The following is a 57,671-nucleotide window of genomic DNA, read 5'->3' on the forward strand; positions in this document are numbered from 1 at the left end:
GAAAAACGCTTCAGACGTGGTTACTTGTCAGACCTGTCATGGTCAAGGCCAAGTGCGTATGCAACAGGGCTTTTTTGCAGTACAGCAAGCTTGCCCTAACTGTGGCGGCTCAGGTCAGCAAATTAAAAACCCATGTAACGACTGTCATGGTAGCGGCGTCAAAGACAAGTCGCGTACCTTGGAAGTTAGCATCCCAGCGGGCGTCGATGATGGCGATCGCGTCCGTCTAGCCGGTGAAGGTGAAGCGGGCGGTGCGGGCGTACAAAGCGGTGACCTCTATGTTGAAGTGCGCGTGAAAGATCACCCGGTATTCACTCGCCAAGGTGCAGATCTCTATATGGATGTCCCAGTCAGCATTACTGATGCGGCTCTGGGCAAAGAAGTCGAGATTCCAACCCTCGATGGTAAAGTTAAGATTAAAGTCGCTGAAGGCACACAAAGTGGCAAATTGCTCCGTGTTCGTGGTAAAGGCGTCACCCCAGTGCGGACTTCTATGAAAGGTGATTTAATCTGCCGTATCATGGTTGAGACCCCAGTCAATCTAAACCGTGAGCAAAAAGATTTACTGCGTCAGTTCCAAGATACTTTGGATGGCGATAGCAAGCACGACCAATCGCCTAAGAAAAAATCGTTCTTTGAAAAGTTAGGAGATTTGTTTGACTAAGCTAAGCTAAGTGCCCGCAAGTTTTAGTTAAGGGTTTTATTTAAGTTTATAGATAGCCCTTAACTAATATTTAGACCTCTAGGTTTCACGTGAAACCTAGAGGTCTTTTTTATACTTTAAAATTTAGGTATAGCGGTGGGGTTTAGATAAGGATTGCCAATATAGCTCTATTTCGAATCATGCTATAGTTGAGCTATTAAATTTAGGGCCGCTATTGGCCTAGTAAAGCTTATATATTTATGGGAATGGACCGAACATGACACAGACAACGAAAGTAGGCATCATCGGGGCAGGCGGGCGTATGGGTCGTATGCTGATTGAGGCCGTGGCGAACAATCCGGCGACCACTTTGGCTGCTGCTATCGAGCGTAGTGGCTCTACTTTGCTTGGGACAGATGCTGGCGAGTTGGCCGGTATCGGTGCGCTAGGCGTTACTTTAACTGAAGATTTGGCCGCTGTGATGGCCGATATTGATGTGCTTATCGACTTTAGCTTGCCGGAAGCTACTGAGCAAAATGTGCAGGTCTGCGCCGAGCATAAGGTAGCGATGGTCATTGGTACCACTGGGTTAAGCGACGCTCAAGAACAAGCGTTGGATCAAGCCTGTGAGCAGATTCCTGTGGTCTATGCGGGCAACTACTCAACTGGGGTGAATCTATCGTTAAAGTTGATAGAAATGGCCGCGAAGGCTTTCGGTGAGACCGCAGATATCGAAGTGTTGGAAGCGCATCATAAGCACAAAGTTGATGCTCCATCGGGGACAGCTTATATGATGGCAAATGCAGCGGCGGATGCGCGCGGTCAGAAATTAAAAGACGTTGCCGTTTATGGCCGTGAAGGGCAAACCGGCGCCCGCGAACCAGGTACGATTGGTATCCATGCCATCCGTGGTGGTGAAATTATTGGTGATCATACCGTGATGTTTATCGCTGATGGCGAGATGGTTGAGATTACCCATCGTGCCCGCGAGCGTATGACCTTTGCTGCAGGTGCCGTACGGGCAGCCTCGTGGATTGTTAGTCAGCCTAAAGGCCGCTTTGATATGCAGGATGTGTTGGGGCTTAAAGGGTAGGTTGGATAGCGCTTTGCTAGGCTACTGGAGGCTCTAAGTGGCTAGCTGCCACAGAGCTGCTTTGCTAATGATAAAAACTCTGAAATGAATAAGGTAGAGGCGCTATGCTAAATAAGAGCTTATCGGCTAGCAACGCTATAATGGTTATAGCCGTTACCAGTGTAGCGGCTATGACGAGCACGGTCTCTACCCAAAGCCATGCAGCCACCAACTACCAAACCTACGTCATCCACACCTACGGCGGTGAAGCGCTCCTTCCCGCTGTGCGGCAGCAATTGGCGGGTACGAGCAGTACTGCAGCCGTTTATCAAGATCGACTCATTCTGCGCACCACTCCAAATGGTTATCAAGCAGTGCAGCAATTGCTGAGCCAAATTGATGGCGTGCCGCAAGCCATAACTGTCGCCGTACGCGTGGGTAAACAAGGTAGCAGCTCAGGCGCTATCCAACAAAATCGCATCATTATTAATAATAAGGGCATTCAGGGCTACGGCAATTACGGCAACCAAACGCAAGCGAGCCAAGGCAGCAGTTTTTACCAAGTGCAGACGCTCTCCGGCAAGCCCGCGAGTATTAGTACCAGTACCTTGCTGTCTTTAGCCAAGCCGTTATTTGTACAACAGCGCTCGGCTTATAATCGCCCCTCTACGCTGATTGTTATCCAAGGCCAGACTTTGGTGACCGCCAGCCAAGGCATTGCCGTGACGCCGCGACTGCTGCCCAACGGCCAAGTGCAAGTCAGCCTCAATCAAGTGGAGGAGCAGCTGACCAATAATAGACGTGCCCCCATTGACTCGCAGCGACTTAATACCACGATCACGCTACCTAAGGGACAGTGGGTGAAGATTGGCAGTATTCGTCAAAGTAATCAAGGCACTGGCTCAGGCATCGGTAGCGGTTGGTCGCAGAGTAGCCAATACGAGTATCCGATTGAGATACAAGTACAGTAGCCCCTGTTTATCCTTTGTTTGTCAATATTTAACTAGCTAAGTTACAGCCAATAAAAAAGCTTACCTCCTAGCGAAGTAAGCTTTTTTTATAACGAGGACTATTTTTACCACAGCTTCTAAATACTAGCGCGTGCCCCAGTAGCCGCTAGTAAAATCTAATCCACATAGACCACTTCTAACGGTGGGAAACCATTAAACTCGATGGAAGAGTACGAGTTGGTATAAGCCCCAGTAGTTAACCAATAAATTTTATCACCAATAGCCAACTCTTCAGGCAATTGGTAGCCAGCTTCTTCGTACATGATATCCGCTGAGTCACAAGTTGGCCCGGCTAATACGACGGTGCCTGCTGCTTTGGAAGTTTCCATAGTAGGCGTATAGATGGGGTATTTAATCGCTTCACCCAAGGTCTCAATTAGCCCTTGGAACATTCCCACATCGGTATAAACCCAACGGGTCAGGTCGGTATGCGATTTGCGAGAAATTAACACCACTTCGCTGACTAATACGCCCGAGCCACCAACCAATGAGCGACCCGGCTCAAGGATAATCTCAGGCATCTCTTCTTCTGCAAAATCATCGGCCAGATAACGCTTGATTTCATCCGCATAGACCTTGATAGAGTTGACTTCACTAATATAATTAGAAGGGAAACCGCCGCCTAAGTTAATCATCTTCAGCTTCACATCTTCTTCTTTATGCATCCAGTCAAAGATGTATTTTACTTTCGCGATAGCGTCGTCCCAAGCGCCCACATCTTTTTGCTGGCTGCCTACGTGGAAAGAGACGCCATACGGCACTAAGCCAAGATTTTTCGCTTGAATCAAGAGGTCGATGGCCATATCGGGGTGGCAACCAAACTTGCGCGACAGCGGCCATTCTGCGGTATCGCTACCTTGGACTAAAATACGGACGAATACTTTAGCGCCCGGTGCATTTTTAGCGATGTTTTTTAAATCCGCTTCTGAATCCGTAGCGTAAAGGTCCACGCCCTTTTCAAAAGCATATTTAACATGCTCAGATTTTTTGATGGTATTGCCGTAAGAGATGCGATCAGCCGCCACGCCGCAATCTAAGACGCGGTCGAGCTCATAGATAGAGGCACAGTCAAAATTAGAGCCGAGCGTGCTAAGTAAATTGATTACTTCGACGGCAGGGCTGGCCTTCATAGCGTAATGAATTTTGAAGTTCGGGAATAACTCTACCATTTCTTCAAATTTACTTTTAATACGGTTCAAATCCACGACCAATAATGGCGTTTCACGACCTTCAGCCGCTTGAGTAAATTTTTGCCAACCGGCTTGGTCAAAATACTTATCGATATTAAACATAGGAGTATCCTTATAGATTTGATACAAATTTTATGATTACTTTGGAGATAGTAATGTTTAACTATTCCCTTAAAGCTCGCTTAGCTCATTAAACTGTAACGCTTAAATTCAATCAGCTAAGCAAGAAGGTGTAGACATAACGCTTTATTAACTTAAGACTTAACGCTCACAGCATCATTATTGCTAGTGACACTATTATAAAGTGATTTATCGCTCCACTAGCTCTAACCAAACTATCTACTACAAAATGGACAGTTATGTGAGCGTTATTACCACGTTATCAAGCGTTTGTAAGCGAATAAATAGCCCGCTAGTATAGATAAACACGATTACAGTTACTATCATTTATACGCGGCGGCTATAAAAAAACCTCGCTCAATTTCAGCGAGGTTTTTTCGTAATAACAAGCTAGTAGCAACAAGCTAAATCAAGCCAGCGCTAATGACCTTAAACTGCCTTAAGCTTTGGCAGGCTCAAGGTGTTTGTCACGCTGCTTAATGACTTTACGGACTTTGTCACGCGCGCGGCTTTGCTTTAAGCGAGACAGATAATCGACAAAGATAACGCCGTTTAAATGGTCCATTTCGTGTTGAATACAGACCGCCAGTAGACCTTCCACTTCTTCGACAAAGGGTTTGCCTTCACCATCCAAAGCTTCAATTCTAACTTTATTCGGGCGTTCTACTTCGTCGTAAACTTCAGGGACAGACAGGCAACCTTCTTCATACGGTTGCTTTTCGTCCACTAGAGGCGTGACAGTAGGGTTAATAAAGACGCGACCACCGCTCTTATCATCAGATAAATCCATGACAATCAATTGGATATGTCTGTCCACCTGTGACGCTGCTAGGCCGATACCTTTGGCATCATACATGGTCTCAAACATATCTTTAATCAAAGTTTTGATCTCGTCATTGACCTCTTTGACCGGTTGGGCAATGGTACGTAAACGCGGATCGGGGTAATTGAGAATCGGTAATAAGGCCATAAGCCCTCACTTAGTAAGAAATAAAAGGATAAGAAAATGAAAAATCGCAATAGCACAACAAAGGGAATATATTGGGTAGTAGCAGCTAGTACTGACCAGCTGTTCTATCACTAGCATAGTAATAAACACAGCAGATAGCCAATTAGAATTACTCATATAACCGTTTGCTACTGAGGCTAGCAGTCATATTAGCGGTAAGACCGATAGCAAAAATAGTGGCTAGGGTAGCTCTAAAGGCATTAGGATAAAAGCAGGTTAAGACTAAAAGTGTTGGGTATAGTGGCGCCATGAGCTAACTGGCATACCCCTATTTTACCAAATTTTATTTATGAATATAAATTAAATCGTAATAGCTACCGGTCATAGAAAGTCGCTGATGTGCTATTGAAATCCATTAGGGCTAACTATGGCGTATGAGCACAAAAATTTTAGGGCAAAAAAGCCTTACCAGTGGTAAAGCTTTCTTTTTTAGTAATCAAGATTTTAGCTATTAGAATTCTATAAAGCAATTTTATAAAACAGGCCTATCTATTAGGCGGTTATTATACGCGACGTTTGCCCGTAATAAGCTCATAGATAAACAGTAGGATAATAGCACCAATCACTGAGAAGACTAGGCCCATAAAGCCGCCATTAGTACCAAAGCCTAGCATGCTGGCTAAGAAACCACCAATCATAGCACCAGCGATACCCAACACAATGGTCATAATCCAACCCATTGGGTCATTACCAGGTTTAATAGCACGTGCCAATAGACCTGCCACCAGACCAATAATAATCATCCAAATAAAACTAAACATAGAGCGTCTCCAATTATAATTTGAGTAAAGGTAGGAATAGCAACGTCGGTTCATTCCATTAAGAAGATGGACATTATATTTATAATTAAACTGAACGTTGATTTCTTGATTTTAATTATAGCGGAGCGCTCTGACCAACAGTAAGGCGGATATGTTACCTGTGTTGAAAGTCTGTGAGAAAATATGCCATTTGCAATATTGCGTAAATCGGGCGTTAACCGAGCGTAACCTACCACGGCTAAACGGTAGCCGCTGGCAGATTATGGTATCGCTAATGGTGCGCCATACTTTTCAGTGCTTACGGCAAGCGGCTAAGGTTAGCGACTAAGATTAGAGATCATAGTTAGCGTTTTTGTAAAGCGTGCAATAGACGCTGATGAATCCCTTCAAAGCCACCATTAGACATGATAACAATGGCGTCGTTTTGACCGACATTTTTGCTAACGTAATCGATAATGTCATCGGTACTGCTGAGTACTTGTTGGCGATTACTCGAGCTTGTCGCAGTGGTCGCTAAAGACTGAGTAATAGTATCGTTCAGCCCCCATTCAAGCCCTGCAGGCTCATACCAAAGTACTTCGTCGGCAAGGGTAGCAGAAGCCGCTAAGCTGTCTTTGTGGATGCCTAATTTCATCGTATTACTGCGCGGCTCAATGATGGCCCAAAGCTTAGCGCCCGCTAGTTTCTTCTTAGCGCCATCTAAGGTGGTGGTGATGGCAGTAGGGTGGTGGGCAAAGTCATCATAGACCTGGACAGTACCCGTAGCGGTCGTGACAGTGCCAATCAGCTCCATACGGCGTTTGATGCCAGCAAAGGCTGAAAGCGCGGCACAGGCGGTCTCAATACTCACACCCACATCATAAGCTGCGGCTACTGCTACCAACGCATTATTCACATTATGTAGGCCGTTCATACCCCACTGTACTTCGCCCATTGCGGTCTCTTGGCTTGCTTCTGCTGAGTTAGCATCCTGATAAACCACACGGAAGTGACTGCCATCGGCTTGCAACAACTGGGCTTGCCAATCTATTTTAGGACTATTATTCACGTCGGCTATGCTGCTTTCTTGCACACTATTATCAATAACGGCTGTACCTGTAGCGTCAGTCAGCTGGGTACGCCAAACGGGGGTCCAATGACCTTTGTCTAAAGTGGCTTCTAAGCTTGGGGTGCTCGCCGGCATGATGATTTGACCGGTGCTAGGAATCATGCGAATCATATGATGAAACTGGGTTTGAATCGCATTTAAGTCCGCAAAGATATCGGCATGATCAAATTCTAGGTTATTCAAAATAGCGGTGCTGGGGCGGTAATGGACAAATTTAGAGCGCTTATCAAAAAATGCCGAATCGTATTCGTCGGCCTCAATCACGAAGTAACCGCGTTTGCCATCTACCTCAGCGGCGCCTAAATGACTGCTATGCGCAAAGGCCTTCTGTAAGCGGCTATCCTCAGTATCCACTAACGGTACGCCACCAATTAGGAAGCCCGTATCGATACCGGCAAATTGTAGTATCCACGCCAGCATGGTCGTCGTTGTGGTCTTACCATGGGTCCCGGCGACCGCTAAAACGTGGCGCGACTGCAGCACATGCTCAGCCAAAAACTGCGGACCCGAAGTATAAGGCAAGCCTTGATCTAGCATATATTCTACGGCTTCAATACCGCGCTTCATGGCATTGCCCACGATGACCAAGTCGGGTGCTGGGTCTAGATGGCTCGCCAGATAGCCTTCTTGAATCTCCACGCCAGCCGCTTGCAATTGAGTCGACATGGGCGGGTAAATACCGGCGTCAGAGCCCGTCACCGTATGGCCAAGACTGCGAGCGATAAGGGCTAATGAGCCCATAAACGTGCCACAAATACCGAGGATATGAATATGCATAGATAAAGTCTTCTGAATTAAAAAAGCGGATGAGATGCGCACACATTGTAATGCATCCCCCAAATGATGACCAATAAAAACACGCTGTAATTCAGTTAGCGGATTTATAGGCCCATGGTATAGATGGAAATAGCCAGTTATAGGGGAGGGTACTAATAGAATGGGATAAGTGCAAGATAAGGGGCAAATATTAGAGGATTGTAGCTAATAGGGGGGTGCAGCTGGTAGGGGGTTTCAGCAGATGAATGGCAAGCGCTGATGCTAGCAAAAGGTGGAGGAGAATTTATTAATACCAGCGTCATGCTAATGAGAGGGCTATGCTAATGAGCGCTGCGTCCCTGCAGCGGATAACGCCAAACCTATTATCGGATGCGCTTATTTACGCGAAAGCATATATTTAGGATTGGCTTGAATCAAAGCTTCCTCGCCGGGCTCTGGCAAATCCCCTTCGATAAATATTAATTGATTGTCATTAATCAAATAGTGCTCTGACTCAGCATTCGCAAAGCTAATAGTGATGATATTGTCCAGCTGTTGGTAAGAGCCCATTTGGCTTAGGGTGTCTGAGGTACGTTTTGGCTCTTGGTGATGGCTGGTTTTACGAGCTGTGCCATCGGCATAGAGGTTTAAGACAACCTGCTCTTGATCATCATCCCCTTGACCACTGGGACAAGGCAGCATGCCTGAGTAATCGCCGATTAACGTAGCACCGAGGCTACTACCAGAACGGCTAGCAATCATAGGCGTACTTTGACGATGTTCAGCGAATTCGAGTAGCCCTGCGCCCTCATCATCTGCTAAATCTGGGTCGTCTAAAACAGAGTCTTCTGCAGCACCGCCTGAGGTATCTAAGTTACTGGCCATAGCGATATCGGCGTTAGCAGTAGCCGTATCCGCTGTCCCGCTCTTAGCTTGTGGGCTAGTCATTTCAGCAGCCGTCTCTGACCCTTCTTGTTGATTCGCGCTATCGCAAGCACTCACTAGCATGGCCAAGCTCGCCAGTAACAAGCCGCGCCACAAGCCTTGTCGTAGCGATTGCGGCAGAGACGTAGACGGTAATGAATGTTCAGATGACAACGGCTTAAAGCGCGTAAAAATAAAATTGGACATAAAACTCCCGTCAACCGAGGTGCTCGGTTTAGTCGGTTTATTTTTTGAAAATGCGGAATAATAGCAAAGCGTGTACTAACAGCAAAAATACGAACAAGATTAGCGATTGCTCAGGGATACTTAGGCCTAAAAAACGCCATTCGACGAGTGCACATTCTCCAGACCCTGTTAGCACTTGATTGACCACTTCTTGCATGGGCAGAGCGTCCAGCCAATAGTCGAGACCAGGACCACAGCTAGGGACTTGGTCGGCTGGCAAATGTTGTATCCACACATGTCTAGCGGCGACGCCTGCTGACCATAGAATCCCCAAAAAGCTGCCTAGCCAAAGGAGGAGTCTTCCTACGGTTTTATTGGGGTTAATCAGGACGGCTAAGAGCGCAAACACCCCCATGACCATCAGACCAATACGCTGAAAAATACATAGCGGGCAAGGGGAGAAGCCCATCATGCGCTGTAAAAATACTAAAGCAAAGGCCATAGCCACTACAGTCATTATGACCAAAAATATATTGAGACCGCGATAACTCATGAGTTTCTGTAAAGGACGGTTCATGTATGCTTTTTACACCCTATATGGCAAACAATAATTAAAAATCACGACTTATAAAACCGATTAGATAAAGGTTAAGTCGATAATATTATTAGAATTAATATAATTTTAATTGGCTGGTCTTAGGCTGATAGGTACTGCTATACACCAATACTAATGTACAACCTACCACGATTTTCTTTAAGCGAATTTTGTACCATTTTTATTGCATTTGACTAAAGATATGTTGCGCAACCTTTAGGCTAGCTTAAAGCTAATAAGAAAGCTGCCGAGATACTATCTGACGGCTTTATGCAGAGTCAATTAAGTTTAAGACTGACAGATAGCGAGTCACTGATATAATTTTTCTGGCTAGAAATCATAATAGACTCAATGCAGGCGCAAACTTATACCAGTGACTCTGTACCAAATTATGAGTGGACCCACTTTAAGATTAGTTCTATAGCTAATGGCTGTTATCAAGGCCAGCTATTTATACTAGCCTTGAGTCAGCCGCTCAACAGCCAAAGAGGCAGACAGCTAGCTCGATAGACTAGCGATATTGCTGTAAGAAAGTCGCAAAGTCTTCGGTATCAGAGGCTTCCATATCCGCCTGCTGCATGACAGATTTCTCTAAGAGTACTTCGTATTTCGCTTGCGTATTGGGGCTCATAGATTGCTGTAATAGCAAATCTCGGTGCTGCTGAGCTAAGGTATAGCCGAGCTGCCAAGTACTGCCAAGACGCTCAGAATCGGCGATCACTTGGGCGGACAAGGTCAGGTTAGGGTTGCGAGCTTTACCTTGCATGAGAGCTAGGGCAGTACGGTAGTCATTACCACCATGATGCGCGTCTAATAAGGCGGCTAGGGGCAGCATCTGCGTGAGGTGCCCTTGCATCCAATCGCTAAATAACACCTCAGTAGCCGACTCATGACAGTGTATTTTTAGCTCAGGGTCACGGCCATCATTGACGATGAGTTCGACATTAGCGGCCAGCAACTCTTCTTCTGCTGGCAATAAATCTGGTGAGTCAGTCAATAGGCAATAAAGCGCTAAAATCTCTAAGAAACAAGCACTCGATAGGCGGATACCAACATCACTATACGGGTCTAAATCGATAGCTCGGAATTCAACATAAGCGATACCGCGGCGCTCTAAGGCTTCGGTAGGCGACTCGCCGCTTTCAGCGATTTGCTTCGGACGTATCGGGCTGTAGTATTCGTTTTCAATTTGCAGGATATGGTTATTAATCTGAATAGGGTTGCCTTGCGCATCGTCCAAGCCTAGCGCTGCAAACTGTGGCTCTGGCGTCTGAATAGCTTGGCGTAAGCCCTTGATATACTCTGGCAAATCGTTATAGCGGATATCTAAGTGTTCTTGCACGCTGTTGGTATAGCCCAACTTACCCATGCGCAAGCTGGTCGCACAAGGCTTATAGTAAGTCTTGTCATTTAATAACTCTAAATCGTGCTCGCGGTCTTTTAAGAAGCACGGACACACGCTAGGACTCGCCCCTAATAAATACAAGACCAGACCGGTCATGCGCTTAAAGTTACGGATAAGGGCTAAATATTTATCATTTCTAAAGTCGCTTAGACTCGTTTGGCTGGCCTCATGAGCTTGCCAAGCGCTAAATAAATCATCACCAAAAGACAGGTTATAGTGCAATCCTGCGATGGTCTGCATGCGTCTGCCATAGCGTATACCCAGACCGCTGCGGTATAGGGTCTTGAGCTTACCGACGTTGGAGGTGCCATAGTCTGCCAGCGGTATGTTTTCATCATCAGAAGCTAGCATACAAGGCATCGATAACGGCCACATGAGCTCATCATTTTCGAGGGCTTGATAGACTAAGACATGCAGCTGTCTTAGCATCGTCAAAGTCTCTTTTGGGGTGGCCTTTGGGTCGGTAATGAGCTCGAGTAAGCTTTCTGAATAGTCGGTCGTGATAAAAGGATGGGTAAGCTTTGACCCTAGTTTTTTGGGGTGGGGGGTAGTGGCCAAAAAGCCATTCGGCTGCATGCGCAGGCCTTCTTTTTCGATACCGCGCTGCATGCCCGCTAGGTACTGAGGGCTTAACCAACTAGGGAGACTGAATTCGCTATTATTACTCATGAGACGCTCGTACTCTTATTATTAAATGGTAAGCCATCAGACAGCCTATTGTCCCCAGGGAATGGTGCGAACAACTAGGCTGATAGCGCTGCAAATTGAGGGGCGTTTTTAATATCGCAAAAAGGTAAGCTGGGCAGCTTGCCCCCATTAACTGACGGGTGCCCCATAGAACTCAAGCTGCGCGAAAAATATCGGCTCAGTTTAGCCCAATCATAGGCTAAAAACTATGTATGCTTACAAATTACGTATACTCATCCGCAAGGTGTTTTAAGCCCTATTTTACGATAATAGCCGTACAATACGAGGGGTTGCTTTAGAGTTGGCTATAAATCATGACGGATATAGGGCTTTATTTTAACACCCTACAACGAAAACACCCACCAAACGAATTTGATGGGTGTTATCAAGCACTATACGCTAACAGCGTTCTAAGAATTTAACCAAACTAGCTAGAGCTGCTATTCAGCTTAAAACCGTCTTAACTTATGAAAAGTCTAGTTCAGTCTCAAAGCTTTTTAGGTTATGACGGGCCATAGCTAGGTTAGACTTTTGACGATCAAGGACCAAGTATAGGAATAAATTATCGTTACGTACTAAAGGACGCATCAAGTGATACTGCTTGCTCAAAGTGATCAAGATGTCTTCAATGTTGTCATTTAAGTCAAGGCTGTCAGCGACTTTACGTTTAGCACGGATGACCTGAGTGTTACCTGCGGCGGCGAGCTCAAGATCAATACCTGTCCCTAGCGTGGCTAGAGCCAAACCAGATTCGCTATCTACTAGGGCTGCTGCGATAAAACCATCAATTTCGTTTAGTGTATCTAATGTTAACTTCGCCATAATCAAACTCTTCTAATTAATTAATAATTATTGCCAATGCCTATATAAGCTCGCGTTAGCCAAAGCTAAAGGCTTTATAGACGGTATAAGACAAATCGTATAACGCTGCTAATCTTCATCCAATTCATAGCTACAATTTACTTAAGTGGCTGATAAATATCGAAAAAATAAAATGTTATTGTTTGTCTTTTCATGGTGCGTATTAAAACATAAGCTTGAATTAATGCCTATAAGTGAGCGACTAAGGGAGCAACTAAGCGATTAAGGGTAGCTAATGGTAATATCTATCTATTAATGGTATTTAATCGTACCATTAATGTAGCCATATCATTAATCTCACTGAACTAATCTAGACGGTAAGTAGGGCAAGCTAAGGTATAAATAAGCAGGGATTTAACCGTTAGCTAGCACCTATTAACTTTAGATAGAAAAAGACGATCCACAGCCACAGGTAGTGGTCGCATTAGGGTTTTGTACCACAAAGCGAGCGCCTTCTAACCCTTCCGTATAATCGACGGTGGAGCCTTGCAGATATTGATAACTTAAGGAATCGACGACTAAGGTCACGTCTTCATTATCAAAATTGGCATCGTCTTCGCCCAATTCATTAGCAAAGTTAAAGCCGTAAGAAAACCCAGAGCAGCCACCGCCCGTCACATAGACCCGCAGCATTAAATTATCATCGCCTTCCTCTGCGCGCAGACGGCGGACTTTGTTGGCAGCACTATCGGTTAATGTCATGGTTGGGTTCATATTTACCTCACTATACTTTTTAATACGAGCAGACCAACCTATTTTGGTCATAACTCGAGCCCCATGGCACCCAATACTCTTAGCCTATCTACCGTGACCTTGCCTCGGCTTTCTGAGCAATTTGGCTCAATTATAGACGACGCCCACCGTAAAATAACGCGGCTAATCAGAGATGAGGGGTGTATAGGTGATGGGGAACAGTATATCATAATTGGGCTTTTCAAAAATTTGTCAAGGACACCCATGATTGAGTTCAAAGATGTCAGTGTACGCCGTGATGGTCGTATGCTGTTTCAGCAAGCCAGCTTTCAGTTACACCCCGGTCAAAAGATCGGTTTAACCGGTAATAATGGTACCGGTAAATCCACGCTATTCGCTGTGGTATTGAATCAAATGCAAGGGGGCTCCGATGAGCTGAGCGTGGATAGTGGCTCTATCAGCATCCCTGAGCGTTGGCGCGCCGCCCATATGGCGCAAGAAGTAGATGCTACCGAGCAGACGGCTATTGACTATGTGCTCAGTGGTGACGAAGAGTGGTATACCCTCAACGCCGCAATTATGGATACTGAAAATCTTAGCGATGACGAGATTGGTCCGTTATATCAGTGCTTTGATGAAATCGATGGCTACCGGATTCCGACCAAGGCCGCGCAAATTTTGGCCGGTCTCGGCTTTACGACCGAACAGCATGACACTTCAGTTGAGCATTTTTCGGGCGGTTGGCGCATGCGTCTTAACCTAGCGAAAACGTTGATGAGTCGTGCTGAGCTATTGCTCCTCGATGAGCCGACCAACCATTTAGACTTAGATGCCATTCTTTGGTTAGAAACTTGGATCAATCAATTTGAAGGCTTAGTGCTACTGATTTCGCATGACCAAACTTTCCTCGATGCCACTATTGATAATATTCTGCATATTGAGCAGCATAAAATGACCTTATATTCTGGTAACTATAGCCAGTTTGTACGTACGCGCAGCGAGCGCCTAGCGCAGCAGCAACAAGCGTATGAAAAGCAAGAAACCACCAAAGCCCATCTAGAAGACTTTATCCGTCGTTTCCGGGCCAAGGCCAGTAAGGCCAAACAGGCGCAGAGTCGTATCCGTCAATTGGAGCGTATGGCTGAGCTGTCACCGATGATGGCGGATAACCCGTTTTCGTTTAAGTTTTATGAGCCGTCACAGATGAGCTCACCATTAATCGAAATCACTAAGGGTGAGATTGGTTATGGCGATACTGCCTTGCTGCATAATGTCTCGACGCAAGTGACGCCTGATACACGCATTGGTCTACTCGGGATGAATGGTGCGGGTAAATCGACACTAATCAAAGCCTTGGTGGGCGATTTGCCGCTGCTGTCAGGCACTTATCAAGTTTCAGACAGCCTGAAGCTGGGCTATTTTAACCAGCACCAAATGGATATCTTGGATCCTAAAGCCACGCCTATCATGATGCTCAGACGCCTTGCGGGCAAGACTTCAGATGCGGAATTGCGCTCTTTCTTAGGCAGTTTTGACTTCCGTGGTGAGCGTATCGATACGCCGAGTGAGTCTTTTTCGGGCGGGGAGCGTGCGCGTTTGACCTTGGCTTTAATCGTCTGGCAGCGTCCCAACGTGTTGGTACTCGATGAGCCAACCAACCATTTAGATTTACAGATGCGTCAAGCTTTGACCCTAGCGCTACAAGGTTTTGCTGGGGCCGTGGTATTGGTCTCGCATGACCGCGAATTGATCGCCAATGTCTGCGATGAGCTGTATCTGGTCTATGATGGTATCGTCGAAGAGTTCGATGGCGATGTCAGTGACTACGGCAAATGGCTGACCGAAAAGCGCAAGCAGAACCAAGCCAATGAAAACAGCAAAAAAGCGGCTAATAAAGCCACGAAGAGCAACAAGTCGGCTAATGCTACTAAATTGCCTGCTGCCCCTAAACCTGCCAAAGTTGATAATACTCCGGCACTGAGCAAGGAAGAGTTGCGCAAACAGGCCGCTGAACTACGTAAACAAACGGCCCCACTGCGTAAACGTATCGAGAAAGCCGAAGCTGCGCTAGAAAAAATAGCCGTGTCGTTGAGTGATTTAGAGGAGCGCTTGGCCGATACCAGTCTCTATGATGACAGCCGTAAAGCTGATTTGCTCGTGTTGCTAGAGGAGCAGACCGCCTTACAGCAACAACAAGCCCAGCATGAAGAGGATATGCTCGCGGCGATGACGGAGCTTGAGGAGAGAGAGGCTTAGTTTCCATCTCTTATCCCGTGTATTCGATTAAACGGTCCCTATTCATTCAATTGAAAAGTCTCTGTTAATTTGAATAAAAAGGCCCTTTATTTTTACGGAACGCCCCTGTGTTATTACATGGGGGCTTTTTTACGGCGGTAACTTTTTACGCGTATTCACAAAGAGGGCTTTCATTTTGGCAAAATGGCAGACAATATAAGACTGTAATATAAAGTTCTTATCAAGCTCCGCTACCCTAAAACAAGCATCAAGCTATCCTAGAATAGCTATTAAATTATACAAAATGAGTGAGATACAGGAACTCAATAAAGGACTTTAATTGTGCAAAACACTTTAATTTAATAGGTAATGACCACATTAATAGACTTATAAACCCCGCCTAATAAAGCGAAAGGACCCACCACCATGGCAGAGAAAAGTTATTACGATATTTTGGGTGTCAAAAAAGATGCGACCGAAGCCGATATCAAAAAGAGCTATCGCAAGTTGGTGCGTAAGTACCATCCCGATGTCAGCGATGCGCCCAATGCCGACGAAAAAATCGCTGAACTCAATAACGCTTATGAGACCCTCAGAGATAAAGACAAAAGGGCTGAGTATGATGCCATGCAGTCCAATCCTTTTACTGGCGCAGGCACAGGTGGTTTTGGCGGCTTTGGTGGGGCAGCGCGTGGCCAAGGTCAGGGCGGTGGTTTCGCGTGGGAAGATATCAAGGATCAGTTTGGTGATGGGGCCGCTTTTGGCGAAGGCAGTTTCCGCTTTGACGATATCTTTTCTGCCTTCGGTCGAGGCGGCGCGCGTGGTCAGTCACAAAGCGCGGGTGCTGGCGGTGCAGGGCCATCAGGGTTTGATCAGTTTGGTGGCGGAGATTTTGGTAATTTTAGAGACACTAAAGGTCAAGACCAACACGCCGAGTTGGTCGTCGATTTAGCTTCAGTCTACAGTGGTGATGAGTACAGTATCAAACTCAATGTGCCTACGCGCCAAGCCAACGGACAAGTGAGCCAAGAGCAGAAAACCTTAAAAATTAAAATCCCTAAAGGCATCGTAGAAGGCAAACAGATTCGCCTGCCCAAACAAGGCGCGGCCAGTATGGGCAAAGGGGATAATGGTGATTTATTCTTAAAAGTGAAGATTCGTCATGCTAATAATATCCGTTTAGAAGGGGCCGATGTTTATCAAACCATCGATGTCCTACCTTGGGAAGCGGCACTCGGCGATAAAATTATGGTCACGACTCCAGCGGGCCGTCACGATGTCACGATTCCGAAAGGTATTAAGTCCGGCAGCAACCTACGCCTGAAAGGTAAAGGTATCCCTGCCCAGCAGCCCGGTGATTTATATTTAACGATTAATCTGACCAATCCTGAGGTGCAGAGCGACGAGCAGCGGCAAGCCTACGCGGCATTGAAAGCGGCCTTTGCAGATACCACAGTTACGCGCTAACAGCCAGTGGTGAGTCCCTGCTAACGCATTAATAATTAGTAACGGACTGAGCCATCGATAGCCTGTGATACGGATAGCAAATTTTTGAGATAAAGGACAATAGCCATGGAACACTCCACCGAATTAAATGACGTCATTATGAGTTTGGATGAGCTGGTAGCGGCTTGTGGTCAAGAGCACAGTTGGGTCGTAGCCCTCATTGAAGAAAATATTATTGTGCCGGATGTGGCGCATCAGGTCACCGTAGAGCCGACCACGCCGCAGCAATTTAGCGGCTATCAGCTCACCCTCGCTCGTCGCGCTTCTCGTTTAAGCCGTGACTTTGATGCTAGCGTGCCCGCGATAGGATTAATTTTAGAGCTACTTGATGAGCTTGAGCAACTGCGCCAATTTAAGCGTCAGTGGGAAGCTCAAAGCAATACGCGGATTATTGAAATTGATATCGATTAATGAGTGTTAATTGCTAAATGCTACATTTACTTAGTGAATTATTGGCGAAGTCGATGACCATAAAAAAGGCCTTACTCTGTTATAGAGCAAGGCCTTTTTTTTATGACTTAACTGTACCGACGTGATTTAATCACACTGATATTGTTTCGCTATACCAATACTAACGGGCGTATTTTGGATCTGCTGCGGCAGTGAACAATACGTCAGTAGACGAGTTCAGCGCGGTTTCAGCCGAGTCTTGTACGACCCCGATGATAAAGCCGATAGCGACCACTTGCATGGCTAGGTCATTGGGAATACTAAATAAGCTACACGCTAGTGGAATTAGTAACAATGAGCCACCGGCCACGCCTGAAGCCCCACAAGCACTAATCGTCGCCACAACACTGAGTAATAGGGCAGAAGCGAAGGTCACTTCAATACCTAAAGTATGAGCAGCGGCTAAAGTTAATACGTTGATGGTAATCGCAGCACCGGCCATATTAATAGTCGCGCCTAGCGGTAGGGTCACCGAGTACGTGTCTTCGTGCAGGCCCAATTTACTCGCCAAGTTCATATTAACCGGAATGTTGGCGGCAGAGCTGCGGGTAAAGAAGGCGGTGATACCCGACTCGCGTAAGCAAGTGAAGACTAAAGGATACGGGTTTTTGCCAGTTTTCACCGCTACGATGATTGGGTTGACGACCAAAGCAATAAATAGCATACAGCCGACCAATACGGCCAAGATACGGGCGTAGCCAAATAAAGCGTCGAAACCGGTTTCAGCGACCGTATTTGCGACCAAACCTAAAATACCAAGTGGGGCAAAAGCGATGACCCACTTCACCACTTGTGAGATGGCCTCTGCAAAGTCACTCACCATACTGCGAGTATAATCGCTCGCTTGACGCAGGGCGAAACCTATCACGAGCGCCCACGCTAAGATACCCATGTAATTGGCATTGGCAAGCGCGTTGACCGGGTTGGCCACCAAGTTCATTAATAATGTGGTCAGGACTTCTTTTAAATTGGCTGGCGGGATTTGCTCGACCGTACTATTCACTAAGACCAAATCGGTTGGAAACATAAAACTGGCGGTAACGGCGGTCAATGCAGCCAAAAAGGTGCCGAAGATATACATGATAAGCACAGGCTTCACATACACTTGGCTGCCTTGGCGGTGGCTGCTGACGGCGGCTATAACGAGTACAAATACTAAAATAGGGGCAACAGCTTTTAGCGCGCCGACGAATAAAGTCCCGAGTAGGCCTAAGGCAATACCGACACCGGGCGCAAGCCAACCGATCAGGATACCTAATATTAATCCGAGAATAATCAGCGGCACTAAGCCTATACGCTGATAGAGAGTGACAATAGAGTTCATACAGCTATCCTAATGGCAATAAAGTCCGAACATAAGGCAGCACAACCTGAGTAAATGAATAGGCCTGAGGCATAATCCGCCACTTTATTTACTACCTATTTGTTGTGCTAGCGTAAATTAAGACAGGATAGTAGCATCTTTTCTGTAAATGCAAAATATAACTCAGCAATTAGGTAAAAAGGCTAAGGGGTCGATTCAGTTATGAACGAGGGTTAAATCTCTTAGAGATTGCGGGGAAGGTGCTATTTGATGGGGTAATAAATCAGCTCAAAGCCTAGCGATTTATAATGCTTATACTTATCGCGACCTTGTTGTTTGCTGAGCTCATCAGGAGCAATAATCTCAAGCACACGCTCAGGGAAAACTTGGGCGTCTGAGGTGGCGTTAGGAGCGGGGATAGCGAGCGGGGTGGCTGCTAAATTTAAGATAACGCCATCAAATCCTATAGGCAGCTGCTGGGTTAAGATAACCGGAGCGGTTAAATCTTGCGTAGCGTCTTGACCGTTTAAGGTAGTTTCAGCGTCGGTAGTAGGAGTAGCGTCCTCTAAGCTGCTCTGAGCAGTAGCACTGTCTTTAGACGGGCTAGAAGGAATAAGACTGTGGGGAATAAAGCTCGTAGGCTCGAAATCCCATAATTGGCTGTCGAGTAAGGCTAAGCGCTCTGGATTATCATCGACGATTACTAAGCTTAATTTGCTCTTTTTTAAGACCGTTTGGGTAAGCTTACAAACAAAATCCAGCAGCCCTCCATGAGGAGAGCTGCTGGATGTGGTAGTGCCATATTGCGGATTATGTAGCACATAGAAGCTAATTTGCATAGTAAAAAACTCTCAGTTATTGGCTTCTATGCCTCGATAAAATACAACTTTGCGCTGGCTACAAGCAGGTCTTAATTAAGCCATCAGGCCGTAATTAAGCATTGCTAAGCGCAGCATTTTTTAAGTACTGCATAAATAGTGGCACTGGGCGACCGGTCGCTGCTTTGTCTTTGCCCGAAGTCCAAGCCGTACCCGCGATGTCTAAATGCGCCCAAGCTTGACCTTCTTCGATAAAGCGTGATAGGAAGCAAGCGGCTGTGATAGACCCGGCGGCGCGGCCACCAATATTCTGGATATCCGCGATAGGCGAGTCCAATTGTGGCTGATACTCATCGTCTAACGGCATGTGCCAAACGAGATCACCCGATTGCGCACTGGCATTCTCTAAAGCAAATAGCACGTCTTCATCATTAGCAAACACTGCCGAGCGTACGTGACCCAGTGCAATCACACAAGCGCCGGTTAGCGTAGCCACGTCGATGATCGCTTTTGGCTTATAACGCTGGACATAGCACAAGGTATCACAGAGGACTAGGCGACCTTCTGCATCCGTATTTAAAATTTCGACCGACATACCGTTCATAGCACGGACGATATCGCCAGGACGAGTCGCCTCGCCAGAAGGCATGTTTTCGGCACAAGCTAGTGCTCCGACGACATTGATAGGTAGGCGCGCTTCGCAAAGGGCTTTCATCGTGCCCAATACCGCAGCAGAGCCGCCCATATCAAACTTCATCTCATCCATGGCAGCGCCGGGTTTGATAGAGATACCGCCTGAGTCAAAGGTGACGCCTTTACCGACCAAGACAATTGGAGCGTCGTCAGCGGCCGTAGTCTCTGCACCTTTCTTTTTCGTACGTTTAGTCGGCAGTTTATCCGCCACGGCATCGATGACGCCAGACACCATGCTTGAGCCACTAAAGGCTGATTTGCCTTGGTACTCTAGGAGGACTAACTTGCCTTCTTTAACCGAGCCTTTAGACACTGATAAGAAACAGCCCATACCCAGTTTTTCCATTTGCTTTTCACCCAATACAGTGACTTTTAGCACGTCTGGATAGGCTTTGGCCAAGGCTTCTGCTTGCTCTGCCATATAAGCTGGGAAGCAAATGTTACCCGGCTCATTCGCTACATCACGCGTTAAGCTCTGACCTTGGAATACGGCTTCAGCAAAATCGATAGCGGCTTGTTGGGATTTGTCAGCTAGTAGTGAAATCGTCTCTAACGTCGGCTCACTGCGCTCAGATTTATATTTATCAAAACGATAGCTGGCGGCTAGGAGCTCTAGGGCAAATTGACCAAACTGTGATTCGTCTAGCGAGTCACCAACGACGATGGTCGCAGAGTCACAGCTTTTACGAATAGTTTGATAAATGGTTTTAGCAATTTTTTGCAGATTGCTTTGCGTGAGCTTGGCTTGTTTACCAACACCGACTAATAGTAATGGGGTAGTAGGTTGCTTGGCGGCTTTCTTATCACTGCTGAGGCCATAATCGGTTAGGGTGGCACCTGTTTTACCTTCAAAATTAGCGGCTTCGATGAGACGCTCAACACGCTCTTGATGCTCGCTCAAGGCTTTGCCGCCCAATAAGTTTTGCTGATCGTCGACCAACACTACGATATAACCAGTCTCTTGCGCCTTAGCTCTCTTTAGAATCTTTTTAGGTTGGGCTGTGAGGATAGATTGAGTTAATTGTAATTTCATATATAGAGATCCTTGTTTGCTCTTGTTAGTTTATAAAAGGGTTGGTTTATAAAAGTAGGGCTTATAAAAGCTTATTATGGGTAAAAAAGTCATTTTTTCTGTTATAAATTTCTAGTAATACGGAGAGAATAGTCTTTAGCTATCGGCATAAAAGTTGGATAATGGCTCTCCTGAAATGCAGGTCATTTGTCACCATGCATTTATAAAGCTCTTACGGGGTCTCACCATCCATTAGCATGAATTACGATAAAGTAATGGGGTTAGACAACTATTGCTCAATGGTGCCTTTATAGTTGACTCAAGTAAAATTAAGCCCAATCTATACCTTGATGCTTACCCCTATCCCAAGGCTGCAAACTATCGGTAATAGCTGCGATTAATTAGGGCTTAAATCGTTATCTGGTAAGGGTTTGCACAGACAATAGTGTAGCATACCAAAATACTGTAGGAGAGACAGTAAAGGTATAGTAATGTTTACAAACACATTCGTCCGTTAGGGGCGGTAAAAACGTGCTAGCATGAGCAGCGCTGCCACTTACAGCGCAGTATTGTCTGCGAAAGTCATTATAAAAACACCCCCTTATTGCCTCAAGCTGCCAGAGTTTATAACCCTAAACGCTTTAGTTTTTAACCCCCAAAATAATTATAGCAAGAGATGCTATTGTGATATTACGCCGATATATGATCCGAGAAGTCGCCACCCATACCGCTTTGGTATTGGGTTTTTTGGTCGTGCTGATGCTCGGTGGCCGCTTGATTCGTTATTTCGGTATTGCTGCAGAAGGCGGTCTCGATGTTAGCCTGCTGTTTACCATTATTGGCTATAACCTGCCTTACTTTTTAGAGCTCATCCTGCCGCTCGCCTTTTTTATCGCCTTAATGCTAGTGTTTGGCCGCCTGTATGTGGATAACGAAATGGCGGTGATTAATGGCAGTGGCATGTCGCGCGGTAAGCTGGGGCGTCTGTTGACCCCGCTCATTATCCTATTGTTTATCTTGGAGGCGGGCTTATCTATCGTGGGCAAGCCTTGGGGCGTACGCGAGTCTGAAAACGTTTGGCAACAGCAAGCGTTAACCAGTGCTTTTGATTTGATTCGTCCCAATGAATTTATTAGTAATGGCAATTATCACTTATATGTGGGCAGTTTAAGCGACGACCGCACAGAGCTACAAGATGTCGTGCTAATCCAAACGCAAGAAGACACCAAGGGTAAAAAGAACGACAAAGACGATATAAATCAGTCAGCAGCTTCGACAGATACGCCACAAACCGATAAGAAAAATACTGCTAAAAACCCTGTTAGTAAAGATACGATTATCCTTGCCAAGCGGGCGCTGCAAGTCGACACTGACCCTATGAGTGGGGTTACCCAACTTGACCTGTATCAAGGCCGGCGTTATGAGATTGGGGCGGACAGTCTGAAGTATAATCAAGTGGGCTTTGATCGCTATCGCATTAGCTTGGCCGAATCGTCTAAAGATACGGTCACCGAAGATAATATAGAAACGCAGAAGATTGGCCCCTTGTGGCAAGTTGCTACCACTAATAGTGCGGCTATACCTATGACCGCAGTGCAGGCGGCTAGAGCGGAAATAGGCTATCGATTTGCTTTGCCTTGGCTGATGATTATCGCCCCTATGCTAGCGGTACCGCTCGCGCAGGTACGTCCGCGTCAAGGCCGTTGGTTGCGCCTGTTTCCTGCCATATTATTGTTTGTTAGTTGTGCCTTAGGGGTCATCTCTTTAAAAGGCTCGGTCAGTAAAGGCAGTTTAAGCGTCTGGGCAAATGCGGGTTTGGTGCTTGGTTTTATGGGGTTTGCGCTATATCTCAATTGGGCCAGCCGTCTGCACCACCGGGTTAAGTTTAGAAATGGGACACCGTCCCAGCCGCAGCTGGATAAGGGAGGCTCGCTATGAAATCTGCGCAGACCGTACCGCCGCGCAAGATGATAGGCCGGTGGCTAACCCCCAAGCCTAAACCTGCTGATGACATGCCGCAGTTGGCCGATAGCATGCCCATCTTATCTCGCTATGTAAAAAAGAATGCCTTATTAGCCATTATCGCCGCCATCTTAGGCTTATGGGGTCTGCAGCTGCTGTTCTCCTATTTATCGGAGCTTGATTCGCTGTCTGATACTTATACTATGGGTGAGGCGCTCAAGTATATATTTTACCGCTCGCCTTATTTTTTAGAGCAGTTTATTCCAACGGGTGCTTTGCTGGGTGCAGTGGTAGGGCTCGGGCTACTGGCGAATAATAGCGAATTGGTGGTCATGCGCGCAGCGGGCGTGAGTATCTTACGTATTGTCGGTTGGGTGCTACAGCCTGCTTTATTGTTCGTCATTATAGCCTTAGCTATCAACCAGTTCGTTTTACCCGTCACCAATCAACTTGCCCGTGAGATTAGCGACGAGGACCAAAAGACCAGCTTGGTCACTGCGGTACGGGGCTATTGGACGGTACAACCGCGCTATATGCCTGATCCTACCAGTACGGCGGCAGAACCGGTGTTGGCTATCGATGGCAAAGATGTCCTCTATATTGACTATGCTGATACCAATGGCAATCTTGGCGAGGTCAAACGTTGGCATTTGGACAATAATGGTAATCTTGAGTCCGCTATCCGCGCAAAAAGTGGCGTCTATGCGCCTAAGCCGGATGCAGGCAAGCTTGATTCTGAGCAGATCTATCAGTATGAATGGACGCTGCGCGATATGACGGAGCTCACGATTAATAAAGGTCGCGATACCAGTCAGGCTAGCCAACCCTCGGCTACTTTACGGCTACCCTTTGCTCCAAAATCGGTCTATTTACTGACCCGTACTGCAGATGATTTGTCATTGACCCAACTGTATGAGCACCGGCAGTTTATGCGTACCCAAGGTAATCGCTCTTTGGATCATGAGCTGGCCTTTTGGCAAAAGCTGCTGTCGCCATTTTCGATTCTATCGCTCGTGGTCGTGGCTTGCTCCTTTGTGTTTGGCTCGCTACGTACCCACAGTTTAGGCTTACGTATCGTCGTTGCGCTATTGTTTGGCCTGCTGTTTAGCTATGTGCAGGATTTGGTTGGCTTTGTCTCATTAGCGACCGGCGTTTCACCACTGTTAATGGTTATACTGCCGATTGCGGGCTGTGCGCTATTAGGCTTGTATTTGATTAAACGGCAGATGTAGTAATCCTTCCCTTTAAGAAAGGCAGGAGATGTTCTTGCAATAAAAAACCCACCATTGCACAAGCAAGGTGGGTTTTCATGTTTAATAAACCAGCGAATTTTGCAAAGTTTATTCTTTAACAGCCAGGGTAATCGTATAAGTCTTACCCTGTTTAACTTTGTCCGAGTTGCCAAATACTTCAGTAAAAGCACGCTTCATAAATTGACGTAGGCCATTAATAGTCACCACGTAAAAGCGCGCACCCGGGCGCATCCGCTCATAAGCATCGAGCAAATAAAGATAGTGCTGCTCTTTACCCACTTTGGCGGGCAAGTTGGACATCACCAAGCTAAAATCTTTTGCGGGATCGACATGGTTAAAGCCGTTCGATAAGTGCACATCGACATTGCGCAGGTTATTGGCCTCACAATTGCGCTTGGCATATTCCACAGCCATAAAGTCTTTATCTATCAGTGTGTGTATGCCTTCAGGGCATTCGCGAGCGGCAGTCATGCCCAATACGCCATAGCCACAACCTAAATCTATCGAATCATCATTCGTCTGAAAATCTACATAGTCGAGCAGCATCAAGCTGCCATCATCGAGCTGTTGTGGCGAAAAAATCCCCCACGTGGTGGTGAAATCAAACGGTTTGCCCAATACGTCTTGGCGAAAGGCAATGTCTTCACGCCAGCGTTTAGATTTGGCCAACAGGTCAGCAGGGGGAGTATGCATCATCTTGATAGTCGCTTAAATAACTTAAAAAATTACGCCTATTGTACCGCCAACCTTGTCATATTGCAGCCAAATGATGACATAAAATGGTTTGAGAATGGATAGGGAGGATTGGTAGCGTGGGTGGCAACCCACGGATTGAAATTGGAGCCTGGAGTAGGGTGATGTTAGCGATAGCATAATCCACCAGTTTTTTAAACGGCTCTAAATTTTTAAACGCCTCTCAACCACGAGGATGATGAGCAGCATGCAGTTGCTGAAGCCTAGCCGTCGCCACATGCGTATAAATTTGTGTGGTGGACAAGTCGCTATGACCGAGTAGCAGCTGCACGCTACGCAAATCCGCGCCATGATTGAGAAGATGGGTGGCAAAAGCATGGCGCAAGGTATGCGGCGACAAGTCTTTGTCAATGCCGGCAATCTTGGCGTACTTTTTAATCATGTACCAAAAGTTCTGCCGAGTCATATAGCCGCCTTGCGTGGTGAGAAACACCGCTTGGCAGTTGCCCGATTTTAAATGGGCAATGAGCTCGCCACGCGCATGAGTCAGATAATCTTCTAATGCTTCATTGGCATATTCGCCCAACGGTACCAGTCGGGTCTTGTTGCCTTTCCCCGTAATTTGCAACCAACCCGCATTTAAGTTGACCTGCTCTAGCGACAAGTTCATCAACTCGCTCACCCGTAGTCCGCAGGCATAGAGTACTTCTAGCATGGCCTTATCTCTAAGCCCCATCGCCGTGCTGGTATCGGGTGCAGCAAGAAGGTGATCAACATCGGCTTCGGACAAGTCTTTCGGTAAGGCGCGGCCGATCTTCGGCGTCTTGATGCGCTCACAAGGATTGTCTTCGCGCAGCTCATTGCCCACCATCCACAAGTAGAACTGGCGCAGGCTTGAGAGCATCCGCGCAATGGTGCGCGGCGTCTTACCATCGCGGCCAAGTTTGGCTAAGCACTGCATCACATCGCTATCAGCCCATTGAGTTAACGCCAATGTATTCGTCGTCTCACAATGGCGTAAGTCACGCACATAGGCATTACGCGTGCGCGTCGATAGGCCACGGGCCAACATCGCCTGGCGAAACTCCGTTAAATAGACGGGTTCGTCGTCGACGGCTAAGGCTTTAGGTTGGCGGGGCTGGACAGCACGGTCACGACTCATAGGGGCTCAATTCGGTATGCAATTATTCAGTCTAAATTATAGACGGTATTACTACTAAGAACTTTAATAATTAGATATAGGATGTCGCCCCGATTATCTTTTGAAAAAAGGGGTATTCTTGAGGCATGATTAAAAAATTAGTTCCCCCCTTTTTAACCACGCGAGCATAGCTCTTGTCTTGCGTCAGAAAAAAGCAGTGCTTTGTTATTACCTGACTCAGGGTTAGGGGGGATTTGGCTTAATGAAATACTAGAGTATGAGAGCGTAAAAAATAGATTTAATGGCCACTTTAATCAAAATGACCCATACTCAAGGTATGCCAAAATACAGTCTAAAGCTAAAGCAATCCGCCTGAAATCTGCGTTCAAATAATACGCAAATAAAGATGGAACACTAGTTGAATTAGATATATTAATGCTACGTTTCGATAACCGACAACCATTAAGAGAAATTGATGCGGTCTATGGCTTGATAGAGCAGGTAGTTTCGGAGCGGCTTAAAATAAAATCCTCCCCAACCCTCCTTTGAAAAAGGAGGGAGCATTCTTGCTGAGGTTTGAAAGATTAGTTCCCCCCTTTTCTAAAGGGGGGCTAGGGGGGATTTACAAAAATTTTTTCATTACTAAGCTAACTTTTTCCTAACCAAATACCGATAAACCACATCATAATGAGTAGCCTCATCATCCTCTGCTGCTGACTCAGCGCTATCCGCCAACTCCGCTATTTCTTCTTTATTCACTGTCTCACTCAGCAGCAATTCATGCCCTAAATGACGGCAAAAATTAGGAATATCGCGGCTGCTAGCAGGATCAGTTGCGAAGATTTCGATGACGTCGCCACCGTCAGCTTTACGGATAACCTTATGCAGCATCATGACGGGTTCGGGGCAGATTAGCCCTTTGGTATCTAGACGATGCTGGATATCACTAGCAGCAGGGGCGTTGTCTAAGGCGGTATTGGTAGAGGTCGTCATCATAAGTGAAGTCATAAGGTAAGGTTAATTTAAAAAAGGATTCAGCTAAAAGAGGCTTAAGCGTCTGGCATGCCTTGTGGGTGCTCATCGATAAATTTAAAGAAGCGTTTAAAGTTTGCGCTAAATAGAAAAGCGGCCCCCATCCAAGCGGAAATACCTAACCAAAGCCAACCTGATAGTGAAAACAATAGGCTCACTAGCGTCAAAATGACGGCTAAACCAATGCTAATCGCTACCATTGACGGCTGGTTTAGGCGATAACGCAAGATGATAAAGGCATTATATAGGGTAATAGGCACAGTCAGTCCGACGAGCACATACGGCAAGTAATAAAACAGCATATACAGAACATCGCTATCACGGTACGCCTTCATACTGGCAATGGTACCAAAAATAATAAAGGCGACTATCGCTACGTAAATGGCATAAATAGCCAAACGATTGAGCTGTTGCGCCCCACGAATACGTTGGATAGCCAGTGGGGCAAATCCAGTCGGTGAGGGCGTCGTAGGGGTTGGGTTGGTCATAAAAAGGTCGCCAAAAAGAAGAAGGTCGTGGCTGATATCTATATATTGATAAGGGAATTGCTAGCTAGCCGGTATCATAGTCTATTGTCTATTTTTCGATAGCAGAGGCTAACGGACAAAGCCAAGTAGCCTATAACGCTGACAGATAAGAGTCGAGTAGAATACAGGCTGCAATATCATCGATAGGGTCGCGTTCATGGGCTATCCAGCCTTGCTCCCAAGCCATTTGCCGAGCTTCTATTGAGGTGAGACGTTCATCCACCATAATCACTTCCGCCGTCATGCGCTCTTCACCCATCCGATGCGCCAAACGGCGAGCAAATTTATGCGCGCGTTTAGACAGCATCGAGCCCGTACCGTCCATATTTAACGGCAGTCCCACGACGACTTGATTAATTTTCCATTTATCAATAATACCGAGTAAGTTATCCCAGTCAGGTTGGCCATTGTCCATCGCCAAGATATCGAAAGCACGGGCATTTTTGGTCAGAGTATTGCCCAGCGCCATGCCCATTTTCTTTACGCCATAATCGAGGGCTAGCACCAGCTTAGCGTCTGGAGTAGCGAGCTCAGTAGCGTCTGTTGCAGGCAAGCTAACGTCGTCGCTGTTTATCTTTGGTAAATTATTAGTCTCAAGCATGGCCAATATCACTACTTAAAAAGTCTAAGTTCACGCCAATCTTACTAGCGGCTAGATGCCAGCGTTCTTCAAATGGCGTCTCGAACAACAAGTTTAGATCTGCAGGACATACCAACCAATCGCCACTTTCAATTTCGCTCTCTAGCTGTTTTCTGCTCCAACTGGCGTGGCCCAGACACAGTTGATAGTGTCCCACACCTTGTCCAGCGGCAATACGTTGCAAGACATCCCGACTGGTAGTAATACAGACATTTTCCGATATCGCAAAGGACGAGGCCCACACCGGCAGACCCGTATGCAAGACAAAGCCTACCTCAGGGTACATCGGCCCGCCTTCTAACGCTAAATCATCCATGACTTGATGGTTAGTCACTTCGATATCTAGGTCCTCTAATAGGCTACCCACCCGAGTATTAGCTACTGGCTGATTAACGCGCAGGCCTAAAGCACCGTGCTTGTCATGACGGCAAATATAAATCAGCGCTTGCGCAAACCGAGGGTCTGGCATTTGCGGCGATGCAATCAAGAAGTGATGGGTCAAATTATCTAAAGGCATAGGCAACTGGTGTAATAAAAAGACAACTGGTTTAATAAAAAGGCAACTGGTTTAATAAAAAGGCAATGCAGGCTAATTAACCACCTATAGTAGCCGCGTGGTTAACCTTATAAAATGGGGGCAGCAAGGGGGTTTATCAATAGTACTACAGCGGCTATTTAACGGCTGCAACTAAGCTACGGGCATGGTCTCGGGTAATTTCGGTAATAATCACGCCACCTGACATGCGCGCGAGCTCATCAATCTGCGCATCCCCTGAGATAATCTGCAGCTCACTCTGAGTCTGCTCCTCATGGTGTTTTTGCACTAGAATATGTTGGTGCGATTGTGCAGCCACTTGGGCTTGGTGCGTGATGGCCAGCAACTGCTGACTTTGGCCTAAAGTACGTAGTAGCTCACCGACGACTTGAGCCGTTGCACCACTAATGCCCACATCAACTTCATCAAACACTAGCATCGGCTTGGCCAACGCATGGTCTTGCCGCGTGGCATGCAGCACCTGCATCACTAAAGCCATACGCGATAGCTCGCCGCCCGAAGCAATTTTGTACAGCGGTTGCATAGGCATCCCCACGTTGGCACTAAACAGCAGCTCGATGTCGTCGATACCATTGCTATTATAGCTGCGTTCAGCCGCTTTTGGCGTAAAGACAAATTCACAACGGGCGTTCGGTAGCGCTAGAGGTTGTAATTGAGTCACCAATTCACTAGCGATAGCAGGGGCGGCATGACGACGGCCCTCACTAAGCTGCTGAGCCAATAGCAAATACTCTTGCCATGCGGCTGCCACTTGTTCAGCGATGACTTCGCTCGACGGCTCATTCTCTAAGGCTGCTAGTTGCTGCTGCCATTCTGCAGATTCAGCGATGAGGTCGCTTATGGGTAAGCCGTGCTTGCGTGACAGTCTATGACCTAGACTAATTAGGGTATCCAGTTCAATAAGACGTTCTGGATCTGGCAATTGCTGCTCTGCATAAGCCGATAAGGAGCTCACGGCCTCACTGATTTGCTCTTGAGCAATATATAACTGTTCTGACGCTTGCGAAAAAGTCTGGCTGACCCCCGCTTGATGGTCACATAGCTTAATGGCGCGGCCTAACATGACCATAACGTCCGGCTCGTCTACGTCATTATCTAATAAAGCCAAGGCTTGGCTGGCCTCTTGCATTAAAGCCTCGATATTAGACAGCTCTTCATGCTCGGCTTCAATCTGAGCATAGTTCACCGCCAATAAAGGCGCTACGTCGGCCAATTGGCTTTGCAGTAACTGGATACGGTCTTGACGCTGCGACTCCTGATTGGCGATATCTTCGGCGCGGCGAGTTAATTTTTGATAAGTAGAGTAGGCCGCAGCGGTCTGCTGAGCCAGCGTCGTTAAAGCGGCCATATCATCGAGCCAGTCAATCACAAACTGGGGCTTGAGCAGCGCTTGCTGAGCATGTTGGCTATGGATATTAACCAATAAAGCCCCTAAAGATTTTAGTTCGTTTAGGCTGACTGGAGCCCCGTTTAACCAGGCTTTGGAGCGCCCATTGCTGCTCAGCTGACGGCGAATGAGCAGCTCTTCTTCCAACTCGCGCTCATGGGTATTAAACCACTGCTGCACCGCTTGATTATCAACCACATCAAACTGGGCATAGATATCGGCATGGTCAGCACCGTGGCGTACCATGCTAGTATCCGCACGTTCACCCACACATAGAGATAGCGCATCTAATAACAAAGATTTGCCAGCACCGGTCTCGCCAGTGATGACATTGAAACCTTCGGCAAAGCTAAGCTCATTATGGGCAATTAAAGCGAAGTGGTTTAACGTTAAGGATGTGAGCATTCAGGGCGTCTCATGAACCAAGATAAAGGTATAGGTGAGTTATTCTGCAACACTACCACAAATCAAGCAATAAAAAGAGTAGATAACCGCTTGCTTTAAGCTACAGTTAAGGCGTATATAGCACTATTTAGAGGTTGTCTATGGTAGAGCTTAAGCGTTGCCTTAGGCTGTCTCTATAAGGCATTAGTCTATATAATAGAGCCAATAATTTTATGGTAAGCAGTCATAAACTTTGCAGAGATAATGTGTTAGCATAAACTTACTTAACGCCAACCTAAATTTTTTGGCTGGTCTGTTTGGTGCTGACCCGTTTTCACGAACAGGGTTTAGTGGCAGTCGCTGCCATGTCTTTATAGGACTTGTCTTTATAGGCTAGCAATGCTCAGTACCAGTGCAAATGTGACTCTATCTAATGGGGGCGCATAGCATTTGGAGTGGCTGATTGACCTATATTATAAAGACCGTATTGTATTAGTTGTTGTAATCCCTGTGACCCATCGTTACGAGTAAGGCTACAAAGTTAGCTCAAGGTAGAGCGCTAAATTTTGTAGGCTATACGCCACGCACTATGGTGCATCATACTTTTGTTAAATTATTTTTGAATAATTTAGTTTATACGATTAAGGAAGGCTACTATGTCAGCGGAACAATTTAATAATGTGACTGTCGATGCCAAAGCGAATATTTCTTACGACGGGCGCTGTAGTAGCCATACCGTATCTTTTGATGATGGCAGTAAAAAGATGCTAGGCGTTATCCTGCCGTGCGATGAAGAAGTGATGCAATATCATTTTGCCACCCATACCTCTGAGCGTATTGAAATTATTAGTGGCGAGTGCGAAGTCAAAATTAATGGTGAAGATGACTTCAGCTACTACCGTGCAGGGCAGTCATTTATGGTGGCTGGCGAAAGTGGTTTCAACCTGCGTACTGAGCAAATCGTTCAGTATATCTGCCACCTCGAAGGCTAGGTTGCTCGTACCTAGCCAACGTAGCTACCTAGCCCTAGCGGCAAGGTAGCTTCGATTTGCTAGATTCACGCCTGCTTTATAAATAAACACAGCACTCTAGGGCTGTGTTTACCCTTTTCTTATTTTCTACTTTTGCTCGTCTCTCTTTAAACCTCAAGCACGGATATCTAAATTATTATGGCTAAGCCCACCTATTTTTATGGCATTCACGCTATCGACGCGCTCCTTAACATCCGTCCTTTAGATGGCTTGAGTTTGTTTATCCAAAAAGGTCGTGAGACGGATGAAAGTATTCAGGCGTTAATCGACACGGCACAAGCCAATGGTATCAGCATCCAATATGCGCAAAAAGATAATCTGACCCAGCTGTGTGGTAGCCCTCAGCATCAAGGGGTGGTGATCCATGCGCGTCCGATGAGCTTTGCGGATGAGGGTGAGCTGGATACTTTTACCGCCAAAGACAATTGCTTATTACTAGTGCTCGATCAAATTACTGACCCGCATAATTTTGGCGCCTGCTTGCGAACAGCGGTAGCAATGGGGGTTGATGCGGTCATTTGTCCCAAGCATCATGCCGCCAGTCTGACGCCTACCGTAGCCAAAGTGGCGGTTGGGGCGGCGGATATGATTCCTATTATTAGTGTCACTAATCTGGCACGAACGCTTGGTCAGCTTAAGCAGGCCGGTGTGTTCATTTTTGGTACTGCTTTGGATGAGACGGCACGCCCTATCCATCAGGCCGACCTAACCGGTAAAGTAGCTTTGGTTATGGGGTCAGAAGGCGAGGGTATGCGTCGTTTGACGACTGAGCATTGTGATGAGTTAGTATTTATTCCGATGCCGGGCAATGCTCAAGGTCAATTGCAAAGCTTAAACGTGAGTGTAGCGACTGGGATGGCGCTATATGAGGTAGTTCGTCAACGTCAATAAGATAGGGCGAGCTTCTCATTAGACGGTTATAGTAACTAACCTTTTAGCCGATATAGTCAACAACGCATAAAAAGACGCTTCTATTAATAGAGAGCGTCTTTTTTATGTAGGACTGTTTTTATACGAATGGGCTATCGATGCGAGCTGGCCAGTTGCAGATACTGTTCGTGTAAAGGCTGCAATTTAGCATATAGGGTGGCTAAGTCGTGTTCATTAACGATCACATCATCGGCTTGAGCAACGCGCTCATTACGCGACAGTTGATTGGCCATAATCGCTTTAATCTTATCATGGCTTTGCTCATCTCTAGCGCCAGCACGCGCTAGTTGTAAGTCCTCACTCACATCAATCACTAACACCCGCTGACACAATCTGGCCAATCCTGCTTCTGCGGATTCTAACAGTAAAGGGGCGGATAAAATCACGTAAGGTGAGGTAGCCGTTTGTAAGGCTTGTTTGGCCTGTTCACGCACTGCTGGATGGGTAATGGCTTCCAAGTCAATCAAGGCATTGGGATGGGCAAACACGTGCGCGCGCATGGCCGCTCGGTCCATTTCACCCTCTGCAGTCAGTACCCAGTCGCCAAACTTCTCTTTAATCTGCTCGAGGGCCGGCTGACCCTTGGCCACAATTTGATGGGCTATCACATCAGCATCAATAATCTGGATGCCTTGCTCAGCGAACCAATCACTAGCAGCAGATTTGCCACTGCCTATCCCGCCGGTCAAGCCCACGATAAAAGGCAGTTTGGTACGGGTGCTGTTAGTGGAAAAAGTTTGTGGTAATAGGGAGTCGGTAATAGCAGAAGACATCATAGCAGTACTTATTTCGTTAAAAGGGTGAGAGGAAAAGTTTTTATAGAAAGAGGCGATAAAACCTGCGCCCACTCAAGCACTATTTAATAACTATTGATTACTGGCTAGTAGCTAGTGATCAGTAGCTGGCTTTTAGGTGAGCGACTAGGCATACATATTTAAATACCAACTAACAATTTCAGGGCCGTAGAGTAGAGCAATAACCCCGGCTATAGCGATATAAGGGCCAAAGGCAAAGGGCTTACTCTCGCCATGTATACGCATCAGTATTAAGCCAATGATTGAGCCCAGCAGGGACGACAGTAAAATAATCAGCGGCAACATCATAGGGCCAAGCCAAGCCCCTAAAACTGCCAATAGTTTAAAATCACCAGCCCCCATGCCCTGCTTTTTGGTCAACAGATAAAATATTTTGACCACTATCCATAAAGAGAAAAAGCCAATCAGCAAGCCCCAAATAGCCGTGGTAGGAGAGACAAATAGACTGTAGGCATTGACAGCGAGCCCTAGTCCGGCAAGGGGAAAGGTTAAACGGTCCGGTAGGAACTGGGTATCAAAATCAATACCAGTTAAAGCGACCAACGTCCAGACTAAAATCAGCGCAGCAAACCCTTGCGCACTGACGCCAAATTTATAGATAACTAACACGGACAATAGCGCTGTAACGACTTCTACAATAGGATAACGCGGACTAATCGGCTGCTGACAGCTCGAGCATTTGCCTCTGAGCATAAGCCAGCTTAGCAAAGGAATATTTTCATACCATTTAATTTGGTGGTCGCAACTGGGACAACGTGAGCGCGGTAAACTCAGCGTCAACGGCGTATCTTGAGCGACAATCTGGGCGACAGGTGTCATTAGCTCTGCTGGAATATCCGGCTGTTCGCTTAATATTTGGCTACAGTCGCGCCGCCATTCGCGCATCATCATCAACGGCATACGGTGAATGACGACGTTTAAAAAGCTGCCGACACAGAGGCCAATAATGCCAAATACTAGTAGGGCCAAGCCAAAGTTTTCTTGTAAAAGCTGCAACATAATGGACCTTAACTAAAGACTAAATTACTGAGCCCATTTGGAAAATTGGCAAATACATGGCGATAACTAGGCCACCGATTAGCACGCCTAACACCGCCATAATCATCGGTTCCATCAAGCTGGTAAGACCATCAACAGCATTATCGACTTCGTTTTCATAATAGACCGCGACTTTATCCAGCATCTCTTCTAAGCTACCGGCTTCTTCGCCAATCGCTACCATCTGAATCGCCATACTGGGGAATAGGTTGGTAGAGCGCATAGCGAAATGCATCTGCTGGCCAGTAGAGACATCATCTTTAATCTGCTGGGTAGCGTTATAGAACACCACGTTATTTGTAGCGCCGGCTGTAGAGTCTAAAGCGTCAATTAGCGGCACGCCCGCAGCAAAGGTCGTCGATAAAGTACGCGAAAAACGCGCGATGACCGCTTGATAGGCAATATTACCAAAGATAGGCAAGCGTAAAGTAGTGCGGTCTAAAAAGTCACGGAAATCAGCACTGCGCTCCTTGGCTTGACCAAAGGCATATATGGCTAAGCCTACCGCTATTAGCATAATATACCACCACTTTTGCATCCACTCAGACATGGCTACGACCATCTGGGTAAAGGCAGGTAATTCAGCACCAAACGAGCCAAACATATCTGCGAATACTGGCACAACTTTAACCAAGAGAATGACGGTGACAATAAAAGCGACAACAATAACGGCTATAGGGTATTTTACGGCCTTCTTAATTTTTGCTTTGAGGAGCTCGCTCTTTTCTTTATAGGTCGCTACGCGCTCCAGCATGGTCTCTAGGGCACCCGATTGTTCACCAGACTCTACCAATGAGCAAAATAACTCATCAAAGTAGCGCGGGTGTTTGCGTAGCGCAGTGGTAAAAGTGGTACCCGATTCAACTTCGCCTTTTAAAGCCAAAACCAAATCTTTCATAGAAGGATTATCAAGAGAGTCAGCGACAATCTCAAAAGACTGAGTTAATGGCACGCCTGCTTTAAGCATGGTGGCCAACTGCCGTGAGAAAATAGCAATGTCGATGGCTTTGATTTTTTTCTTAAACGTAAATAACGGCTTTGGTTTCTTTTTAATCGTTTTAACCGTAATGCCTTGTTTACGCAGCGTCGCCTTGGCCAGATCCATACTGCGGCTGGACGTCTCTCCCTTTACTTGTTGCCCACGGCGATTGGTCCCGTCATAAACAAAGTCTAAGAGCATATCAGTAGTGGCTTTGGCCATTGTTTTATCCTTAAATATTGCGTGCCTACTATTACGGTCTTAGTACGGCGTAATGAATCGGCTGATTAGTCATTATAAGGCAAGTTTGTTATAAGTTAGCTGAATAGCTCAGCATACCCACTGTATTCTTACACACAAAATAGCATGGTCTTATGGCATGGCTATAGACGGTTATTCAGAGGTAACGCGGAGCATCTCTTGGATAGTCGTCAACCCTTGCAATACTTTCTGAATACCAGAGCGACGTAGGTCACGGAAGCCATTTTTAAGGGCCGCATCTTTGATATCAATGGCATTACCATTTTCCATAATAATACGCGAAATATCTGGGGTGATTTTCATCACTTCATAAATACCCAAACGGCCTTTATAGCCATCGCGGCATTCACTACAGCCTACGGGCTCATAAATTACATTATCGCTATTGTCCAAGTCCGCTTCGGTAAAACCAATTTCTAGCAAGCTCTGTCTCGGCACCGTGAGGGGGCGTTTACAATTTTTGCATAAGCGGCGAGCCAAACGCTGAGCGATAACTAGATTCACCGAAGTAGCAATATTAAAAGACGCCACCCCCATATTATGCAAACGGGTTAAAGTCTCAGGGGCTGAGTTGGTATGCAAAGTGGACAAGACCATGTGGCCAGTTTGTGCCGCTTTAACAGCAATCTCTGCGGTTTCTAAATCGCGAATCTCACCCACCATGACAATGTCGGGATCCTGACGTAGAAAGGATTTTAGCGCATTGGCAAAGGTTAGACCGACTTTTGGATTGACGTTAACCTGGTTGATGCCTTCTAGGTTAATCTCTACGGGGTCTTCTGCCGTGGAGATGTTGGTCTCTTCAGTATTAAGAATGTTCAGACCAGTATAAAGCGAGACCGTTTTACCCGAACCTGTAGGCCCCGTAATCAGCACCATACCTTGGGGTTTATGCAGCGCCTCTAGGAACATCTCTTTTTGATCGGGCTCATAACCTAGGGCATCGATGCCTAGCATGGCTGAAGAGGGGTCTAAGATACGCAATACAATCTTTTCACCAAACAAGGTGGGTAGAGAGTTCACACGAAAATCGATGGCTTTATTTTGTGAGATTTTAAGTTTGATACGACCATCTTGCGGGACACGGCGCTCAGAGATGTCCATCTGCGACATCACTTTTAGGCGGGCGGCTATTTTGCTGGCCAGCTGAATCGGTGGGCTGGCCATTTTTTGCATAATGCCGTCGACGCGGAAGCGTACCCGATAAGATTTTTCATAAGGTTCAAAATGCAAGTCAGACGCTCCCATACGGATAGCATCCACCAGCATTTTATTGACGAATTTTACAACGGGGGCTTCATCGACTGAGCTACCAGTATCTGAGTCCGCATTAGGGTCGTTTTGTTCTTCAATATCAACGTTTAATTCATCATCTGCAAAGCTACTAAAGTTATCCATACTGTCAGCAAAGACAGTTTCGATATATTTTTTTAGCTTATCTTCTTCGACGACGACGGTTTCTACAGACAAGCGCGCATTAAAAGAAATAGCATCGATAGCGTCCATGCGTGAGGGATCGCTCATCGCAACGAATAGGCGCTGCCCACGTCTATAGATAGGCAGTGCATTAAACTTACGCACAATTTTTTCGTCTACGACCCCTTTAGGAATCATGTCTTTATTTAAGACGTTAAGATCGAAAAGAGCGTCGCCAAATTCTTTAGAAACGACCGTTGCTAGCTGATTTGCAGGCGCTATTTTATTATCGACGAGATAGGGAATAAGCCCTACACGCTGCTGCTGCGACTCTTTTAGCACGGTTTGCATCTGCGTGCTGCTCACCAGCTCCTCTTGAATAAGGCGATGCGCAAGGCCACCAAAGCTCGTTGTCGTAGCGGACATAAATGACTCCCACAAAAAATAAAAATATCAGCTAAGTTGCTAAAACGGCCACCTTGATAATCTAGGATAGGCGCTTATAAGTATAAAATATCAAAGCATAAAATCTAGGCTTTAATTCAGCTGTTCGGGCTAAAATATCGCACTATGTGTAGCAAAAAAGCTGTCATTACAAGGACTTTTAGTCCCATTGAAAGTCAGCTGCTTTGCATGCCATCATAGCGCTATAAAATATTATTGTAACTATAGTGTAAGCTACTATAAGTTAATCTGCTGACTTTATACACAATAATTCGTATCTTAACGCTAAGATTATGCGTAAAGTGGGCGGTTATTAAAATAGTATCCGTTTTTAAACCTCTATAGACAGCTTGCTAATTCAAAAGTGGTCACAATTAAAACCCCATTAGCACTTGGGTTGTCGCCGATAGTGTAGGCTGCATCTGCAAGATAAAGAAGGTGTAGGTTGCAAGGTAGAAGGTACGATAACGTACCCTATGGAGGGGGGGTTTTAGCCGCAAAAAAGCGCGAAACGAAACCCCCTATAGACAAGGATAAAAGTTTGGTATAATGGCGCGTTTCGTAATTCGCTCTATGCCGTCTTAGTACGATAAAGTTGGTCTACAAGTGGGCTGGCGTCAACGGATATAAAAGAATTCAACAGGATATGAGTACTATGCAGGCATGGGTAATTGGTAATTGGAAGCAAAATCCGGCAACGTTACAAGCGGCTAAAACCTTATTAGCCGATATTAGCAGTCAGGCGGCCAACATGGATTTAACGGCTTGCCAGTTAATGGTCATTCCTAGTCTCGTGCATGTGACCGCGCTACCACAAAGTGACGAGATAGCACTAGGCGTGCAAGACATCAGTGCTCATAGTGCGACAACGGGTGCGTTTACAGGCGATGTCTCAGCCGCCCAAGTAAAAGACACCGGTGCCAACTGGGTGTTGGTCGGTCATTCGGAGCGTCGCCAATATCATGGTGAAAATGAGAGCACCCTCTACAATAAGATTAAACATGCGCTAAGCCAGCAATTGGGCGTAATTTTCTGTGTTGGAGAGACGAAAGAGCAGTATGACAGCGAGCAGACTTTTAACGTATTAGCAGCGCAATTGACGGTTATCGAGCAATTGCTGACCGAGACCGACCAAGAGCGTTTAGCAGAGCGTCTTATTATCGCTTATGAACCTGTCTGGGCGATTGGCACGGGCAAAGTCCCTACGGTAGAAGAAGTGGCGGCCACGCATGCCCATATTAAAGCCGTTATCCAAAGTTACGCGGGCGCAGAAAAAGCGCTGGGCCAACCTTGCGTGCTTTATGGAGGTAGTGTGAATGCTGCCAATGCTGCCCAGTTTGCTCAAGCCGACAGTGTGAATGGTGCCCTAGTGGGTGGTGCCGCTCTACAAGCTGACAGCTTTCTCGCTATTGCCGACGCTTTTGCTGCAGCGAAACGTCAAAAATAGCTTATAACTGGTTATTAAAATCTAGCGGGTTATGAAAAAGTGGTTGGCTATTAAATTACGTTGGTCATTAAAAATTGGCGAGTCATTAAAAAATAGGGCTAGTTACTGCTGCACTAAATGACTCTGTTATATAATCATCGACTTTGCTGGTGTTGGCCGTTGTCGGCACACTAGCATCATCAGACCCTATATTATTAGTGTCGATTTGGGCTTTACCCTATTAAACACATGCTCATCCGAGCATAAGAGGACGTTATGTATACCTTTGTATTGGCCTTACACATCATCGTGGCGATTGCCATGATAGGCTTGATTCTTATTCAGCATGGCAAAGGCGCAGATGCAGGAGCCTCTTTTGGTGCTGGGTCATCTGGCACTGTTTTTGGTGCTGCAGGCTCGGCGAACTTTATGACGCGAGCGACGGCAGTATTGACCGCTATCTTTTTTGTTACTAGCTTAACGCTAGCCGTGCAAGCGCGTCAGCAAGCAGAAGGTCAATTTCGCTTAGATGCACCAGCCTCAGCGCCGCAAACGCCTCGACCACTGACCGAAAATCCTAAGTCAGACAGTTAATATTGGCTTAAAAAGTAAGTTTTGGGATAATAGCAGTAGCGTTTAAAGCGATAGATCAGCATAAAGTATAGGCGATATCGCGGTCCCTGCTATTAAACCTTGCTATTCTTAACGATAGCCATTACAATGCTTGCCTGTTTTAGCAACTGCTGACCGTTTATAAAGCTGTGGTTATTCTGACAATTTTCCCTCAACGAAAGTGTTCAGTTCCAAGCTAACTATGGTAAATAGGTGTTCTTCTTAAGAACAGATAAGCCGTCTAGTAGATAAAACAGTATGCGATCGTGGTGGAATTGGTAGACACGCTATCTTGAGGGGGTAGTGGCGCAAGCTGTGAGGGTTCGAGTCCCTCCGATCGCACCAATTTAAGCTCGTCAGTTAAATGAATAGGTTGTATTAATAATAATTAATATCAAGTTATTTGATAAATTAGTTGACAGGTCTAAATTAAGCGTATAGAATACGCAGTCTAAATTGTTGCGGGGTGGAGCAGTCTGGTAGCTCGTCGGGCTCATAACCCGAAGGTCGTTGGTTCAAATCCAGCCCCCGCTACCACTTTTTGAAAGACATAGCTGAACTTTGAATACTATCACTACTAGTGAGATAGACTTAAAGTCACAGCAGATTAAACCCACCCTTATGTCTGTGGGTTTTTTTGTATCTGAATGTTGGTAATATAGGCAAAGCATAGAGGCTATCCGAGCACTATGGTAAGCTTTCAATAAAGTTGGCGATTGCATAAGTCATTGTCAGTCTGTCTCTACTCATCGTAAATACTGTCTCCTTATCCAGCGGGTTTGCCAGAGATGGCGCTAGTACTTCTTTTGGGGTGTTAGTGACTGTTATTATCGCTGCGCACGCTGTAGCTACTTATCCTTATTATTAGTTACAGGCTTGCTAAGTATTGAGGGCATACTTATTAAGAGTCCATCTTTGCTAGCCGATTTAAAAACCCCTATTTATTTAAAATAATACCTAAAAGGTCTGTATGAAACTGTCTACCAAAGTTACTGAATTGATGGCTATCATTGCTCCGGCTGTAGAGGCGTGTGACGTGGCATTGTGGGGCGTAGAGTTTGTGCCACAAGGTCGTAAGTCATTGTTGCGTATCTTCATTGAGTCATCGCCAGAAGAGCAAGCAGAGGGCAAGCAAGTCACTATTGAGGACTGTGCTGCGGTCAACCATCAGGTCAGTGGGGTCTTAGAAGTCCATGATCCTATCGCCGGAGAGTATATTCTTGAAGTATCCTCACCAGGTATCGACCGGGCTTTCTTCTCTGAAGCGCAAATGCGTCAATATATCGGTCAAACGATTAATTTACGTTTAATTAACGCTATTGGTGCGGGTAAAGAGAAACTGCGTAAAATCGCTGGCGTCTTAGAGAGCATGAACGACAAAACTTTGACGCTGACTACGGCACAAGGCCAAGTGATAGACGTTGAGCTGTCAAACATTGATAAAGCCAATCTAATTTATCAAGACAGTTAGGCTAGTCACTAAATTAGCTACAGCGCCAGTATTAGCTACAGCGCCAGTATTAGCTACAGCGCCAGTTAATTAAGCTAGGTTTTTAATTAGCGGGTTATAAAATTTTCACAGTTCGTATTTCAAAAATTTGTATTAGAGACTAGCAAAGCTTACTCTAAGACTATTTTATAAGCTATGATTAGCAGTTCATTAAAAATTACTAATAAGCTGGTTTAATAGTCATATAGTTTGCCAATATAACTTGGCACATAAGTAACTTATTGATAGTTGGGCTAATGGCGTCAGCCACTATAAAAATTAGCAACACCAACAAATCAATTACTAATCTTTAATAAAACACCATTTACGTCAGTATAGGACAGGTATAGCATGAGTCGAGAGATTTTAACGGTAGTAGAGACCGTCAGTAATGAAAAAGGCCTAAATCCGGAAGATATATTTGAAGCGATTGAGCAAGCCTTAGTCGTCTCGACCAAAAAGAAGGTCTATACTGATCAGCCAGAAGTGGCCGTGCGGGTAGCTATCGATCGGGAAACGGGTGACTATGATACTTATCGTTATTGGACGGTAGTCGCTGACGAAGACCACGAAATGCCAGCATGCCAATTGGCCATCACTGATTTAGATCAGGATGAGTGGAGCATCGGCGATATTAAAGAAGAGCAAATCGAGTCTATTGAATTTGGTCGTATTGCGGCGACGCAAGCGAAGCAAGTTATTATCCAAAAGATTCGTGAAGCTGAACGTGCCCTAGTTGCAGATGCTTTTGAGCCGCGTATTGGCGAGATGCTGTTTGGTGAAGTCAAAAAGCAGACCCGTGATGGTTATATCATCGATTTAGGGGACAATGCTGAAGGCTATCTATCACGCGATCAAATGCTACCACGTGAGCAATTGCGGGTAAAATCACGTATCAATGCTATCCTATACCATGTCAACCGTGAAAATCGCGGCGCACAGTTATTGCTATCGCGTACCCATCCGGAAATGCTGTCTGCCTTGATGCAGAAAGAAGTGCCGGAAATTGCTGAGCAAATCATTGAAATTCGCAATGTTGCCCGCTTACCAGGTACTCGTGCTAAAATCTCTGTCAAGACTAACGATCATCGCATTGATCCAGTCGGCGCTTGTATCGGTATGCGTGGTACGCGTATTCAAGCCGTGCAGCAAGAGCTAGATGGCGAGCGTATTGACGTCGTGGTGTGGTCTGACGATCCTGCGCAATATATTATTAGTGCGCTTGAGCCTGCTGATGTAAACAGCATCATCTTAGATGAAGATTCACAAACAGCAGATATCGTGTTTACCACTAATGATCAATTGGCGCGTGCGATTGGCTCACAAGGTCAAAACGTCCGCTTAGCTTCAGAACTAACCGGCTACAAATTGAACATGATGCTTGAGGCCGAGTACCTAGAGCGTCAAAAGAATGAAACTAAAGCGTATCTTGACCTTTTCTATGAGCGCCTAGAAGTGGACGAAGACCTAGCACAAGCGCTAGTAGATGTTGGCTTTACCAGCATTGAAGAAGTCGCTTATGTGCCGGTCGACACTTTCTATGATATCGAAGGCCTAGACGACGAAGCTATTGATATGATTCAAGAACGTGCGAAAGAAGTCGTCATCGCTGACGAACTGGTCAAGCAACAAAATATGAAAGAGCCTAGCGCTGAGTTGTTAGCTTTAGAAGGCATGACGACGAGCTGGGCATATAAAATGGCTCAAAAAGACATCATTACTGTGGATGATCTGGCTGAGCAAGCGGTCTTTGATTTAGAAGACATTGATGATCTTGACGAAAAGACTGCGGGTCAGCTTATTATGAAGGCACGCGAGTCTTGGTTTGATGAGTAGCGTCCGTCATTCATGACCGGTACGGTATACTCACAGTAGCGACGCGTAGCAATACAAGTTCGAGCGCATACCGTATAAAAAAATAGTGACAATAGTACGCAAACACATCAGCCCAACGCTGAATTAAATATATAGCACATAATAGATAGTAGGTGACAATCAATGGCAGATAAGACCGTCAAAGAACTGGCAGAAATGGTAAGTAAAACCGCTAGCGCTGTACAGCAGCAGCTAGTGGACGCCGGGCTGCCTGCTCGTGGTGAGGATGACTTAGTCACCGAGCTTGAGCAAGAGCAGTTGGTGGGCTATTTGAAACAAAGCCATGGCCAGCAAGAAAAACGCCGTATTAGTCTTAAGTCTAAGACGACCAGTACTGCGCGCGTAACGGGCTCTTCAGGTAAGTCTAAGAGCGTAAACGTTGAAGTTCGCAAGAAAAAAGTATTTGAGAAACCAGATCCTGCACAAGTAGCTGAAGAATTGGCCGCTCGTGAAAAAACCATGCTAGAGGCAAAAGTAAAAGCTGAGCAAGACCTCCTCGAGCGTGAACAAGCGAAGAAAAAATCTGAAGAGCGTCAAGCAGCTACTCTAGCCGCTATGCGCGCAAGTCTTGGCGGCAGCAAGAGCAAAGACAGTGGCGGAGATGATATTAAATCTTCTGTCGTGGTCAAAAAAGGCGGTAAAGAAGCGACTGAAGTCAAGATTAAAGAAAAGAAAAAGGTCGTCGCTGCTACTAAGCCCAAAACGGAAACGGCTGCTGAGCGTAAAGAACGTGAAGCCCGCGAAGTAGAAGAAGAACGCCTACGTCAGCTCGAAGTCGAAACGCGTCGTCAGCAAGCGGAAGAAGCGCAAAAGCGTACGCTTGAGCAGATGCGTAAGATGGCGGGTAAATACTCAGACAAAGAGCCTGTGGCTGAAGTTCGTAAAGACGAGCCATTAGCGGAAGGTCTGGTCGGCGATGCCCTCGAAGAATCATTTGAGAAAGAGCGTCGTGAGATTAAGCGTGGTACTACGGGTACTGCCGCTCGTGGCAAACGTCGTAAGAACCAAGAAGAGCGCGAAATTAAAAACCGTCGCCATGGTCTTAAGTCGTCACAATCAGGTCAGCATAAGTTTGAACGTCCGGTCGAAAAAATCGTCCATGATGTTGAAATTAGTGAGCAGATTGTGGTCGCTGATTTGGCACAACGCATGGCTATTAAAGCCCGCGAAGTCGTCAAATTGCTTATGAAAATGGGCGAAATGGTTAGCGAAACTGATGAGATTGATCAAGCGACAGCGAGCTTAATCGTTGAAGAGCTTGGCCATAACCCAGTACCGGTTAGCGATACTAAAGTCGAAGACGACTTACAAGTTGCGGTCGAAAAGCGCAGCAGTAACGTGCAAACGCGTCCGCCAGTGGTCACTATCATGGGTCACGTCGATCATGGTAAGACCTCATTGCTTGATAAGATTCGCTCGACTAAGAAAGCCTCTGGTGAAGCCGGTGGGATTACTCAGCATATTGGTGCCTACCATGTCGAAACCAGCCGCGGTGTTGTAACGTTCCTTGATACCCCAGGTCACGCCGCGTTCAGTGCTATGCGCTCTCGTGGTGCTCAGGCTACCGATATCGTAGTCCTAGTCGTCGCTGCTGATGATGGCATGATGCCGCAAACGGTTGAAGCTATTGACCATGCGCGTGCTGCTGGTACGCCATTGATTGTTGCTATCAACAAAATGGACAAAGAAAGTGCCGATGTCGATCGCGTTCTAAATGAATTGACCAGCAAAGAAGTCGTTTCAGAAGCTTGGGGTGGTGATACTCCTATGGCCCGCGTTTCAGCGAAAACAGGCGAAGGTATCGATGAGTTGCTAGAGCTGATCAGCTTACAAGCAGAGCTCATGGAGCTAGAAGCCCCAACTGACGGTGCTGCTCAGGGTGTGGTTATTGAGTCAAGACTAGAAAAAGGTCGCGGCGCAGTCGTTAGCCTGCTTGTTAAGAAAGGCACCTTGAAACAAGGCGATTTAGTCTTAGCCGGTGAGTATTACGGTAAAGTTCGTGCCATGATTGATGAGCAAGGCCAGCGTATTAAATCTGCAGGCCCGTCTATCCCAGTCGAAATCTTAGGCTTGCCTGAGACCCCAGCGGCAGGTAGCGAGTTCTTAGTGGTTGCTGATGAGAAGAAAGCCCGTGAAGTGGCTGACTTCCGTGCCAACCGTGAGCGTGAGCGTGAGATGGACCGTCAGAATAAGATGCGTCTTGAGAATATGTTTGAGCAGATGGGTCAGGGCGATGTGTCATTCTTGAACATCGTACTAAAAACAGACGTCCGTGGTTCATTAGAAGCCCTATTAGCCGCCTTGAACGAGCTATCTACTGATGAAGTGAAAGTAAAAGTCATCAGCTCAGGCGTAGGCCCTATCTCTGAGTCAGACGTGACTTTAGCTGAATCAAGCGAAGCCGTATTGCTAGGTTTCAACGTTCGTGCCGACGCTACAGCTCGCCGTAAAGCGGATGAGTCGAAGTTAGATATTCGTTACTACAGCGTCATCTATGGTCTTATCGATGATGTGAAAGCGGCTATGAGTGGCCTGTTATCACCAGAGCATCGTGAGCAAATCCTAGGCGTCGCCGACGTCCGTGATGTGTTCCGCTCAAGTAAGTTTGGTGCGGCTGCCGGTTGTATGGTGGTTGAAGGGACGATTTATCGTAACAAGCCAATCCGCGTATTACGTGATGACAAGGTTATCTTTACCGGTCAGTTGCAGTCGTTACGTCGTTATAAAGACGATGTCAACGAAGTGCGTACCGGTATGGAATGTGGTCTGGCCGTTCGTGGCTATGATGTTGAAGTCGGCGATAAAATCGAAGTCTTTGAAATCCAAGAGTTCGAACGCACGATCTAAGCCTGCTTAGTCGCTGTTGTTAAAAGACCTAACAGGTCAATCCTGCTAGGTCTTTTTTTACTTAACCGTTTTGTTGTACTGTTTTATTGACCTGCTAATGCCGATAGCTTTGCAGGCCCTTAACTAAGAATGTCATGGAATCACTATGCCATTCAAAATAATTAATAGGAACTACCATGAATCAGCGTTTACAACGATTGGCTGATCAAATTCAGCGCGAACTGGCCGTACTTATCCGTGATGAAGTTAACGATCCTCGTTTAACAGGTTTCGTGACCATCTCTAGCGTGAAAGTCAGTGCTGACTTGGGCTATGCAGATATCTATGTCACTATCATGGAGCCTGAACTCAATGATGCTATGACCAAAAGCAGCCATGAGCAAAGCATTAAAGTTTTGGCCAATGCGGCAGGATTTCTGCGTACAGAGCTTAGCCATCGTCTGAAAACTCGTACCACACCGCGTCTGCGTTTCCATTACGATGAAGTCACGGCCCGTGGCAACTATATGATGGATCTTATCAGCAAAGCTGTGGCTAAAAGTGATGAAGACAATGTGCCTAATCCAAATGATGCGGATATTGAAGACACAGACTAATGCTGTTGATGACCAATAGCAGCTAGTGCAAATAGTAGTGCTGTAATGGCCTATTGAAAGCCCTTTAGTTAGTATAAATTTGACTTTATATTACTGTATGATTGATTAGCACAGGCTCCCTTATGGCAAACCCCGCATCTAAAACACCGAAACAGCGCGTCTCTGGCGTTATCCTGATTGATAAACCGCAGGGGATTACTTCCCAGCAAGTGGTCTCTAAGGTGAAGTATCTGTTTAAGTCGCCGCTGCATGATAGTAAGAAGGCAGGGCATACTGGGACTTTAGACCCTATGGCGACGGGACTCTTGCCAGTATGCTTGGGCGAAGCTACCAAGTTTAGCCATTATCAGCTCGATGCGGATAAGGCGTATGAGGCCATCATCAAGTTAGGGGAGCGTACCGATACGGGGGATGCCGAAGGTCAGATAGTCGAGATCCAAACCGTGCCAGCCATTGATGAGACCGCTATTCAGCAGACGATACAACAGTTTATGGGCGCACAAACCCAAGTGCCGCCGATGTACTCTGCCCTGAAAAAAGATGGCAAAAAGCTCTATGAGTATGCCCGTGAAGGGATTGAAATTGAGCGTCCTGCGCGGCCTATTACCATTCGCCATTTACAACTCGCCTTAGTAGCGCCCGACCGTCTACAACTGCAGGTCACTTGCACGAAAGGTACCTATGTGCGGGTGCTCGGTGAAGACATTGCGCAAGCGCTTGGCACAGTGGGGCATTTGACCAGTCTACGCCGCACTCAAGTCGGTCATTTTGTGACTGCCAATAGCATTAGTTTGGCGGATTTAGAAGCGTTAAGTTTAGCGCAAAGGTTTGAGCATTTATTAGCCGTCGATGCTTGCGTTACGGGTTTAGCAACGCTGCAAATCACCCCAGAGCAGTGCGAGCGCGTACAGGTAGGGCAACGCCTTAACGTCCGTGAGCAATTTACCCCTGAGCTCGTGAGTTATCTTGAAGCGGCTCCAGTACTGGCAGCAACCGTTGTAGAGGGTGAGGCGCCGGATAACCAAGCAGCAGTAGATATCGACGAGGACGGCGTGCCTACCCGAGATATCCGTCTAATCGATGAAGAGGGCGTATTTGTTGGTTTAGGGACGCTAAGTATTAATGGCCGTTTGCAGCCCAAAAAAATCTTGGCACGTTAGTTTTGCTCTTAATCGTGGCTCGTCCTGCAATTTATATATCGTTATCATTTTAAATAGTTAGCCAGTCTTATAGATTGACTGGCTATTTTTTTGGCTGATTTTTAGCAGTCGTACCGGCACTTTTCTCGCCTCTATTCTTTATATAACCTCAAATAGTCTTAGCGTTACTTGCTCCCAACATAACTCACAGACTCAAACATTTCATTGCATCTTCTGCGTATACGCTTAATCTTGGCAGGCCTATACTTTATTGACTGGCTTAGTTTTTGATTGACAGTTTTTAATACTGACGTTTCTGAGAATAAGCCACATTAAACAGGTCAAATAAGAAAAATATACCTAGAAATATATGAGGGATACTATGAAGAAGATTGCATTTTTACTAGATACAGATTTTGAGCAAGCTGAGTATGAAGACGTTAATAATCAATTAAAAGACAAAGGTTACGAGACGACGCTGATTACTACTAGCGATGACAAACGAGTTCAAGGTATGCAGCATTCTGATAAGGCTGATACTTTTACGGCTGATTTATTCGCCAAAGAGGCGAACGCAGCAGATTATGATGCACTTGTTCTACCAGGCGGTACTATCAATGCGGATGTCGTACGCGGTAAAGCAGCAGCACACCAGTTAATCACAGCGTTTAACGAAGCTGGCAAGCCGATTGCTGCCATCTGTCATGCCCCTTGGGTTTTTATTAACACCGGTATCGCTAAAGGTAAAACTTTGACTGCCTATGAGTCATTGCAGACAGACCTTGAGAATGCTGGCGCTACTTTCGTAGATAAGGCTGTGCAGCAAGATGGCAATCTTATTACGTCAAGAACCCCTGATGATATTAAAGATTTTGTCGCGGCTATCGATAAAGCGCTAGCCTGAAATTAGCATTACATTTCAGTTATTCGTTGCTTAAGTTTCTGTTCTTAAGTTGCTGATTCTAAAGTTCTATCTCAACACCCTTCAATGGATTCATCTCACTAATAAGGAAATTAGTATGTCAAATTCGAATAACGAGCATGCTGAAAGAGTAGGCAACGACGCACAAAATGTACAAGAAGTTGAAATTCGTAAAGAGATGCATGAAGAAAACGACGGTCAAGATTCTGCTGATGTATCAGCTGCAAAAGACGCTGCTGAGAAGGTGGCTAAGCCAGAGACTGAGTCTGTTGGCAATGTAGCAGAGCATGCGCAAGAAGCAGCCTCGCGTATAGCGGAAAACGATAAATAAACATTTTAGTAATGAGCTGTGCTAGCCATTAGCTCAGTTTTGTTTAAATTTTAATCTCAATATTCATTAAAAATAAGGAAATAACTATGTCAAATACTAATCCAAACGATACCAAACTTGAGCAACAAAAATCAGAATCACAAGTTGCTTCATTAGAAAACCAAGCTGAAGGTAACTATAATGAAGATACCGAAGCGGCAGCGCAAAATATTGCTGATAACTTAGCAGAAGCTAAAGGTAATAAATAAGCTTAGATTAAAGCAATCTAGTCAATCGGAGATACTATGAGCATGTCAGATACTACGCCAAGTTTAAAAGAACAAGCGGATAAAGTCCGTGATTTAGCAGAGGATATTAATCCTAGTGAAGATATCACTCCAGATAGTGAAGCGGAGGCTACTACGGCCTTATTAGCCGATGATGCCTTAGGCGGTACGATTAGCCAAGACGACGTCAAATAGCCCGCAATTTAGTAAGTGTAGTCCAACTATAAAAACTACTGTCACAGCAGTAGTTTTTTGTTATAATCGCCCCCTTAGTTTGCTAGTGGCCATACTTAGCCCTACGCCAACTAAAATACTCAATAGTATGCTGGTCAATAACTAGGTCGTCTCTAGTAATGCAGGGTCGTCCCGAATTATTGCTTATGATTTATTCATTGCCAGTTATCTTATTTATAGTCAGTGCGTGATATACACCACTGCTCATAGCATTGCCGGAGAAATCTTATGCTAACCAATACTGACCGCCAACAAATTATCGCTCAATACCAACGTGGCGAAAACGACACGGGTTCCCCAGAAGTGCAAGTAGCACTATTGTCTGCTCGTATCAACGACCTACAAGACCATTTTAAAGCTCATAAAGGCGATCACCACAGCCGTCGTGGTCTTATCCGTATGGTTAACCAACGTCGTAAATTGCTTGATTACTTAAAAGGTAAAGATTTAGGTCGTTACACGACTTTGATCAGCCAGCTTGGTCTACGTCGTTAATACGCACTTTTTTTGCTCTAGTTTAGGGGGTTTGTTACTCTCTACTTTAGCGTATAAAGGGTAAGCGACGAATGAAAACGGTGCGATATATGTCGCACCGTTTTTTATTGCATGAATTTTATTAAAAATTTAACACAGAGCTACTGATATAACCGTTTTAAATAGGATTGACTATATACTGACAGCTCCACTATACGAGCACATTTTGTCTAAATTACGGCAAAGTGACTCGGGTATAATTATTTATAACTCAGCCCTACTGTGACTGGGCTACTGGTGAGCCGTTAATAATTGGTCAATTGTTATAAATCCCTGTAAAATAAGTCGCAATTTAGAGTTTTGTGATAACTAATATTTGCTAAGCAGTTGCCTTATCTTCATTTATTGACATTTATGAGTCAAAGATAGCTGGGCAGTGGTTGCGGTCGATTGGGTCAAACAACGACCTTACCAGCTATGACAGCATCGATAGGCTGCGACGCCTGCCATTATCAACCCGCGCTAGGTAATACCAAGCTAGCCAAAAGATAGTGTCAAACTGCTGGGTTTTATAGCTAGGTTTGACAATCAAAAGCAGCCAGTAAAGCCAGTTTGTAGGCCCGGTTATTAGTATAGACAGTTTGGTATAGACAGATAAGATAGACAGTTAAGATAAACCGTTGCTAGATACAGTTAATATAGACCTTCATTAATATAGATGGTCGTTAAAAAACACCGCTATTAAAATTAGTCGTAAGACTAGGTATTAGCATTCACTACCAGATTTAGCATTCCGCTTTTATTAAGCTTAATTCATTAAGTCATTCGAAAATTAGGAAATATATATGACAGATCAGAGTATGTTCAACACTATTAGCCGCGAATTCCAGTATGGCAATCAGCAAGTGGTTCTTGAGACTGGCCGTATCGCTCGTCAAGCCAACTCAGTCCTCGTCCACATGGGCGGCGTTTCTGTATTGGTCGCGGTGGTGGTCAAGCCTGATGCTAAAGAAGGCCAAAACTTCTTCCCATTGACCGTTAACTACCAAGAAAAAATGTATGCTGCGGGTAAAATCCCAGGTGCCTATGGCAAACGTGAAGGCCGTGCAAGCGAGTTTGAAACGCTAACTTCACGCTTAATCGATCGCCCAATTCGTCCGCTATTCCCAGAAGGTTATGTGAACGAAGTACAAATCACGGCTACCGTTATCTCTTCTGACAAGAGCCAGAATGCTGATATCGCTGCTATGATTGGTGCCTCTGCTGCACTAGCTATCTCTGACGCGCCATTCAATGGTCCAGTCGGCGGTGCACGCGTTGGTTTCATCGATGGTGAATACGTCTTAAACCCAACGCATGAGCAACTCGAAAAGAGTGATCTTGACTTGGTCGTTGCCGGTACTAAATCAGCGGTATTGATGGTCGAATCAGAAGCCCGTGAGCTGTCAGAAGATCAAATGCTAGGCGCGGTACTATACGGCCATGAGCAGCAGCAAATCGTGATTGATAACATCCAGTCATTAGCTGATGAAGTAGGCACGCAAAAGCAAAACTTTGTAGCGCCAGCGGTCAATAAAGACTTAGAAGAAAGCATGAAAGCGCAGTTCGGCGAGCAAGTTGCTGACGCGTATACTATTACCGATAAGCAAGAGCGTTACACCAAGCTTGATGCCATCAAAGAAGCGGTTATCGCGGCACTAGCCGGTGACCCAGAAGGCGAAGACTTTGCTGAGCAAAAAGGCCAAGTTAAAGAATTGTTTGAAACGCTAAAATACCGTACTGTCCGTGACAATATCTTGTCAGGTAAGCCGCGTATCGATGGCCGTGATTTAGACACAGTTCGTGCCCTAGATATCCAAGTAGGCGTGCTACCTTACACGCATGGTTCAGCACTATTTACCCGTGGTGAGACCCAAGCATTAGTCACGACGACGCTAGGCAACAGCCGTGATGTCAACTTGATTGATACGCTAGCGGGCAAGCTACAAGACCACTTCATGCTGCATTACAACTTCCCACATTACTCAGTAGGTGAGACCGGTCGTGAAGGCATTCCAAAGCGTCGTGAAATCGGTCATGGCCGTCTAGCGCGCCGTGGTGTACAAGCCATGCTGCCAGACTCAGAGCGCTTCCCGTATGTGATCCGTGTAGTGTCTGAAATCACAGAATCTAACGGCTCATCATCTATGGCGTCGGTTTGTGGTGCCAGCTTAGCGTTGATGGATGCTGGTGTACCAATGAAAGCTCCAGTCGCTGGTATCGCGATGGGTCTAGTGAAAGAAGGCGAGCGTTTTGCAGTACTGTCTGACATCCTAGGTGATGAAGACCATCTTGGCGATATGGACTTTAAAGTGGCCGGCTCTAAAGACGGTATCACTGCGTTACAGATGGATATCAAAATTGAAGGCATCACGCCAGACATCATGGAGCAAGCGCTTAAGCAAGCCCATGCCGGTCGTATCCACATCCTTAACGCAATGAATGAAGTATTGCCATCAAGCCGTACTGAAATCAACGCGCATGCGCCAAACTATGCTGTGATGGAAATCAACTCGGATAAAATCCGTGACGTTATCGGTAAAGGCGGCGCGACGATTCGTCAGCTAACAGAAGATACTGGTGCGGTTATCGATATCGATGACAACGGTACTATCCGTATCTTCGGTGAAAACAAAGCGGCTACCAAAGAAGCTATCCGTCAGATCGAAGCGCTGACCGCTGAAGTAGAAGTCGGTAAAGTTTACGATGGTACGGTCGCTCGTATTGTTGATTTCGGTGCTTTCGTTACCGTATTACCAGGTACGGATGGTCTAGTGCATATCTCACAAATCGCTGATGAGCGTGTTGAGAATGTTACGGATTACTTGTCAGAAGGCCAAAGCATTAAAGTCTTGGTACAAGACGTCGACAACCGTGGTCGTATCAAGCTTACAATGAAAGGCGTTGAACAAGCCAATGGCTAGGTTTCCATAGCGCATAAGCTTAGCTAGCAGCTAGTCTTGTAATAGGCTAGCGGCTAGCCAATAAAAAACCGCCCAAATATTTGGGCGGTTTTTTTATGAAAAAAATTAATGGGTTAGGCTCAGGGTAGCATTAGGGCTTAGCTGCGGCCTTATCTTTTTCAAGCTGAGCAATCTGTTGTTCTAATAGGGCAATCTGCGCGGCTTTCTGTTGGTTAATATCAGCGACCAGCTGCAGTTGTTCTTTGGCGAGTTTTTCTTGTTCCGCCAAGCGTTTGCGCTCATCTTCTAAACGGTCAATCTCTTCTTTGGCCAGACTCTCACTCTTAGGAATTTTAGCATTCACAATAGCTTTAGGGTCGGGGATAGCGCTGTTTGCAACACCAGGCAGGCCTAGGTCGTCGATAGTGGCGTCTGCTTCAGTGCTTGTAGCAGTGGTCTTACTCACTGACTGGTCCGCAGCCGTTGCTAGCTCAGCAGGATTCTCTGTAGTTGTGGCAGCAGGTTTAGAAGAAAATACAGGGCCTTGTTGCCTATGCTCTGCAGTCGGAGGTGCGCTAAACAGTTGCACCACTAAATAGCCCATCGCCAACAGCGCGATGATAGCCAACACCATAAGTAATACGGTGGGCGTAGCATTGCCGTGTTGCTGTCGGGGCAATGAGGGCAGAGTATGGGCTCGGATAGAAGCTCCGGTAGAGGCTCGGATAGAAGGTTTAGTGAAAAGACCGGCAATCATCATTGAAATGTCGCTAATGCAAACATAGTACGCAAAATGGGCTGCTGAAAACTACTGGCAAACTATTTGCGTCTATAAAGTGAACAAGGGGGTAAGAAACACAATGAGCCATGCAGGACAGGGCACTCACTGAGCAGAATCTCAATTTTATTATAGGTTATCAACTTTTGTATAGGAAATAAACCTGTTAACGCCATCATTTACCCGTATAAGCATAAATAATTCAAGGCATTAACAGGTGTTCGCTGCTAAGGAATAAACTTCACTGCCCCACTGGTACCCGTAGCGGACGACTGCGCACTATCGAGCAGGGCATTCTTATCCGCTATGAGCTCAGGGTCGGGTCGGCGCTCGCTATAATGGCACTGAGTACACTCAATATATTCGTCAGGTTCTGGCTCAAATAATTGCACCTGTACGACCGTATCGAGGGTGTCACATTTGGGGCATTTGACTCCCGCCAAAAACTGCCGTTTGGGCCGAGTAGATTGGTAACGCATTAAGCCTCCTCTTGCTGGTCAGCTGAGTCTGTAATATCGCTAAAGCCACTGTGACGCAGTAACGCCTCGATGCTGGCCGGACGGCCGCGGAACGCTTCAAAGTTGGTCTTCGCGGGTTGACTACCGCCGATCGCTAAAATACTTTCTCGGAAAGCTTTACCAGTATTAGGGTTAAAGATACCTTCTTCTTCAAATTTACTAAAGGCATCGGCAGACAGCAGCTCTGCCCATTTATAAGAATAGTACCCCGCTGCATAGCCGCCGGCAAAGATATGGCTAAAGCCATTAGCAAAGCGGTTATAGTCGGGTGTGGCCGTAATCGCTACGTCGTCGCGGACTTGGTTTAAGGTAGCTAGAATACCTTGGTAATCCGGGGCTGGATTGGCCGCATGAATGAGTAAGTCGAATAAGGCAAACTCGATCTGGCGCAACGTCTGCATACCGCTTTGGAAGTTTTTGGCCGCTAATAAGGCGGCGAGTTTATCTTGTGGTAATGGTTCACCGGTATCGACATGCGCACTGATTAGCGCGATACCTTCGTTATCCCAAGCCCAGTTTTCCATAAATTGGCTAGGCAGCTCAACGGCATCCCATTCGACACCATTCACGCCCGCGACATCACCCACGCTTACCGCTGTTAGCAAGTGATGTAAACCATGACCAAACTCATGGAACAAGGTTAGTACTTCATCGTGGGTTAATAAGCTTGGTTGCTCGCCGGTCGGTGGCGTGAAATTGCCCACCATAAAGCAGACGGGTAATTGGCTATAGTTTTTGTCATCAGCATTTTCTATAGCATCGTCTGCCGTTGCCACATACTCATAGCGCGATTGGAAACCACTCATCCAGGCGCCGCCACGTTTGCCTTGACGGGCGAATAGGTCGAAATAGAAGCCACCAATTAAACTGTCGTCAGCATCAAAAAGTTGGTAGAAACGCACGTCGTCATGCCAGCGTGCGACAGCTTCAGTGTGCTCCTCAGCGCGAATGCCGTATAACTTACCCACGATTTTAAATAATCCCGAAATGACAGCAGGGAGAGGGAAATAAGGGCGAATCTCTTCTTGCGATAAAGAGAACTTATCTTGTTTTACCTTTTCTGCGACATAAGCGGTATCCCATGGTTGTAAATCAGCAATACCTAAGGCTGCTGCAGCAGTTTGCAATTGTGCCAAATCTCTTTTCGCAGAAGGTTCCGCTTGCTCAGCTAAATCGCGTAAAAAGGTTTCAACTTCTTGTACATTCTCAGCCATTTTGGTCGATAGCGAGACTTCAGCATAATTATTAAAGCCTAACAGCTCTGCTTTTTGTGCGCGCAATGCCAGTATCTGCGTCATCAAGTCGGCATTATCGAGCGAGTCACCTTTGCTGTTGGTATGAGGGTCGTATTCTGAAGCGCGCGTGACAAAGGCCTTATAGAGCTGCTCACGTAAATCACGATCATCCGCGTGGGTCATAATCGCTAAATAGACAGGGATATCCAACGTGGCCACATACGGGGTCGGCAGGTCAGCGCTAGTCGTTGCTGTGTCTTGCTCGGCCGCTGCTGTCTGTTTAGCTTGATAGCGCTCCCCAGCTTGCGCCAACATGGCTAGGCCGCTATCGGTAATGCCGGCCAACTGCGACTCTTGTAAGGGCAGTGCAAAGGCTTGGGTAGCATCTAATATATTGTCTGAAAACTTCGCCGATAGCGTAGAGAGTTGACTTTGAATCTCCGCATATTGAGTTTGCTGCTCTGTTGGTAGCGCAACTCCTGACAGCTCAAAGCTTTGCAACGCCAATTCAATCGCACGTTGGCGGGCCGGCTCTAGGGTGGCAAAAAATTCGTCTGCCTCGGTTACCGTTTTATAGCGGGCGAAGAGGGGCTTATGCTGCCCAACCCGAGTACTAAAGGCTGATAGCTTGGGCAGTAGCGCATGATGCGCCTCGCGAATCTCATCGTTGCTGGTGACGCTATTTAAATGCGATAGCACGCCCCAACTGCGCTCGAGCGCTAGGTTTAAATGATCAAACTGCACAATATCTTTTAAGGCACTGGCGGCTGCAAGTTTCGCTGGTAAGTCACTAGCGTGCTGATCCTTCAGAGTGTCAAGATAAGCATTAGCAGCCTCAATCGCTTGCGTAATTTGTTCGCTGAGCACCGTTGGATTGGTGGTAGCAAAATCTACTAAGTGTAAGTTGTCGGTCATAGGTTTCATTGTGGTCATAAGAGTCTCGTCTACTGGCGTATTTTTATAAGGATTAATCAAGATAAAAGGGGTTTAAAAATTTTAAGGTCATAGCCTTTTGCTAGTTTTATGATGAGTGTAGACCTAAGCAATTGCAAGTGGAGGGCTGCTTTTAATTGTTCCATTGTGCCAATAACGGTATTCAGTTTCATTGACTTAGCGGGCCATTCTTAAGCCCTCTGTTTAAAAGTCACCCTGTTGCTGAAGTCATTACCTGTCAAACTCTAGTAGGCCATTCTTACAAAGCTTACAAACGCCCATCAATTACTTGCAAATCCACAGTGTTAGTAGTGCATTTAACTTGTTAAAGTGGGGGTATTAGGGCGTATTACTGCAACCGTAATAAGTCCGTTAATTATTTTGGATAACTTATGTTTGTTAAGTGTGTTGGTTAAGCGCGGTATGGCTATCTTTTGGTTAACTGCTCTGTATGGATTAACCCCTATTACTAATAGCTAGTGATTAAGGCTATTTAGCCCGAATGCCCAAATGCCCAAATGATAGTTGTCCTGAATACCCGAATAACTAAATACGAATAACTAAATAATAGTTATCCCGATTGAGTGTAGAACTCAATGTCTGTACTGAAAATTCTAATTAATAAATCTCTAACTTATAAGATTAATCAATCAAAATAGGAATGACTTATGAAAGCGACTCTAAAAAGCTTACGAGAAACCACCGCTAAACCTGCAGTTAGTGTGTTTGTGAAAACGCATCGCACTTATCCTGACAATGAAAAAGACCCTATTGCGTTAAAAAACCAATTAAAAGTGGTCGAAGAGCGTGTGACGAACGAATATGATAAGCAAACGGCAACCGCCATTTTAGAAAACATCCATGCTAAGACTGATGAGCTAGACCATAACTACAATTTAGACACGTTGGCTATTTTCGCTAGCGTTGATGACGTCCAAGTGATTCGTATGCCGTTAGATACAGCAGAGCGTGTGATTGTTGATACCCGTTTTGCGACTCGTGATTTGGTGCGTGATATGGCCAGTGCCGTTCATTATTACACCGTCGTCATTACCCGTGACTATGCCCGTTTAATTGAAGCGGCAAATGATCGTGTGGTTATGGAGTTTGATAAAAATAACGATGAACAGAACCATATGGAACACATTCCGTTCCCTATTAAGAATACGACCTTACATACCACTAGTGGGGCCGATCGTTCTGCCGCGTCCAACGAAGACAACTATCTAAAAGAGTTTTTAAACCGCGTCGATAAGAGTGTGCAAGAGCTATGGGGCGACCATAAGATGCCGCTAGTGATCGTGGGTGATAAGCGCAACATCAGCTTCTATAAAGAAGTCTGTGACCGTCCGGAGAATATTATTGCTGCGGTGGATAATATCACTGATTTAGAAGACGGTAGCGCGCAACATATCATTGATGGCGTGCAAGAAGCTGTAGAAGGCTATCGTAAGTCATTGCATGAAGCGGCACTAGGCGAAATCGATAAAGCCCGTGGTGGTGATTTGCTACGCACTGATTTACAAGA

51 protein-coding genes and 2 tRNA genes (2 of these 53 cut by a window edge) are annotated in these 57,671 nt (G+C 46.0%); 27 read left to right on the forward strand and 26 right to left on the reverse strand.

The genetic code is table 11. The annotated features are described in order from the left end of the window. The 3 genes from dnaJ to ACZ2XM_RS03620 all read left to right on the forward strand — a co-directional run. On the forward strand, window positions 1-664 hold the 3' portion of the coding sequence (dnaJ, locus tag ACZ2XM_RS03610) for a molecular chaperone DnaJ (protein ID WP_490587030.1). 467 nt of this gene lie to the left of the window's left edge; the window shows 664 of its 1,131 coding nt (coding positions 468-1,131); its start codon lies off the left edge, out of view; its stop codon occupies window positions 662-664. 256 nt (window positions 665-920) lie between these two features. Beyond that, on the forward strand, window positions 921-1,736 hold the full coding sequence (gene dapB, locus ACZ2XM_RS03615; RefSeq protein WP_490587031.1) for a 4-hydroxy-tetrahydrodipicolinate reductase: 816 nt from the start codon (window positions 921-923) through the stop codon (window positions 1,734-1,736). Between the two features lie 104 nt (window positions 1,737-1,840). Continuing rightward, complete coding sequence (locus tag ACZ2XM_RS03620; RefSeq protein ID WP_490587032.1) at window positions 1,841-2,686, forward strand: hypothetical protein; 846 nt, start codon at window positions 1,841-1,843, stop codon at window positions 2,684-2,686. 155 nt (window positions 2,687-2,841) lie between these two features. On the opposite strand, the gene ACZ2XM_RS03625 is transcribed toward ACZ2XM_RS03620, so the two are convergent. The 3 genes from ACZ2XM_RS03625 to ACZ2XM_RS03635 all read right to left on the reverse strand — a co-directional run bounded on the left by ACZ2XM_RS03625 (window position 2,842) and on the right by ACZ2XM_RS03635 (window position 5,805). Further along, window positions 2,842-4,017: a type III PLP-dependent enzyme gene (locus ACZ2XM_RS03625; RefSeq protein ID WP_490587033.1), complete on the reverse strand. Its 1,176-nt coding sequence runs from the start codon at window positions 4,015-4,017 to the stop codon at window positions 2,842-2,844. Between the two features lie 457 nt (window positions 4,018-4,474). Then, window positions 4,475-5,005: a peptide deformylase gene (gene def, locus ACZ2XM_RS03630; RefSeq protein ID WP_490587034.1), complete on the reverse strand. Its 531-nt coding sequence runs from the start codon at window positions 5,003-5,005 to the stop codon at window positions 4,475-4,477. A gap of 542 nt (window positions 5,006-5,547) precedes the next feature. Next, the gene (locus ACZ2XM_RS03635) at window positions 5,548-5,805 is read right to left on the reverse strand and encodes a GlsB/YeaQ/YmgE family stress response membrane protein (RefSeq protein ID WP_201498242.1); all 258 of its coding nucleotides are present in this window, start codon (window positions 5,803-5,805) and stop codon (window positions 5,548-5,550) included. Between the two features lie 151 nt (window positions 5,806-5,956). Between ACZ2XM_RS03635 and ACZ2XM_RS03640 the strand changes: the two genes are divergently transcribed. Further along, on the forward strand, window positions 5,957-6,133 hold the full coding sequence (locus ACZ2XM_RS03640) for a hypothetical protein (RefSeq protein WP_490587035.1): 177 nt from the start codon (window positions 5,957-5,959) through the stop codon (window positions 6,131-6,133). A gap of 15 nt (window positions 6,134-6,148) precedes the next feature. Here ACZ2XM_RS03640 and ACZ2XM_RS03645 read toward each other — a convergent pair whose 3' ends face one another. From ACZ2XM_RS03645 to erpA, 6 genes are all read right to left on the reverse strand, one after another. After that, complete coding sequence (locus ACZ2XM_RS03645; RefSeq protein ID WP_490587036.1) at window positions 6,149-7,690, reverse strand: Mur ligase domain-containing protein; 1,542 nt, start codon at window positions 7,688-7,690, stop codon at window positions 6,149-6,151. Between the two features lie 375 nt (window positions 7,691-8,065). Further along, on the reverse strand, window positions 8,066-8,800 hold the full coding sequence (locus ACZ2XM_RS03650) for a copper resistance protein NlpE N-terminal domain-containing protein (RefSeq protein ID WP_490587037.1): 735 nt from the start codon (window positions 8,798-8,800) through the stop codon (window positions 8,066-8,068). A gap of 37 nt (window positions 8,801-8,837) precedes the next feature. After that, complete coding sequence (locus ACZ2XM_RS03655; RefSeq protein WP_490587038.1) at window positions 8,838-9,356, reverse strand: disulfide bond formation protein B; 519 nt, start codon at window positions 9,354-9,356, stop codon at window positions 8,838-8,840. A 529-nt stretch (window positions 9,357-9,885) separates the two neighbouring features. Beyond that, window positions 9,886-11,448, reverse strand: coding sequence for a glutamate--cysteine ligase (gshA, locus tag ACZ2XM_RS03660; RefSeq protein ID WP_490587039.1), 1,563 nt, complete (start codon window positions 11,446-11,448; stop codon window positions 9,886-9,888). 483 nt (window positions 11,449-11,931) lie between these two features. Next, window positions 11,932-12,288 carry a roadblock/LC7 domain-containing protein gene (locus ACZ2XM_RS03665; protein ID WP_490587040.1) on the reverse strand — a complete coding sequence of 119 codons (357 nt, stop codon included), beginning with the start codon at window positions 12,286-12,288 and terminating at the stop codon, window positions 11,932-11,934. Between the two features lie 420 nt (window positions 12,289-12,708). Beyond that, on the reverse strand, window positions 12,709-13,041 hold the full coding sequence (gene erpA, locus ACZ2XM_RS03670; RefSeq protein WP_490587041.1) for an iron-sulfur cluster insertion protein ErpA: 333 nt from the start codon (window positions 13,039-13,041) through the stop codon (window positions 12,709-12,711). Window positions 13,042-13,284: 243 nt separating this feature from the next. Here erpA and ACZ2XM_RS03675 point away from each other — a divergent pair, with 243 nt between their 5' ends. The 3 genes from ACZ2XM_RS03675 (at window position 13,285) to ACZ2XM_RS03685 (ending at window position 17,172) form a co-directional block, all read left to right on the forward strand. Then, window positions 13,285-15,276: an ABC-F family ATP-binding cassette domain-containing protein gene (locus tag ACZ2XM_RS03675; RefSeq protein WP_490587042.1), complete on the forward strand. Its 1,992-nt coding sequence runs from the start codon at window positions 13,285-13,287 to the stop codon at window positions 15,274-15,276. A gap of 405 nt (window positions 15,277-15,681) precedes the next feature. Continuing rightward, window positions 15,682-16,722, forward strand: coding sequence for a DnaJ C-terminal domain-containing protein (locus ACZ2XM_RS03680; RefSeq protein WP_490587043.1), 1,041 nt, complete (start codon window positions 15,682-15,684; stop codon window positions 16,720-16,722). A gap of 105 nt (window positions 16,723-16,827) precedes the next feature. Then, window positions 16,828-17,172 (forward strand): chaperone modulator CbpM, encoded by a 345-nt coding sequence (locus tag ACZ2XM_RS03685; RefSeq protein ID WP_490587044.1) that lies wholly within the window; start codon window positions 16,828-16,830, stop codon window positions 17,170-17,172. Window positions 17,173-17,332: 160 nt separating this feature from the next. Here the strand turns inward: ACZ2XM_RS03685 and sstT are convergent, their stop codons facing one another. The 3 genes from sstT to ACZ2XM_RS03700 all read right to left on the reverse strand — a co-directional run bounded on the left by sstT (window position 17,333) and on the right by ACZ2XM_RS03700 (window position 21,058). Then, window positions 17,333-18,535 carry a serine/threonine transporter SstT gene (gene sstT, locus ACZ2XM_RS03690; protein ID WP_490587045.1) on the reverse strand — a complete coding sequence of 401 codons (1,203 nt, stop codon included), beginning with the start codon at window positions 18,533-18,535 and terminating at the stop codon, window positions 17,333-17,335. A 242-nt stretch (window positions 18,536-18,777) separates the two neighbouring features. Continuing rightward, the gene (locus ACZ2XM_RS03695; protein WP_490587046.1) at window positions 18,778-19,353 is read right to left on the reverse strand and encodes a DNA polymerase III subunit chi; all 576 of its coding nucleotides are present in this window, start codon (window positions 19,351-19,353) and stop codon (window positions 18,778-18,780) included. A gap of 94 nt (window positions 19,354-19,447) precedes the next feature. Next, on the reverse strand, window positions 19,448-21,058 hold the full coding sequence (locus ACZ2XM_RS03700) for a leucyl aminopeptidase (protein WP_490587047.1): 1,611 nt from the start codon (window positions 21,056-21,058) through the stop codon (window positions 19,448-19,450). A gap of 681 nt (window positions 21,059-21,739) precedes the next feature. On the opposite strand from ACZ2XM_RS03700, the gene ACZ2XM_RS03705 reads away from it, so the two are divergent. Next, entirely contained in the window at window positions 21,740-22,975 is a 1,236-nt protein-coding gene (locus tag ACZ2XM_RS03705; RefSeq protein ID WP_490587048.1) for an LPS export ABC transporter permease LptF, read from the forward strand. A 74-nt stretch (window positions 22,976-23,049) separates the two neighbouring features. Beyond that, on the forward strand, window positions 23,050-24,231 hold the full coding sequence (gene lptG / locus ACZ2XM_RS03710; RefSeq protein WP_490587438.1) for an LPS export ABC transporter permease LptG: 1,182 nt from the start codon (window positions 23,050-23,052) through the stop codon (window positions 24,229-24,231). A 108-nt stretch (window positions 24,232-24,339) separates the two neighbouring features. Here the strand turns inward: lptG and ACZ2XM_RS03715 are convergent, their stop codons facing one another. From ACZ2XM_RS03715 to recN, 7 genes are all read right to left on the reverse strand, one after another. Further along, window positions 24,340-24,948, reverse strand: coding sequence for a class I SAM-dependent methyltransferase (locus ACZ2XM_RS03715; RefSeq protein WP_490587049.1), 609 nt, complete (start codon window positions 24,946-24,948; stop codon window positions 24,340-24,342). 220 nt (window positions 24,949-25,168) lie between these two features. Continuing rightward, window positions 25,169-26,107, reverse strand: coding sequence for a site-specific tyrosine recombinase XerD (xerD, locus tag ACZ2XM_RS03720; RefSeq protein ID WP_490587050.1), 939 nt, complete (start codon window positions 26,105-26,107; stop codon window positions 25,169-25,171). 621 nt (window positions 26,108-26,728) lie between these two features. Next, a complete protein-coding gene (gene tusA, locus ACZ2XM_RS03725; RefSeq protein ID WP_490587439.1) occupies window positions 26,729-27,079 on the reverse strand; it encodes a sulfurtransferase TusA in 351 nt (116 codons plus the stop codon). A gap of 56 nt (window positions 27,080-27,135) precedes the next feature. Next, window positions 27,136-27,606 carry a hypothetical protein gene (locus tag ACZ2XM_RS03730; RefSeq protein WP_490587051.1) on the reverse strand — a complete coding sequence of 157 codons (471 nt, stop codon included), beginning with the start codon at window positions 27,604-27,606 and terminating at the stop codon, window positions 27,136-27,138. A 130-nt stretch (window positions 27,607-27,736) separates the two neighbouring features. Beyond that, window positions 27,737-28,246, reverse strand: coding sequence for a Holliday junction resolvase RuvX (gene ruvX / locus ACZ2XM_RS03735; RefSeq protein WP_490587052.1), 510 nt, complete (start codon window positions 28,244-28,246; stop codon window positions 27,737-27,739). Continuing rightward, on the reverse strand, window positions 28,239-28,802 hold the full coding sequence (locus tag ACZ2XM_RS03740) for a YqgE/AlgH family protein (RefSeq protein WP_490587053.1): 564 nt from the start codon (window positions 28,800-28,802) through the stop codon (window positions 28,239-28,241). Before ACZ2XM_RS03740 ends, ruvX begins: the two co-directional genes overlap by 8 nt. 154 nt (window positions 28,803-28,956) lie before the next feature. After that, entirely contained in the window at window positions 28,957-30,633 is a 1,677-nt protein-coding gene (gene recN, locus ACZ2XM_RS03745) for a DNA repair protein RecN (protein ID WP_490587054.1), read from the reverse strand. 635 nt (window positions 30,634-31,268) lie between these two features. Here recN and ppnP point away from each other — a divergent pair. Continuing rightward, complete coding sequence (gene ppnP, locus ACZ2XM_RS03750) at window positions 31,269-31,604, forward strand: pyrimidine/purine nucleoside phosphorylase (RefSeq protein WP_490587055.1); 336 nt, start codon at window positions 31,269-31,271, stop codon at window positions 31,602-31,604. Window positions 31,605-31,781: 177 nt separating this feature from the next. After that, a complete protein-coding gene (gene rlmB / locus ACZ2XM_RS03755; protein ID WP_490587056.1) occupies window positions 31,782-32,534 on the forward strand; it encodes a 23S rRNA (guanosine(2251)-2'-O)-methyltransferase RlmB in 753 nt (250 codons plus the stop codon). A gap of 131 nt (window positions 32,535-32,665) precedes the next feature. On the opposite strand, the gene coaE is transcribed toward rlmB, so the two are convergent. From coaE to pilB, 4 genes are all read right to left on the reverse strand, one after another. Beyond that, window positions 32,666-33,280 (reverse strand): dephospho-CoA kinase, encoded by a 615-nt coding sequence (gene coaE / locus ACZ2XM_RS03760; RefSeq protein WP_490587440.1) that lies wholly within the window; start codon window positions 33,278-33,280, stop codon window positions 32,666-32,668. Window positions 33,281-33,493: 213 nt separating this feature from the next. Next, window positions 33,494-34,387 (reverse strand): prepilin peptidase, encoded by an 894-nt coding sequence (locus ACZ2XM_RS03765; protein ID WP_490587057.1) that lies wholly within the window; start codon window positions 34,385-34,387, stop codon window positions 33,494-33,496. Between the two features lie 19 nt (window positions 34,388-34,406). Continuing rightward, window positions 34,407-35,627 carry a type II secretion system F family protein gene (locus tag ACZ2XM_RS03770; protein ID WP_490587058.1) on the reverse strand — a complete coding sequence of 407 codons (1,221 nt, stop codon included), beginning with the start codon at window positions 35,625-35,627 and terminating at the stop codon, window positions 34,407-34,409. 171 nt (window positions 35,628-35,798) lie between these two features. Continuing rightward, complete coding sequence (gene pilB / locus ACZ2XM_RS03775; RefSeq protein WP_490587059.1) at window positions 35,799-37,508, reverse strand: type IV-A pilus assembly ATPase PilB; 1,710 nt, start codon at window positions 37,506-37,508, stop codon at window positions 35,799-35,801. 673 nt (window positions 37,509-38,181) lie between these two features. Here pilB and tpiA point away from each other — a divergent pair. From tpiA to pnp, 15 genes are all read left to right on the forward strand, one after another. Next, window positions 38,182-38,973 (forward strand): triose-phosphate isomerase, encoded by a 792-nt coding sequence (gene tpiA, locus ACZ2XM_RS03780; protein ID WP_490587441.1) that lies wholly within the window; start codon window positions 38,182-38,184, stop codon window positions 38,971-38,973. A gap of 255 nt (window positions 38,974-39,228) precedes the next feature. Then, a complete protein-coding gene (secG, locus tag ACZ2XM_RS03785) occupies window positions 39,229-39,546 on the forward strand; it encodes a preprotein translocase subunit SecG (protein ID WP_490587060.1) in 318 nt (105 codons plus the stop codon). 278 nt (window positions 39,547-39,824) lie between these two features. Then, window positions 39,825-39,909: transfer RNA gene (locus ACZ2XM_RS03790), tRNA-Leu, on the forward strand. 115 nt (window positions 39,910-40,024) lie between these two features. After that, window positions 40,025-40,101, forward strand: a tRNA-Met gene (locus ACZ2XM_RS03795). 463 nt (window positions 40,102-40,564) lie between these two features. Next, window positions 40,565-41,035, forward strand: a complete 471-nt coding sequence (locus ACZ2XM_RS03800) for an LSm family protein (RefSeq protein WP_490587442.1) — start codon at window positions 40,565-40,567, stop codon at window positions 41,033-41,035. A gap of 369 nt (window positions 41,036-41,404) precedes the next feature. Then, a complete protein-coding gene (gene nusA, locus ACZ2XM_RS03805) occupies window positions 41,405-42,889 on the forward strand; it encodes a transcription termination factor NusA (RefSeq protein WP_490587061.1) in 1,485 nt (494 codons plus the stop codon). Between the two features lie 162 nt (window positions 42,890-43,051). Further along, on the forward strand, window positions 43,052-45,775 hold the full coding sequence (gene infB, locus ACZ2XM_RS03810; RefSeq protein WP_490587062.1) for a translation initiation factor IF-2: 2,724 nt from the start codon (window positions 43,052-43,054) through the stop codon (window positions 45,773-45,775). Between the two features lie 176 nt (window positions 45,776-45,951). Beyond that, window positions 45,952-46,371, forward strand: coding sequence for a ribosome-binding factor A (locus tag ACZ2XM_RS03815; protein WP_490587063.1), 420 nt, complete (start codon window positions 45,952-45,954; stop codon window positions 46,369-46,371). Between the two features lie 104 nt (window positions 46,372-46,475). Next, the gene (gene truB, locus ACZ2XM_RS03820) at window positions 46,476-47,531 is read left to right on the forward strand and encodes a tRNA pseudouridine(55) synthase TruB (protein ID WP_490587443.1); all 1,056 of its coding nucleotides are present in this window, start codon (window positions 46,476-46,478) and stop codon (window positions 47,529-47,531) included. Between the two features lie 361 nt (window positions 47,532-47,892). Then, window positions 47,893-48,414, forward strand: a complete 522-nt coding sequence (locus ACZ2XM_RS03825; RefSeq protein ID WP_490587064.1) for a type 1 glutamine amidotransferase domain-containing protein — start codon at window positions 47,893-47,895, stop codon at window positions 48,412-48,414. Window positions 48,415-48,529: 115 nt separating this feature from the next. Further along, complete coding sequence (locus tag ACZ2XM_RS03830) at window positions 48,530-48,763, forward strand: hypothetical protein (protein ID WP_490587065.1); 234 nt, start codon at window positions 48,530-48,532, stop codon at window positions 48,761-48,763. 86 nt (window positions 48,764-48,849) lie between these two features. Then, window positions 48,850-49,011 (forward strand): hypothetical protein, encoded by a 162-nt coding sequence (locus tag ACZ2XM_RS03835; RefSeq protein WP_490587066.1) that lies wholly within the window; start codon window positions 48,850-48,852, stop codon window positions 49,009-49,011. 36 nt (window positions 49,012-49,047) lie between these two features. Continuing rightward, on the forward strand, window positions 49,048-49,224 hold the full coding sequence (locus tag ACZ2XM_RS03840) for a hypothetical protein (RefSeq protein ID WP_490587067.1): 177 nt from the start codon (window positions 49,048-49,050) through the stop codon (window positions 49,222-49,224). Between the two features lie 267 nt (window positions 49,225-49,491). Next, window positions 49,492-49,758, forward strand: a complete 267-nt coding sequence (gene rpsO, locus ACZ2XM_RS03845) for a 30S ribosomal protein S15 (protein WP_490587068.1) — start codon at window positions 49,492-49,494, stop codon at window positions 49,756-49,758. 839 nt (window positions 49,759-50,597) lie between these two features. Continuing rightward, window positions 50,598-52,700: a polyribonucleotide nucleotidyltransferase gene (pnp, locus tag ACZ2XM_RS03850; RefSeq protein WP_490587444.1), complete on the forward strand. Its 2,103-nt coding sequence runs from the start codon at window positions 50,598-50,600 to the stop codon at window positions 52,698-52,700. Between the two features lie 130 nt (window positions 52,701-52,830). Here pnp and ACZ2XM_RS03855 read toward each other — a convergent pair whose 3' ends face one another. From ACZ2XM_RS03855 to ACZ2XM_RS03865, 3 genes are all read right to left on the reverse strand, one after another. Continuing rightward, complete coding sequence (locus tag ACZ2XM_RS03855; protein WP_490587069.1) at window positions 52,831-53,439, reverse strand: hypothetical protein; 609 nt, start codon at window positions 53,437-53,439, stop codon at window positions 52,831-52,833. Window positions 53,440-53,684: 245 nt separating this feature from the next. After that, the gene (locus ACZ2XM_RS03860; RefSeq protein WP_490587070.1) at window positions 53,685-53,936 is read right to left on the reverse strand and encodes a YheV family putative metal-binding protein; all 252 of its coding nucleotides are present in this window, start codon (window positions 53,934-53,936) and stop codon (window positions 53,685-53,687) included. Next, window positions 53,936-56,134: a M3 family metallopeptidase gene (locus ACZ2XM_RS03865; RefSeq protein ID WP_490587445.1), complete on the reverse strand. Its 2,199-nt coding sequence runs from the start codon at window positions 56,132-56,134 to the stop codon at window positions 53,936-53,938. The genes ACZ2XM_RS03860 and ACZ2XM_RS03865 overlap by 1 nt, the downstream gene beginning before the upstream one ends. 677 nt (window positions 56,135-56,811) lie before the next feature. On the opposite strand from ACZ2XM_RS03865, the gene ACZ2XM_RS03870 reads away from it, so the two are divergent. Next, window positions 56,812-57,671: the 5' portion of an AOC03_06830 family ribosome hibernation factor gene (locus ACZ2XM_RS03870; RefSeq protein WP_490587071.1), read on the forward strand. 250 nt of this gene lie beyond the right edge of the window; 860 of the gene's 1,110 nt are visible here — the first part of the coding sequence; its start codon is at window positions 56,812-56,814; its stop codon lies beyond the right edge, outside the window.

It is taken from the genome of Psychrobacter sp. CoH-33_TS_01 (assembly GCF_058189395.1).

What these genes read in the sequence shown, in the direction of transcription:
- dapB (WP_490587031.1), top strand. Translation starts at nt 921, where the DNA reads ATGACACAGACAACGAAAGTAGGCATCATCGGGGCAGGCGGGCGTATG.
- ACZ2XM_RS03620 (WP_490587032.1), top strand. Translation starts at nt 1,841, where the DNA reads ATGCTAAATAAGAGCTTATCGGCTAGCAACGCTATAATGGTTATAGCC.
- ACZ2XM_RS03625 (WP_490587033.1), bottom strand. Translation starts at nt 4,017, where the DNA reads ATGTTTAATATCGATAAGTATTTTGACCAAGCCGGTTGGCAAAAATTT.
- def (WP_490587034.1), bottom strand. Translation starts at nt 5,005, where the DNA reads ATGGCCTTATTACCGATTCTCAATTACCCCGATCCGCGTTTACGTACC.
- ACZ2XM_RS03635 (WP_201498242.1), bottom strand. Translation starts at nt 5,805, where the DNA reads ATGTTTAGTTTTATTTGGATGATTATTATTGGTCTGGTGGCAGGTCTA.
- ACZ2XM_RS03640 (WP_490587035.1), top strand. Translation starts at nt 5,957, where the DNA reads ATGTTACCTGTGTTGAAAGTCTGTGAGAAAATATGCCATTTGCAATAT.
- ACZ2XM_RS03645 (WP_490587036.1), bottom strand. Translation starts at nt 7,690, where the DNA reads ATGCATATTCATATCCTCGGTATTTGTGGCACGTTTATGGGCTCATTA.
- ACZ2XM_RS03650 (WP_490587037.1), bottom strand. Translation starts at nt 8,800, where the DNA reads ATGTCCAATTTTATTTTTACGCGCTTTAAGCCGTTGTCATCTGAACAT.
- ACZ2XM_RS03655 (WP_490587038.1), bottom strand. Translation starts at nt 9,356, where the DNA reads ATGAACCGTCCTTTACAGAAACTCATGAGTTATCGCGGTCTCAATATA.
- gshA (WP_490587039.1), bottom strand. Translation starts at nt 11,448, where the DNA reads ATGAGTAATAATAGCGAATTCAGTCTCCCTAGTTGGTTAAGCCCTCAG.
- ACZ2XM_RS03665 (WP_490587040.1), bottom strand. Translation starts at nt 12,288, where the DNA reads ATGGCGAAGTTAACATTAGATACACTAAACGAAATTGATGGTTTTATC.
- erpA (WP_490587041.1), bottom strand. Translation starts at nt 13,041, where the DNA reads ATGAACCCAACCATGACATTAACCGATAGTGCTGCCAACAAAGTCCGC.
- ACZ2XM_RS03675 (WP_490587042.1), top strand. Translation starts at nt 13,285, where the DNA reads ATGATTGAGTTCAAAGATGTCAGTGTACGCCGTGATGGTCGTATGCTG.
- ACZ2XM_RS03680 (WP_490587043.1), top strand. Translation starts at nt 15,682, where the DNA reads ATGGCAGAGAAAAGTTATTACGATATTTTGGGTGTCAAAAAAGATGCG.
- ACZ2XM_RS03685 (WP_490587044.1), top strand. Translation starts at nt 16,828, where the DNA reads ATGGAACACTCCACCGAATTAAATGACGTCATTATGAGTTTGGATGAG.
- sstT (WP_490587045.1), bottom strand. Translation starts at nt 18,535, where the DNA reads ATGAACTCTATTGTCACTCTCTATCAGCGTATAGGCTTAGTGCCGCTG.
- ACZ2XM_RS03695 (WP_490587046.1), bottom strand. Translation starts at nt 19,353, where the DNA reads ATGCAAATTAGCTTCTATGTGCTACATAATCCGCAATATGGCACTACC.
- ACZ2XM_RS03700 (WP_490587047.1), bottom strand. Translation starts at nt 21,058, where the DNA reads ATGAAATTACAATTAACTCAATCTATCCTCACAGCCCAACCTAAAAAG.
- ACZ2XM_RS03705 (WP_490587048.1), top strand. Translation starts at nt 21,740, where the DNA reads ATGATCCGAGAAGTCGCCACCCATACCGCTTTGGTATTGGGTTTTTTG.
- lptG (WP_490587438.1), top strand. Translation starts at nt 23,050, where the DNA reads ATGCCGCAGTTGGCCGATAGCATGCCCATCTTATCTCGCTATGTAAAA.
- ACZ2XM_RS03715 (WP_490587049.1), bottom strand. Translation starts at nt 24,948, where the DNA reads ATGATGCATACTCCCCCTGCTGACCTGTTGGCCAAATCTAAACGCTGG.
- xerD (WP_490587050.1), bottom strand. Translation starts at nt 26,107, where the DNA reads ATGAGTCGTGACCGTGCTGTCCAGCCCCGCCAACCTAAAGCCTTAGCC.
- tusA (WP_490587439.1), bottom strand. Translation starts at nt 27,079, where the DNA reads ATGACGACCTCTACCAATACCGCCTTAGACAACGCCCCTGCTGCTAGT.
- ACZ2XM_RS03730 (WP_490587051.1), bottom strand. Translation starts at nt 27,606, where the DNA reads ATGACCAACCCAACCCCTACGACGCCCTCACCGACTGGATTTGCCCCA.
- ruvX (WP_490587052.1), bottom strand. Translation starts at nt 28,246, where the DNA reads ATGCTTGAGACTAATAATTTACCAAAGATAAACAGCGACGACGTTAGC.
- ACZ2XM_RS03740 (WP_490587053.1), bottom strand. Translation starts at nt 28,802, where the DNA reads ATGCCTTTAGATAATTTGACCCATCACTTCTTGATTGCATCGCCGCAA.
- recN (WP_490587054.1), bottom strand. Translation starts at nt 30,633, where the DNA reads ATGCTCACATCCTTAACGTTAAACCACTTCGCTTTAATTGCCCATAAT.
- ppnP (WP_490587055.1), top strand. Translation starts at nt 31,269, where the DNA reads ATGTCAGCGGAACAATTTAATAATGTGACTGTCGATGCCAAAGCGAAT.
- rlmB (WP_490587056.1), top strand. Translation starts at nt 31,782, where the DNA reads ATGGCTAAGCCCACCTATTTTTATGGCATTCACGCTATCGACGCGCTC.
- ACZ2XM_RS03765 (WP_490587057.1), bottom strand. Translation starts at nt 34,387, where the DNA reads ATGTTGCAGCTTTTACAAGAAAACTTTGGCTTGGCCCTACTAGTATTT.
- ACZ2XM_RS03770 (WP_490587058.1), bottom strand. Translation starts at nt 35,627, where the DNA reads ATGGCCAAAGCCACTACTGATATGCTCTTAGACTTTGTTTATGACGGG.
- pilB (WP_490587059.1), bottom strand. Translation starts at nt 37,508, where the DNA reads ATGTCCGCTACGACAACGAGCTTTGGTGGCCTTGCGCATCGCCTTATT.
- tpiA (WP_490587441.1), top strand. Translation starts at nt 38,182, where the DNA reads ATGCAGGCATGGGTAATTGGTAATTGGAAGCAAAATCCGGCAACGTTA.
- secG (WP_490587060.1), top strand. Translation starts at nt 39,229, where the DNA reads ATGTATACCTTTGTATTGGCCTTACACATCATCGTGGCGATTGCCATG.
- ACZ2XM_RS03800 (WP_490587442.1), top strand. Translation starts at nt 40,565, where the DNA reads ATGGCTATCATTGCTCCGGCTGTAGAGGCGTGTGACGTGGCATTGTGG.
- nusA (WP_490587061.1), top strand. Translation starts at nt 41,405, where the DNA reads ATGAGTCGAGAGATTTTAACGGTAGTAGAGACCGTCAGTAATGAAAAA.
- infB (WP_490587062.1), top strand. Translation starts at nt 43,052, where the DNA reads ATGGCAGATAAGACCGTCAAAGAACTGGCAGAAATGGTAAGTAAAACC.
- ACZ2XM_RS03815 (WP_490587063.1), top strand. Translation starts at nt 45,952, where the DNA reads ATGAATCAGCGTTTACAACGATTGGCTGATCAAATTCAGCGCGAACTG.
- ACZ2XM_RS03825 (WP_490587064.1), top strand. Translation starts at nt 47,893, where the DNA reads ATGAAGAAGATTGCATTTTTACTAGATACAGATTTTGAGCAAGCTGAG.
- ACZ2XM_RS03830 (WP_490587065.1), top strand. Translation starts at nt 48,530, where the DNA reads ATGTCAAATTCGAATAACGAGCATGCTGAAAGAGTAGGCAACGACGCA.
- ACZ2XM_RS03835 (WP_490587066.1), top strand. Translation starts at nt 48,850, where the DNA reads ATGTCAAATACTAATCCAAACGATACCAAACTTGAGCAACAAAAATCA.
- ACZ2XM_RS03840 (WP_490587067.1), top strand. Translation starts at nt 49,048, where the DNA reads ATGAGCATGTCAGATACTACGCCAAGTTTAAAAGAACAAGCGGATAAA.
- rpsO (WP_490587068.1), top strand. Translation starts at nt 49,492, where the DNA reads ATGCTAACCAATACTGACCGCCAACAAATTATCGCTCAATACCAACGT.
- pnp (WP_490587444.1), top strand. Translation starts at nt 50,598, where the DNA reads ATGTTCAACACTATTAGCCGCGAATTCCAGTATGGCAATCAGCAAGTG.
- ACZ2XM_RS03855 (WP_490587069.1), bottom strand. Translation starts at nt 53,439, where the DNA reads ATGATGATTGCCGGTCTTTTCACTAAACCTTCTATCCGAGCCTCTACC.
- ACZ2XM_RS03860 (WP_490587070.1), bottom strand. Translation starts at nt 53,936, where the DNA reads ATGCGTTACCAATCTACTCGGCCCAAACGGCAGTTTTTGGCGGGAGTC.
- ACZ2XM_RS03865 (WP_490587445.1), bottom strand. Translation starts at nt 56,134, where the DNA reads ATGAAACCTATGACCGACAACTTACACTTAGTAGATTTTGCTACCACC.